The sequence below is a fragment of the Pantoea dispersa genome (assembly GCF_035783935.1).
GTDB lineage: Bacteria > Pseudomonadota > Gammaproteobacteria > Enterobacterales > Enterobacteriaceae > Pantoea > Pantoea dispersa_C.
The window spans coordinates 683,418-741,088 of the sequence record NZ_JALKOV010000001.1 but is presented as its reverse complement, the minus strand read 5'-3'; the positions used below and the strand labels follow the sequence as shown (position 1 = coordinate 741,088).

The following is a 57,671-nucleotide window of genomic DNA, read 5'->3' as shown; positions in this document are numbered from 1 at the left end:
CACCAGATAACCCAGCACCGAAACCTGCGGCCAGGTAAGATCGCCCGGCGGGGCCGATTCGCGCAGGCGGCGCATCAGTTTGCCATTGATGCTGCGTAATGCCGCAGCGGCACTAATCAGCTCGCTCATCGCCCTTCTCCTTTACTGATGAAGCCTGAGTATATAAATACGAAGGTAAACTGTGTAGTTTGCCTTCGTATCAATTTGTGATCGCGCTGTGCGCCCTTTAGCCGCGCTGTACGTAGTGAATCAGGCTATGAAAGCGCAACGGCGTCGCCAGCGGATTGCGGTAGCTGTGCGGCTGATCGGCGGCGAACTGGCTGGCCTCGCCGGCCTGCAAACGGCGCCAGCTGCCTGCCATGCCCAGCAACAGCTCACCTTCCACCACCACCACCTGCTCAATCACTCCGCTTTCATGCGCGGAGGAATCGCTCTGCGCGCCCGCCGCCAGCGTCACTTCCAGCAGATCGAAGCGCAGACGCGCGTCATACGGCAGCAGCGGTCTCACCTGCATTTGCGCATTGGGCTGGCTGAAAGTCGCCACCTCGCCCGACGGCTGCGCAGCGCTCTGAACAAAAAAGGAGAACGGCACATTAAAGCCGGTGGCGATTTTCCACAGCGTGGCAATCGTTGGGCTCGACTCGCCGCGCTCAATCTGGCCGAGCATGGCTTTACTCACGCCGGTGCGCGCCGCCGCCAGCGTCAGGCTCCAGCCATTGGCCTGACGCAGCTGCTTCAGCGCCTGACTGAGGTGTTGATGCAGATTTTCCATGAAGTCTCCTGAAAAGCGGGCGCGCAGTGTACCACTTGTGCGCGCCACACCGCGCGTGCCACAATGTGCGTTATAACGCACAACGGGATGTGATTCCATGACCACCGCCACTGTTCGTCCGGCTTTTTCCTTTCCGATGCTGATTTCCGGCCTGATCGCCGTGCTGGTCGGCTATAGCAGCACCGCCGCGCTGATCTTCCAGGCAGCGCAGGCCGCAGGCGCCTCGCCGGCGCAGATTGGCGGCTGGCTATCGATGCTGGGCATCGGCATGGGGCTGGCGTCTCTTGGCCTGTCGCTGTGGACGCGAATGCCGGTGCTGGCCGCCTGGTCGACGCCGGGTGCCGCACTGCTCGCCACCAGCGTGCACGGCCTGACGCTCAATGAGGTGGTCGGGGTGTTTGTCGCCACCAATCTGCTGATTGTGCTGAGCGGCGTGACCGGCCTGTTCGCCCGGCTAATGAATCACATTCCTCAGTCGCTGGCAGCCGCGATGCTGGCGGGCATTCTGCTGCGCTTCGGCATCGGCACCTTCAGCGGCTTGCAACACCATTTCGCCCTGTGCGGCAGCATGTGTCTGGTGTGGCTGCTGAGCCGGCGCTGGCTGCCGCGCTACGCCATCCTGCTGGCATTAATCGCCGGCGTGCTGGTGGCGCTGGGTCAGCGCGCCATCCACTTTCCGCCTCACGCGCTGACGCTGAGCGTGCCGGAATTTATCATGCCGCACTTTAACCTTGCCGCACTGATTGGCGTCGGCCTGCCCTATTTTCTGGTCACCATGGCATCGCAGAACGCGCCCGGCATAGCCACGCTGCAGGCGCATGGCTATCAGCCGCCGGTCTCCGCGCTCACCGGCTGGACCGGGCTGATCGCCCTGCTGCTGTCGCCGTTTGGCGGCTTTTCGGTGTGCATTGCTGCCATCACCGCCGCGATCTGCATGGGCGATGATGTCGATCCGGACCCGGCGCGCCGCTGGGTAGCATCCGCGCTGGCGGGCGTGTTCTATCTGCTGACCGGTTTGACCGGCGCGCTGATCGCCGTGATGCTCAGCGCATTGCCGCCGGTACTGATTGCCACGCTGGCCGGTCTGGCGCTGCTGGCCACGCTGGCAGGCAGTCTGCAGCGCGCGCTGGCGGAACCGGCACAGCGCGACAGCGCCATCGTGGCGTTCCTGATCACCGCCAGCGGCATTTCGCTGCTTGGCGTCGGCTCGGCGTTCTGGGGCCTGATTGGGGGCGTCCTCACACATTTGCTGCTCAGTCCACGCCGAAACGGTTAACATTTCACCACCCCCGCTCACAGCGGGGGAATAACGCCCTGTTTTCCCCCCTTTTTCCCCCGTTTGATTACGGCGCATTTGGCTTAAGATCACTATCATCGCCCATCACACCCGATGTTTGGCTTCAGATAACCACCGATAAGGGCCCAACGAGTGGCAAAAACTTTTCTGCGCAGCGGTAATCTCGACGCGTTACTGGCACTGGGGGAGAACGGCCAGCCGGTCTGGGCTTCGGCCCTGCAAATTCGCGAAACGTTACGTTTGCGCCGCCAGACGACGCTGGCAAACTGCCTCGCGATCCCGCAGGCCAACGAGCGCGGTGACCGCCTCGACTGGTACGCGCCGTTCAGCGGCAAAGTGAAATCCTGGCTGGCGGCCAGCGATCGCGAAAAGCGTCAGGCGCTGGAGCAGCTCACGTTGAACCAGCAGGATTTGCAGGCGCTCAGCCTGCGCGCCCGCGATGCTGAGAATCCGGCGATGCGCCTGTTTGGCGCGCTGCTGGCAAAGACGCTGCAGTTTCCCGATCAGCAATATGTCTATCTGGTGGATGGCAAGCCGGTAATCACTTTCTGGGGCTTTGTCGATCCGCAGGCGCGCACGCGCGATGATGCGCTGGCCTGCCTGCGTGATAGCCTTGATGAAGAATTGCCGCCGCTGGTGGTGCCTGCCGCGGTGCCCGACATGGCTGCCGCGCCTGAGCCGGTTGCGGCCCCTGTCGTGCCGCAGCCCGAGCCGGAACAAAAACCGGAACCCGAACCCCAGCCCGAACCCGCACCGCTGAGCGTTGTCGCCGACACGCCAGCGCCTGCGCGGAAGACATCCGCGCTGCGCCCGCTGCTGCTGGTGCTGCCTCTGGCCGCCGCTGCTGCAGCGGGCGTGGCCTTCTGGTTACACGACGCGCCGGTCCAGCCGGCAGAAACCGAAACCGCGCCGGTGGTGAGCGCCGCGCCCGCGCTTGCCCCGGCGATGCTGGCGAAAGCACAGACGCTGGCCGCCACGCTGCCGCACAGCAGTGCGACGGTGACGCCGGCACCAGCGCCAGCTGCGCCAGCGGCACCGCCTGAGGTGGTCGCCGAGCACACCGAACCCGCTAAAGCAGACGATCTGGTGATGACTGCCGATGACGCGCGCCTCGGGTCGGTGAAATTTATCAATGGCACCTGGCGCGTGACGCTGCGTCAGACCAACCTGCCGACCGGCAAGCCGCCGAGCCTGCGCTACCAGATCCGCAATGGTAAAGGCAGCGCAGTGATTACTCAGGGCGACAATAACCGCTGTAAAGCCGATGTCACCGCCGCCATGACCAGCGCCGGCACCATGGTAGTGCGCAGCCGCTATACTGCCAGCTGCAGCGATAAATCACGCTATCGCATGCCGGAGCTGGCGTGCAAAGCCGGTGATGGCATCGCCAGCTGTACGGCGCAATATGGCGCCGATCAGGTCTTCCCGTTGACGATTAAGCGTGAGAGTAAGTAACCATGTTGGCTCCCCTGATTGATGACAAACAGAAAATCACGCTGATTGAAGATAGCGGTGTGCAGTTCCTTGATTTCGGTCTGCGCCTGCCGGCGCTGCAGGCGCGGCGGCAGTTTGTGCGCCAGACCGCCAACGGCCCGCTGCTGCGTCTCAACGTCGATGGCAACAGCGGCAAATTTCTGCTCTATCCGCAGGATGGCGGCGCGGCTGAAGTGGTGCGTCCGGAAACCGATATCGCGCTGGCCGACTCCCTGACGCTGCTGGCCGGGCAGTGGCTGCCGCTGCCGGTACTGCGCTGCTCCAGCGGCCGTCGTTTCATCGGTGGCCCGGATAACTGGGCGCGTCTGCGCCTCGCGCCGCTCAGCCAGCCCGACGCCGCGGGCAATACCCATCGCATCACCCTCGCCTTTGATACGCGCCTGGTGGCCGACGCGGACGGCGGCGAGCAGCTGGGTTTAAGTAAAGCCGATGCGCAGAACGGCGTCAGCTTTGCGCTGGCGTGGCACAACTATGAGCTGGGCGAGTTCCTCGATCTCACCTGGGTTGACGGCTGGCTGCGCGAGACGTTTAGCCAGCAGGTGTATGCGCTGGAATCGCGCCGCGAGCAGGAAGTGAATCAGGCGCTGCGCGAGTTTGAATACCAGGCGCACTACCTCAACGTGCTGGAACTGCTGGGCGAACAGCTCGACCTGGCCGAAATCACTATCCAGGCGGCCTCACCGCAAACGCCAGCGGTCAACGTGGATATCATTCTCGACGTCGGCAACTCGCACACCTGCGGCATTCTGGTGGAAGATCACGCCGATGAGAGCAACGGTCTGCGTCAGACCTATGAGCTGCAGCTGCGCGATCTGTCGCAGCCGCACCAGGTGTACAACGAGCTGTTTGACAGCCGGCTGGAGTTTGCCGAAACGCGCTTTGGCAAAGCGAACTTCTCACTGGAGAGCGGGCGCGAAAACGCCTTTATGTGGCCCTCGCTGACCCGCGTCGGTCGTGAAGCCAGCCGTCTGGCACTGCAGCGCGCCGGCACCGAAGGCAGCACCGGGCTCTCCAGCCCGCGCCGCTATTTGTGGGATGAAGCGCGTTATCAGCCCGGCTGGCGCTTCAACGCCAGCGGCGACAGTGACGAGCCGCAGGCCACCGCGCTGCCGTTTACCCTGCTGCTTAATGACGAAGGCCAGCCGCTGCACGCCCTGCCAGTGGACGACCGCCTGCCGGTGTTCTCTGCCAGCTACAGCCGCAGCTCGCTGATGACCTTTATGCTGTGCGAGCTGCTGGCACAGGCGATGATGCAGATGAACAGCGTGGCCCAGCGCCAGCGCATGCCGCAGAGCCAGGCACCGCGCCAGCTGCGTCACGTGATCCTGACGTTGCCGTCGGCGATGCCGAAGCCGGAGCGGGAAATTTTCCGTCGCCGCATGCAGGAAGCGATTGCGCTGGTGTGGAAAGCCGAGGGCTGGCATCCGGCCGACGCCGCCTTTGACGCCGCCAGCCAGGCACACAGCCTGCGTCCGGTACCGGATGTGCAGATGGAGTGGGATGAAGCCACCTGCGGCCAGATGGTGTGGCTGTTCAACGAAACCCAGGTGAATTTCGCCGGTCGCGCGGAAGATTTCTTCAGCAGCATGGCGCGCCCGGATCGCCCGCGCGAAGCGGATGAGCTGCCGGGCAAAAGCCTGCGCATCGCCTCGATTGATATCGGCGGCGGTACCACCGATCTCGCCATCACCCAGTATCGTCTTGATGACGGTCAGGGCAACAACGTGAAAATCACGCCGCGCCTGCTGTTCCGTGAAGGCTTTAAAGTGGCCGGCGATGACATTCTGCTGGACGTGATTCAGCTGTGGGTCCTGCCCGCGCTGCAGCAGAGTCTGCAAAAGGCTGGCCTGGCGCTGGCGGAACCGCTGATGAACAAGCTGTTTGGTCACGACAGCCGCATGGACGGTCAGGCCACGCTGCGCCAGCAGGTCACCCTGCAGCTGTTTATTCCGCTGGCGCAGGCGGTACTGGAGCGTTATGAGAACTGGGATCCGCTCGACAGCCACAGCGAAATCAACGCGCTGTTTGGCGAGCTGGTGCCGCAAAAACCAGCCAGCAGCGTGCTGGCCTTTGTTAACGGTGAGATTCAGCGCACGCTCGGCGGCGACAGCCGCTTTGACCTGCTTGAGGTGCCGCTGGTGGTGAGCATGGCGCAGTTGCACGCCGAGTTCCTGCAGCACCGGATGGCGATCATTCCGGCGCTGCGCGCCATGTGTGAAGTGGTCTCGCTCTACCAGTGTGACGTGCTGCTGCTGACCGGTCGCCCGTCGCGTTTCCCTGGCATTCAGGCGCTGGTGCGTCATTTACAGCCGCTGCCGGGCAGCCGCATTCTGTCGCTGGAGGGCTATCACACCAGCGACTGGTATCCGTTCAACAAACAGGGCCGCATCGATAATCCAAAATCCACCGCGGCGGTCGGTGCCATGCTGTGCCTGCTGGCGCTCGATCTGCGTCTGAGCAGCTTCTGGTTCCGCGCCGGTGATTTTGAACCCTACTCGACCATTCGCTATCTCGGCGTGCTGGATGAAAACGCCACGCTGAGCGACGACAATCTGTGCTACAGCGAGATTGATCTCGACAGCAGCAGCTTCGCGCTGGACCGCAAAAGCAGCTTCCGCATTCGCGGCAATGTCTGCCTCGGTTTCCGCCAGCTGGAGAACGACCGCTGGCCGACGACGCCGCTCTACAGCCTGAGCATTACCGATCCACAGCTGGCGCGCAAAGTGGCGGGCGAAAGCGTGCTGCGCATCAAACTGGCGGTCCAGCCGGGCCCGGACAACCTCGGGCCGGAGCGGCTGGTGCTGAGCGAGGCGCGCATGGACGACGGTACGCGCGTGCCGCTGGAGCAACTGAGTCTGAAACTGAATACGCTGTCGGCCACCGGCAACGCCAATGCGCAATACTGGATCGACAGCGGGAGCGTGTGTAAACGATGAGAACTGCCAAAAAAGCCACACCGGCAACGCCTGCAAAACGCCTCAGCCTGCTGCAGGAGACGGTTGACGGGGCGCTGAACTGGGTGGAGAGCCACCAGGCGCACTCCCCGCGTCTGGCGCTGGAAGCGGACACGCTGCGGCTCCAGCTGCGGCGCGCCCGCGTCGAGAGCCATGCGCTGGCGCGACAGCTGGCACGGCCGGTGACGCTGGCGCTGTTTGGCCAGTCACAGGCCGGCAAAGCCTGGCTGCTGAGTGAAATGGTCGGCGACGCGCAGGGCCAGCTGATCGCCCGTCTCGGCGACAAAACCCTGAACTATTTTCAGCACATTAATCCTGGCAATGTCGATTTTGCTATTGCCACCCGCTTCAGTCATCAGCGCGAGGCGCAATCCGGCGCCTGGCCGCTGGAGATGACGCTGCTGAGCGAGGCCGAACTGATTCGTCTGATGCTGGCCAGCGCCAGCGCAGACACCCAGCCGGACAGCGCAGCGATTGACGCGGCGCTGCAGCGCCTGCAGCGCCATCGCCAGAGCGAGCTGCAGCACGGCCTCGACAGCGACGCGCTGGTGACGCTGTGGGCGTGGCGCCGCCGCCAGCCCGATCACGCCGAGATTTTGGACCGTCACTTCTGGCCGCAGGCAATTGAGCTGGCACCGTGGCTCAACGTGGACGACCGCGTCCAATTGTTTGCGCTGCTGTGGCCGCAGCAGCCGGTGCTGAGCGAAACCCTGCGCAGCCTGCTGCACCTGCGCCATCAGTTGCGGCACGCGCCGCGCGTGCTGGCACCGCTCAGCCTGCTGGTGGATGATGCCTCGCTGCCGGCGGAAAAGCTGATTGGTCATGACGCCGACCTGACCGAATTGATTGAAGTCTGCCCGATTGTCGCCAACCGCGTGGGCAAACCGCAGTCAGTGCCGCTCGGCTGGCTGGCGCTGCTGACGCTGGAAATCACTCTGCCGCTCAGTTCAACGCCGCGTCAGGCGCTGTATGACGAGGCCGATATGCTGGAGCTGCCCGCGCCGGGCACGCCAGCCGATCGCGGTCAGCAGGAAGAACGCGCAAGGCTGGAGGCGCGTGATGCACCGCGCGCCAGCCTGCTGGAACAAAAACGTGCCCTGCTGCCCGGCTTCTATGCCGCGCGTCAGGGCATCGATTTAATGCTGATTTGTACCGCCGCCAGCCAGCGTCAGGATGCGGATCTCGCCGCCAGCGCGCTGCGCGAATGGCAGCTACAGCAGAGCGCGACGGCCAGTGCGGACAAGCCGCGGCTGATCTGGGCAATTACGCCACACGACGCGCGCTATCAGCAGTCGCAAATCAATGTCGATGAAGCGGTACAGCGGCAGATTGGTCAGCCTGGACAGAGCTGGGGATCGATGCTGGCGCGCGATCGCGCGGGCGTCGATCGCATGGGCAGCTGGTTGCAGGATGAGATGCAGCCGGAAGCGCGACGCGATCGGCTGGCGCAGCAGCTCAGCACGCTGCAGCAGAAACTGGTGGAGCGTCTGCAGCCGTGGACCGAAGCCAGCGCCACGCCGGAACAGGCGGCGCGGAAACAGGCGATCGCCGATACGCTGCTGAAATGTTTGCAGCACCGTACCGGCCTGCACGGCGAGCTGCTGGAGCGTCTGCAGCCGTCGCGCGAGGCGGTGCGTCAGCTGTGGCTGAGTCAGAGCCACGGCAGCACGCCGTCCACCGGCGGTCAGCCGGCCGCGGCAGAGCAGAGCTATTTTGGTATTGGTTTTGAGTTTGACCTGTTTAACGATGAGCCGGTGACCACCGCCGAGCCGCGCAGCAGCGCCGGTCAGCGCGATCAGCAGTTTCCCCAGCAGGTGTTTGCCCTGTGGCTGGCGCACCTGCGTCAGCTACCGGAGAGCCAGAGCCTGCTGGCACTGCTCAACGTGGACAAGCCAACGCTGGAGCGGCTGGTGGAAGAGCTGATTACCGCCAGCTTCCGTTTGAAGGTGCTGAGCAAACTGCAAAGCGCGCTGAACGAAGCGGATGCGCAGGCCAGCGCCCATGAGGCGCGCACCGATCGCCAGGTGTCGCGCGCCATGACGGTGCTGGGTGACTTTGTCGCCTGGCTCGGCTTCCTGCAGCGTGATGAAAGCGAGCGGCCGCAGAGTCGCGTCAATCGCGGCAGCCCGATTTTTGCCCGCCCGCCGGCACCCAGCGTCAGTTTTTCGCCCGGCCAGCGTCTGACGCGGCTGTCAGCCGCGCCGGCTAATCACACCGCTTATTACATTTATGACTGGCTGGTGGGGTTAAATTCGCTGATCGTCGAGAATAACGGCTATACCGGCGGCGGCGATCTGCCGGCCAGTGCGCGGCAGACGCTGGCGTTTCTGCTGCTGCCGCTGCACGCTTAATCAGTGCGTAATCAGGCGCAGCTCACCCGCCAGCTGCTGCGCCGCCTCTTCCAGCAGCGCCAGCACCGGGGCAAACTCCGCGCTGGCGCTGGCCCCGGCGACATGTTGCAGATGCAGCGTTGCCGGCAACGCCATGCCGCCGGTCAGCCAGTCCCACAGCGCATCCAGATTGTAGCCAAAGCCTTCACGGCAGCCGCTCTGCTCGACCAGCGCCTGATAAAAGGCCTGGCGCGTGCCCAGCGTGCGGAAATCAAAATAGAGCGTCAGCATAGTCAGGGTACCTGCGTGAAGCTGCGATAGTGATCGGTGGTAAGAAAGATCAGCCCATCGGAAGAGTAAAGCAGACGATCGGCATCGCGGTGGCCGCAGTCGTAATTGACGTCCGCTTCATACCACTGACGTCCCGCCTGCATCGGCAGCCGCCGCTCGCGGTTGCTGAAGCGATCGCCGCCAATCGCGCGCCCTGGCAACACTTCACACAGGTTGCCCTGCGCCGGGTTCCAGCCCTGACGACGTGCCGCGCTTTTGGTGAGATAAAAATCGGGCAACTGATGATGCTGCTGCAGCCAGCGCGCCACGCGATTGGCGTCGGTCAGCTGGGCAATATCCGTCTGTTTTTCAGGCGCAGTGCCGCTCAAATGGGGCTTCAGCCCGATCCAGCAAACCACCAGCGCAAACAGTAATCCAATCCAGAGTTTTTTTGACATAGTGACATCCTGAAGTGCAGGACGCCGATGATAGCAGGTTTCAGGCGGGGAAAAACGCGGGCCAGCATGGCTGGCCCTGGCGGAGGTTTACTGCTGCATCGCGCTCGGGGTGTGCGCGGCGTGACGACGCCATGCGCCCGGTGCCACGCCATACTGGCGCTTGAAGCTGCGGTTAAACGACTGCTGTGAATCGAAGCCCAGCGAAATCGCGACGTTGAGGATCGGTTCGTTAGTGGTGGTCAGGCGGTCGGCCGATTTTTTCAACTTCTTGGCCCGGATGTATTCACCCAGCGGATAGCCGGTGTGCTCTTTGAACATACGCTGCAGGTGCCACTTTGAATAGCCGGCGCGCCCCGCTACGGTGTCCAGATCCAGACGTGCTTCAATGTTGTTATCAATCCAGTCGATCAGATCGTGAATAAAAGCGTCGCTCATCATCCCATTCTCTCCCGTCGCCATGGCGAACAGTATCAGTATCAGTTGCAATTACACTTTAAGGGTGACTGACTATCGCACTTAATGCAAGTTTTATTATTGCATTAAATGCCGCACTCGCCGTAGGGGCTTTAGCTACCTGTTACGAATTGATCAAAACCGCACATAAAGTGTATCAGATATTCTTGCAGATGCAGTTCGCCCAAGCCTACACTCCTCTCGTTTTAATGCAATCTTAAAAGTTGCAGATTTTTCGTACGTCTCCTTTCTTTTTCACCAACGCGGAATAACAACAATGCATCTGCAAACATATGGGGTTCGTCGGGCCGTAAGCCTGTCAGGAGTGATGTTGCTGGGAAGCCTGCTGGCCGGTTGTGATCGCGGCGTGGCGCAAAACGCGCCGCCGCCACCGCCCGAAGTGAGTGTCGCGCAGGTGGTTGAACAAAAAGTCAGCCAGTGGGATAGCTTCAATGGCCGCATCGAAGCGGTACAAAGCGTGCAGCTGCGTCCGCGCGTTTCGGGCTATATCGATCAGGTTAACTATCGTGAAGGCGATGAGGTGAAGAAAGGTCAGGTGCTGTTTACCATTGATGACCGCACCTATCGCGCCACGCTGGAGCAGGCGCAGGCCGAACTGGCCAGCGCGCGCAGCCAGGCCGCACTGGCCCGCAGCGAGTCGGCGCGTACCGACAAGCTGATCGGTACCCAGGTGGTGTCACGCGAAGAGTGGGAACAGCGGCGCTCGACCGCCAGCCAGGCGCAGGCCAGCGTGCTGGCTGCCCAGGCGGCAGTCGATATGGCGCAGCTCAACCTCGACTTTACCCGCGTCACCGCGCCGATTGATGGTCGCGCCAGCCGGGCGATGATCACCACCGGTAACCTGGTCACCGCCGGCGACAGCGCCAGCGTCCTCACCACGCTCGTGTCGCAGGACCGCATGTACGTCTACTTTGACGTCGACGAAGCGATTTACCTGCAGTACCAGGCGATGGCGCGTCAGGGCCAGAACCGCGGTTCGCTGCCGGTTGAGATTGCGCTGACCGGCGAACAGGGCTATCCGCATCGCGGCACCGTTGATTTTCTCGATAACCAGCTGACCGCCAGCACCGGCACCATTCGCATGCGTGCCACGCTCGACAATCAGCAGCGTCAGTTTACCCCAGGCCTGTTTGCCCGCGTGCGGCTGCCGGGCAGCGCAGAATTTAACGCGCTGCTGGTCGACGACCGTGCGGTGCTGACCGATCAGGATCGTAAATACGTTTACGTGGTCGATGCCCAGGGCAAAGCCGAACGCCGTGACATCCAGCTGGGCGATCTGGCCAATGGCCTGCGCATTGTGCAGCAGGGTCTGAAACCGGGCGACAAGGTGATTGTTAACGGTCTGCAGAAAGTGTTCATGCCCGGTATGCCGGTAAAAGCGCAGCCGGTGGCCATGCGCTCCGCTCAATAACAATCGAGACTGCCCGCTATGGATTTCTCCCGCTTTTTTATCGACCGACCGATTTTCGCCGCGGTCCTGTCGATTTTGATATTTACCACCGGACTGATCGCCATTCCGCTGTTGCCGATCAGTGAATACCCCAACGTGGTACCGCCGAGCGTGCAGGTGCGCGCGGAATACCCGGGTGCTAACCCCAAAGTGATTGCTGACTCGGTGGCGACGCCGCTGGAAGAAGCGATCAACGGGGTGGAAAACATGATGTACATGAAGTCGGTAGCCGGCTCAGATGGCGTGCTGGTTACCACCGTGACCTTCCGCCCGGGCACCGATCCCGATCAGGCGCAGGTGCAGGTGCAGAACCGCGTGGCGCAGGCCGAGGCGCGACTGCCGGAAGAGGTGCGTCAGCTCGGCCTGACCACGCAGAAGCAGTCACCTACCCTGACGCTGGTGGTGCATCTGTTCTCGCCGCACGGCAAGTATGATTCGCTGTATCTGCGTAACTACGCCACGCTGAAGGTCAAAGATGAGCTGGCGCGCCTGCCGGGCGTTGGCCAGATTCAGATCTTCGGTGCCGGTGATTACGCGATGCGCGTCTGGCTCGACCCGAATAAAGTGGCAGCGCGCGGCATGACCGCCGGTGACGTGGTCAGCGCCATGCAGGAGCAGAACGTGCAGGTTTCTGCCGGACAGCTCGGCGCCGAGCCGACGAAGAAAGAGAGCGATTTTCTGCTGTCGATCAATACCCAGGGCCGGCTGGAAGATGAAGCGCAGTTTGGCAATATCATCCTGAAAACCGCCGATGACGGCACGCTGGTGCGCCTGCGTGACGTGGCGCGCATCGAGATGGGCTCCGGCAGCTATGCCCTGCGTTCGCAGCTGAACAACAAGGATGCGGTCGGTATTGGTATCTTCCAGTCGCCAGGCGCGAACGCGATCGACCTGTCGAACGCGGTACGCGACAAGATGGCCGAGCTGGCAACCCGCTTCCCGGATGACGTGCAGTGGGCCGCGCCTTACGACCCAACGGTGTTCGTGCGTGATTCAATCCGCGCCGTGGTTCAGACGCTGTTCGAAGCCATCGTGCTGGTGGTGCTGGTGGTGATTCTGTTCCTGCAGACGTGGCGCGCGTCGATCATTCCGTTGCTGGCGGTGCCGGTATCAGTGGTCGGTACGTTCAGCGTGCTCTATCTGCTCGGCTTTTCGCTTAATACCCTGAGTTTGTTCGGGCTGGTGCTGGCGATTGGTATCGTGGTCGATGACGCCATTGTCGTAGTGGAAAACGTCGAGCGTAACATTGAGCAGGGTTTGACACCGGTGGCGGCCGCGCACCAGGCGATGCGCGAGGTCTCCGGACCAATTATCGCCATCGCCCTGGTGCTGTGTGCGGTGTTCGTACCGATGGCCTTCCTGTCGGGCGTGACCGGTCAGTTCTACAAGCAGTTTGCCGTGACCATTGCCATTTCGACGGTGATTTCGGCGATTAACTCGCTGACGCTCTCCCCGGCGCTGGCGGCGAAACTGCTGAAGGCACACGGTGCGCCGAAAGACCTGCCGACGCGCCTGATCGATCGCCTGCTGGGCTGGGTGTTCCGGCCGTTCAACCGCTTCTTCCAGCGCAGCTCGGACGGCTATGAATCGATGGTCGGTAAAACCCTGCGCCGGCGCGGTGCGGTGTTTGGTGTGTACGTGCTGCTGCTGGCCGGTGCCGGCTTTATGTTCCACACCGTGCCCGGCGGCTTTATTCCGACCCAGGATAAGCTGTACCTGATCGGTGGCGTGAAGATGCCGGAAGGCTCCTCGCTGGCGCGTACCGATGAAGTGATTCGCAAGATGAGCGAAATCGGCATGAACACCGAAGGCGTGGCCTATTCGGTTGCTTTCCCGGGCCTGAATGCGCTGCAGTTCACCAATACGCCGAATACCGGCACGGTGTTCTTCGGTCTGAAACCGTTCAGCGAGCGCAGCCGCACCGCGGCGGAGATCAATGCTGAGATCAACGCGAAAATTTCCAAAATCCAGCAGGGCTTCGGTTTCTCCATTATGCCACCGCCGATTCTTGGCCTCGGCCAGGGTTCCGGTTATTCGCTGTACGTGCAGGACCGCGCCGGCCTTGGCTACGGTGCGCTGCAAACCGCGATTAATACCCTGTCCGGTGCGGTGATGCAGACGCCTGGCATGATGTTCCCGATCTCCTCCTATCAGGCCAACGTGCCGCAGCTGGATGTGCAGGTGGATCGCGACAAAGCCAAAGCACAGGGCGTATCGCTGACCGATCTGTTCAGTACGCTGCAGGTGTATCTGGGTTCCTCTTACGTCAACGACTTCAACAAGTTTGGTCGTACCTGGCGTGTGATGGCGCAGGCTGACGGGGATTTCCGCGACAGCGTGCAGGATATCGCGAACCTGCGCACCCGCAACGATCGCGGCGAGATGGTGCCGATTGGCAGCATGGTGAATATCACCACCACCTACGGTCCGGACCCGGTGATCCGTTATAACGGCTACCCGGCCGCTGACCTGATTGGCGATGCCGATCCGCGCGTGCTCTCTTCTGCGCAGGCGATGGAAAAGCTGGAGGCGATGTCCAGCCAGGTGCTGCCGAACGGCATGAATATCGAATGGACCGATCTGAGTTACCAGCAGGCAACCCAGGGCAATACCGCGTTTATCGTGTTCCCGGTGGCGGTGCTGCTGGCGTTCCTGGTGCTGGCGGCGCTGTATGAGAGCTGGACGCTGCCGCTGGCGGTGATCCTGATCGTACCGGTGACAATGCTCTCCGCGCTGGTCGGCGTGTGGCTGACCGGCGGCGATAACAACGTGTTCGTGCAGGTCGGACTGGTGGTGCTGATGGGACTGGCGTGTAAGAACGCCATCCTGATCGTCGAGTTCGCTCGCGAGCTGGAGATGCAGGGCAAAGGAATTGTCGAGTCGGCGCTGGAAGCCTGTCGCCTGCGTCTGCGTCCGATCGTCATGACCTCCATCGCCTTTATCGCCGGCACCGTGCCGCTGATTCTGGGTGAAGGCGCCGGTGCGGAAGTGCGCGGCGTAACCGGCATCACCGTGTTCTCGGGCATGCTGGGGGTTACGCTGTTTGGCCTGTTCCTGACGCCGGTGTTCTACGTCACGCTGCGTAAGCTGGTGACGCGCAAACAGCAGCCGGCGGCGGAAACGCAGACGGTATAACGGCTGAGTAGTAAAACGCATCCGGGCCAACGTGCCCGGATTTTTTTGCCTGGCGCGGCATGACATTTTTACTCAGCAACGGCGCGCCTTTGCACCAGAGCACAGGAGCGGGATTTCACAGGATTTACAGGGATAGATTGTGCGTGCAGCAGCGGAATGGAAAGGTGCGCATCAGCGATGCGCACGGAGGATTAGCGGTCTTTTTTGCAGAGTTCAGCGATTTCGAGGTCGGGCAGCGGTTCACAGTTGCTGGTATCGTGCTTTTGCAGCTCGTTGAGCGCATCGGCGACGGTGCGGGTTTCCAGCACTTTCAGCGAGGCCTCTTCCGCCTGCTGGGCAATCGACTTGAAGTACCAGCACAGGTTGGCGCTGACCAGGCAGCGCGGCGCAACGTCCGGACGCGATGCCCACAATTTTTTGTCTTCAATCACTGAAGTGTAAATATCGCGCAGCGTGATCTCAGCGGCCGGACGACCCAGATGGATCGAACCGGTACGGCCAAGCGTCGAGACGATGATGCCATCGCGCGTTAACGGAACCATAAGTTTCCGAATGAAACTGGGGTTCGCTTCAAGACCGTAGGCCAGAATGGCGCTGGTCGAGCGTTTACCCAGTTGCTCCGCCATCGCTACGCTCAAAACCATCTGCAAAGCTGTCGGGAAGCGGTAATCTAGCATTTCTGTTTCCTGAGTTGCGGCCTATCTTCTTGTTTTCATACCGCGGCAGTGAATAATCAATGAGCAATAAATATAACAAACACTGTTGCTTTTTAGAATACCGAAAATGCTTTCCACACGTAACTATCCGGCGCTTTTTAACGCTACCTATGTGGCTTATCTGGCTGAATTAGCTGATTATTACACCGATTGTGCCTCTCTGCCTGTGCTTTAGCACTCTGAGCCTTGCGCAACAATGTGCGCAACCTGTCACGTTTCACGCGAGCAAAAACCACAACGGCGCTGGCGGCGATCCAGGATTAACAACACATACACGGAGGGCAATTAAGTTATTGCCGCGGCCAAAAGTGGCATGGCCGGTAATCCGTTGTTTCTTAGGCAGAAACAAAACCTGCTGCTGGCTATTTGTCAGGAAACGTCAGTGAGCGGTAACCTGCGGTGATTATTATTGATTTAGATCACCTTTTCCCCGCCCCTTTTTGCACAAAATGCGTCCGTTAACTATTTTCGAGGCGCGAAATAATGTCGGTGTTATCACCCTGGGTCGGCGCGTTACTGCTTACTGTTCTGCCACTCACGGTTGGCATCATTACGGCGGAAGCCAGTTGCTTAAATGCGCCCACGTTGTGGCAGTGCGTACGCATGGCGCCCCTGCCCTTTATTGTTCCGGCTGGCTGCACCCTGCTGTTAAGCGCGCTGTGTTGCCTGCTGCAATATCTGACGGATGCCCGGTAAAACGTCCGCCAGTGCTCCTGAGCCGTTATCCGGCGGCACGCCGTTAGTGAATTTGTTCACTCACCGGCTGCGCACCCGCCGCAGGCAATTTCTGCTTCAGCACCATCACCAGAAGCACATTAACTAACGCCAGCAGGCACAACAGCCACAGCGTGGCCTGCGCGCCCCAGTGCTGAAAAATATAGCCGCCCGCCAGCGGCGTCAGCGCCTGAGCCATCAGCGCCGGCCGCGCCATGCGCCCGACGACAATCGCGTAATCCTGCGGTTTGACCATGGCCAGCGGCAGCGTACCGCGCACAATCGCCCGCAGGCCGTTGCCAGCGCCGTACAGCACCATGCTGAGCAGCGCAAACGGCGGATAACAGGCCAGCAGCAGTAACCCCAGCGCCACCAGCCCGACCGAGAAGAACGTCGTCCAGATTGGATGGCCGCGCTTGAACGCCATGTCGACGATGCGCGATGCCACCTGGCACGGCCCCAGCAGCGTGCTGATGGCCAGCGCGGCGCTCAGCGAGTGTCCGCCCGCCTGCAATAAACTGATCAGCTGGACCGATATCGCGGTCATGATCACCGACGCGAGAGTAAAAATGCTGCACAGCAGCCAGAACAGCGTCGGCGCCAGCGAATCCTGCGCGCCATGCTGTGTGGTTGCTTTTGCCGTGGATGGCGCACGCGGCGCCGGCAGTGCATAGAGATAAGCCGGCAGCACCGCGAGGCACAGCAACGCGGCGATAGCCAGGCAGGCGCCGCGCCACTCCAGCCAGTGAATCAGCAACGCGATACCGGGCCACACCAGCGAGGTGCAGAAACCGGAGATCAGGGTGATACCGGTAATCGCGCCGCGCGCCTGGCCGCCATACAGCGTGCCGAGCGTAGCAAACAGCGCGTCATACAGCCCCATCGCCATGCCTGCGCCGATAATCAGCCAGGCAAACAGAAACAGCGGCAGGCTGTGGCTCAGCGCCATGATCACCAGCCCGAGCGCCATCACCGCCCCACTGGCTGCGAGCAGCCGGCGACCGTGCGCGCGGGAAATCAGCCGGCCGCACAGCGGTGCCAGCAGCCCGGACACCAGAATGCCGAGCGAGAGTGCACCGTACACCCACTGCTGCGACCAGCCGGTTTCGGCGATGATCGGGTTGGCCATGACCGCCATCAGGTAGAACGATCCGCCCCATGACAGGATTTGTACTGCGCCCAGTGTGACGATAGCAGGCGCGCCCGGTTTAGACTGAGACTCCACGACAGGTTCCCGTTAGCAGGCAAAGCACGGTTATAACATGTTCATACGGCAGGAAAAATGCCCGCGCCTGCTGTTCAGCCCAACTCCGCGCTGGTGCTGCGGTCGGGGAATCCATGTACAGACAATAGTATGTTGTAACTAGTCAACCCACTTGCCTGGCGTGATTTTCGATGCCACATTTAGAATGTTGTAACTATGGAGAGCTGTGATGGGTCGCTATGATTTGGTTGCTGATTTACACGAATGCGTAAACACGCTGGAGCGCGAACTCGCTGCGCTGCGCGCGTCAATTGAACAGCAACCGCTGCTGCTGGCGCGAGTGTTCAGCCTGCCGGAGATCGAGAAAGGCAAAGAGCACGATGAAATCAACCGGATTGCCGTAACCCAGCATCTCGGTAAACGTGCGCGCGATATGGCGCTCGCCCACTACTGTCGCCTGTTTATGCAGCATCAGTCCGAAAAGCTCAGCACCAAAGCGGCGGTGCGCCTGCCTGGCGCCATCTGCATTGAAGCGGATGACGCGGCCGGTCAGCGGCTCGATCAGCAGGTCACGACCATCAACACCCTCAAGCAGCGGCTGGAACAGCTGATTACCGTTGATTCCGGCCTGCCGAGCGAGGCGCGCTTCGAGTTTGTGCATCAGCATCTGCGCGGCCTGATCACGCTTAACGCCTACCGCAGCGTCACGCTATTGCAGGCGCCGGATACGCTGCGTTTTGGCTGGGCGAATAAAAACATCATTAAGAACGTGACGCGCGAGGCGATAGTGGAACAGCTGGAGCGCAGCCTGAAGGCTAACCGCGCGCAGGCGCCGTGGACGCGCGAACAGTGGGCAGAGAAAGTGCAGCAGGAGCTGGAGCGGGTGCAGTCGTTGCCGGACGGCGCAAAGCTGAAGATTAAACGACCGGTCAAGGTGCAGCCCATCGCCCGGTTGTGGCGCGCCAGCGAGAAAAAGCAGCTGCAGCTGGCCTGCCCTTCTCCGCTATTGGTGCTGTGCCGCGATCGCACGCAGGTGCCGACGCTGGGTGAGCTGCTGGATTACGATGCCGACAACATCGCGCACCGTTATAAGCCGCTGGCGCAGCCGCTGCATCTGATCATTCCGCGCCTGCATTTATGGAGTGACCGTCTGTAAGGCAAAAAAACAGCGCGAACCCTCGCGCTGTTGTGCCCGGCAGCCAGTTTACTGCTTCATGCTGCCAACCATCTCTTCCGGCCGCACCCACTCATCAAACTGCGCATCGGTCAGATAACCGAGCTTCAGCGCCGAGGCTTTCAGCGTCAGGCCCTGTTTATGCGCCTGCTTGGCTATTTCCGCCGCTTTGTCGTAGCCGATATGGGTGTTCAGCGCGGTAACCAGCATCAGCGACTCATTGAGCAACTGGTCGATGCGCTCGCGGTTGGGCTCGATGCCCACGGCGCAGTGGTGGTTGAAGCTGTCCATGCCGTCGGTCAGCAGCCGCACCGACTGCAGGAAATTATGGATCACCATAGGCCGGTAAACGTTGAGCTCAAAGTTGCCGGACGCACCGCCCATGTTCACCGCCACATCGTTGCCCATCACCTGGCAGCACAGCATGGTCAGCGCTTCACACTGGGTCGGGTTGACTTTGCCTGGCATGATCGAGCTGCCCGGCTCATTTTCCGGAATGCTGATTTCGCCGATGCCGCAGCGCGGGCCGGACGACAGCCAGCGCACGTCGTTAGCAATTTTCATCAGCGATGCGGCCAGCCCTTTCAGCGCACCGTGTGCGTGCACCAGCGCATCGCAGGTCGCCAGCGCCTCAAACTTATTCGGCGCGGTGACAAACGGCTGCTGCGTCAGTTCGGCCAGCGCCTTCGCCACGCGCACCGCGTATTCCGGATGGGTGTTCAGACCGGTACCGACCGCCGTGCCGCCCAGCGCCAGCTCGGCGACGTGCGGAATGCTGTGTTCGATATGCTTCAGATTGTGTTCCAGCATCGCAACCCAGCCGGAGATCTCCTGGCCCAGCGTCAGCGGCGTGGCGTCCTGCAGGTGGGTACGGCCAATTTTGACGATGTCTTTGAAGGCAGCAGATTTCTCGCTCAGGGTCTGTTTCAGCACGTTAATTTGCGGGATCAGCTGTTCGCGCAGCGCAATCACCGCGGCAACGTGCATCGCCGTGGGGAACACATCGTTGGAGCTCTGGCTCTTGTTAACGTCATCGTTGGGATGCACTTTACGCGACATGCCGCGCTCGCCGCCCAGCAGTTCACTGGCGCGATTAGCCAGCACTTCATTCATGTTCATGTTGGTCTGGGTGCCGGAGCCGGTCTGCCAGATGGCCAGCGGAAACTCGTCGCTGTGCTGGTCGGCCAGCACCTCGTCAGCGGCGTCGATGATCGCCCCGGCTCGCTCAGCCGGCAGCAGCCCCAGATCGCGGTTAACCTGCGCAGCGGCGCGCTTGGTCAGCGCCAGCGCATGCACCAGCGCCACGGGCATCTTCTCGGTAGAGATACGGAAATGCTCCAGCGAACGCTGGGTTTGTGCGCCCCACAACTTATCTGCCGGAACTTCGATCGGACCCATTGAATCTTTTTCAATGCGGTTGGCTGCCATGACTACGTCTCCTTAGCTCAGATTTTGAGGTTTCCGCCTAAGTCGTCTTCCCGCGACGCCTTAGAGCGAGCAAGATTGTCACATACAAGAAATTAACATTATGCGAGCCGATCGCGTTTATTGCACTTGTTCGTGTATTTTCTATGGCACTTTCTGCTTTAATACGCCTATTTACTTACCGTTATTAAGGGTAAACGATGCAAAAATTGAACAATTCGCTGCAAAATTACGCATGGGGCAGTAAAACCGCGCTGACCGACCTTTATGGCATCGAAAACCCGCAGGGATTGCCGATGGCGGAACTGTGGATGGGCGCGCACCCGAAAAGCCCCTCTACCGTTGAAGTGAATGGCGTCACCCGTTCGCTGCGTGACGTGATCAATGACGATCAGGTCGCGACGCTGGGCGCGGCGGTGGCGCAGCGCTTTGGTGAACTGCCGTTTCTGTTTAAGGTGCTGTGTGCCGATCAGCCGTTATCGATTCAGGTGCATCCGAGCAAAAGCGCCGCAGAAGCCGGATTTGCGCGCGAAAACGCCGCGGGCATCCCGCTCAGCGCTGCCGAGCGCAACTATAAAGATGCCAACCACAAGCCCGAGCTGGTGTATGCCCTGACGCCGTTCCAGGCAATGAACGGCTTTCGCGAGCTGCCTGAGATTGTTTCGCTGCTGGAGCCGGTCGCCGGTGCCCATCCGCAAATTGCTCATTTCCTCGAAAACGCCAGCGAGGCCGCGCTGGCAAAACTGTTTGCCACCCTGCTGTCGCTGAAAGATGAGAGCAAAACCCGCGCGCTCGGGGTGCTCAAGTCGGCGCTTAATGCGCGCGAAGGCGAGCCGTGGCAGACCATTAAAACCATCGCCAGCGACTATCCGGACGATAATGGCCTGTTTTCTCCGCTGCTGCTGAACGTCATCACCCTGCAGCCGGGCGAAGCGATGTTCCTGTTCGCCGAAACGCCGCATGCTTATCTGAAAGGCGTGGCGCTGGAGGTGATGGCGAATTCGGATAACGTGCTGCGCGCCGGCCTGACGCCGAAATTCATCGACATCCCGGAACTGCTGGCCAACCTGAAGTTCGAGGCCAAACCGGCCGCGACGCTGCTCACCCAGCCGCAGCATCAGGGCGACAGCCTGATTTTCCCGATTCCGGTTGACGATTTTGCCTTCGCCATCCACACGCTTTCAGCCGCACCACAAACGCTGGCGCAGCATAGCGCGGCCCTGCTGTTCTGCATTGAAGGCCAGGCGGTGATTGAAAAGGCCGGGCAGCAACTGGTGCTGCAACCGGGCGAATCCTGCTTTGTCGCGGCCAGTGAATCGCCGGTCAGTGCGGCAGGCACCGGCCGTCTCGCCCGGGTGTTCAACGCGCTGACGTGAGGCGGCTGACGCCTGCAGCATTAACTGCTATTATTTCAAACTATTAATTAAAAACGCCTGCGGGCGTTTTTCTTCACCCGTCGCGCGGCCCAACGGTGTGCGCACGCAAGGATAAGGACGACTCAGCGATGAAAAAGACCAAGGTTGCCGTAGGTGTGATTGTGGCGCTCGGCGTAATCTGGACCGGCGCAGCATGGTTTACCGGTAAACAGCTGGAAAGCCACATGGACGAGATGCTGCAAAATGCCAACAGCCAGATCAATGCGTATGCCCCCAACAGCCGCCTGACGCTCAGCTATCAGGATTACCAGCGCGGCGTGTTCAGCAGCAAAACCAAACTGGTGATTCAGGCCAGTTCACAGACCGAAGACAATCCGCTGCTGAAGCCGGGTCAGAGCATCGTGCTCAACGAAACCATCGATCACGGGCCTTTCCCGTTTGCCCAGCTGAAGCATGGCAACCTGATCCCCAGCATGGCTTCGGTGCACACCGAACTGGAAAACACCGATGCGGTGAAAAAACTGTTTGAACTGACCCAGGGCAAATCGCTGATCACTGCGGATACCCGTGTCGGCTACAGCGGCGCGACCGATACCGCGCTGAACCTGCTGCCGGTGGACTACAGCAACGCGCAGACCGGCGACCGCCTCGCCACCAACGGCGGCACGCTGAACGTCAGCGCGGACAGCAAAGGCGACAAAGTCAGCCTGCAGGGCGACTTCTCCAGCATCGCCGTCACCAGCAAAAACCAGCTGCAGCAGCCGGTGCTGTTTACCCTCAACGGCCTGAAGCTGGGCGGCGATACCCATCTGAGCCCGGAAGGCGTGCGCGTCGGCGACCAGACCATTACGCTGGATAAGCTCGACGCCAGCATCAACGGTCAGGAAGGCCTGACGCTGGAGAAGCTCGACGGAAAATCGTCGTTCGACAATAAAGACGGCAAGATTGGCGGCCAGATTGATTATCAGGTCGATAAAATCAGCCTGCAGAAACAGCCCTTCGGCGAGGCCAAACTGGCGATGAAGTTTGCGCAGTTTGATGCCCAGGCAGTGAAAACCTTCTCCGACCAGTACAACGCGCAGATGCAGGATCTGCTGAACCAGCCGGGCGTGGTGGACGATCCTATCCGCTATCAGGCCAGCGTGCAGACCATCCTGAGAAATAACCTGCCAACCCTGCTGAAAGGTTCACCGACCGTCAGCGTCGCGCCGCTGAGCTGGAAAAATGACAAGGGCGAGAGCACCTTCAACCTCAACGTGGGCTTTAACGATCCGGCCACCGTCACCGGCGAACCGCAGAGTCTGGGTGCCGCCGTCGACCGCGTGCTGAAAACGCTGGACGGCAAGCTGAGCATCAATATGCCCATGGCGACCGACGTGATGCGTCACGTGGGCCTGGCGGAAGGTTATCAGGGTGACGACGCGCAGAAACTGGCGGATCAGCAGGTGAAAGGCCTGGCGGCGATGGGCCAGATGTTCCGCCTGACGCAGCAGCAGGACGATAACATCATCACCAGCCTGCAGTACGCCAATGGTCAGGTCACCATGAACGGCGACAAAATGACGCTGGAGCAGTTCCTGTCGCGCTACATGCTGGGTGCGCCAACCAGCGAAGGCATGCCTGAGTAAACCTGCCGGCAGCCCGCTCAGGGCTGCCGTTTCCCCGCTGCAAAAAAAAATTCACGTTTTCCTGCATCCAGTTGGTACCCCCGAACGTATATCCCTGTGTGAGCACCCTTCTGCTCCTTCAATGAGGATATATGATGAAAAAGTTAATCAGTCTTGCCGTTCTGTCTGCTGCCCTGCTTGGCGCTAACGCTTCGATGGCGGCCATGCACGCCGATTCGGTGATGGTGGGCGGCGCGGCAATGTATCCACAAAAAAACATTATTGAAAATGCCCTGAACTCGAAGGATCACACCACGCTGGTGGCGGCGGTCAAAGCGGCGGGCCTGGTCGACACCTTGCAGGGTAAAGGTCCGTTCACCGTCTTTGCACCGACCAACGCCGCCTTTGCCAAACTGCCTGCCGGCACCGTTGATTCGTTACTTAAACCGGAAAACAAAGCAAAACTGACCAGCGTGCTGACCTACCATGTGGTCGCCGGTAAATATGATATGAAAGCGCTGGAGCAAAAAATTAAACAGGGTGGCGGTAAAGCCGAATTGAAAACGGTGAACGGTCAGCCGCTGTGGATTATGAGCAACGGCCCGCACAATATTCAACTGAAAGATGGTCAGGGTAATGTGGCGAATATCAGCACTTATGATGTTAATCAGAAAAATGGCGTGATTGATGTTATTGATACTGTTTTGATGCCTGAATAACTGTCTATACTCGGTAAGGTTAAATAAACCCGCCAGGAGTATTATGGACGCGTCTCAGGCTGAGCAACAAATAGCCTTAATCAGGGCGGTCGCCAGTGGCGATCGCCCTGCGTTTGAACAGCTGTACCGGCTGACGTCACCGCACCTGTTTGCGGTAGCGCTGCGTATGTTACGCCAGCGGGCGTGGGCGGAAGAGATTCTGCACGAGTGCTATATCACCATCTGGCACAACGCAGCGTCATTTAACAGTGCGCTAAGTTCGCCGCTGACCTGGATGACGCACATTGTGCGTAACCGCTGCATCGACTGGCTGCGCAGCGGCTATGCCAGACAATTTAACACTGACGAAACCTGGCTCGACGAACACAGCAGCGCGCTGGATGACACCCGCATTGATGAGCAGTGCGATCCGCAGGTCGCCCGCTTACACCAGTGTATGAAGCATCTCAGCAGTGAGCAGCGCCAGTCTATCTCGCTGGCCTACTATCAGGGCTTGTCACATGCGGACATCGCCGGATGGCTGCAGCAGCCGGTGGGCTCGGTGAAAAGCTGGATTCGACGCGGGATGGAACATTTACGGGAGTGCGTAGGACTATGAGCGACAAGGTGCAGCGAGACGAAGCCCTGGCTGCAGAATACGCCCTCGGCACACTGCGCGGCAGCGCACGCCTGCGTTTTCAGCGCCGGCTGCAGGCCGAGCCTGCGCTGGCAGCGCGCGTGGCGCACTGGCAAACGCTGTTAGCCGGACTCGATCTGGCGCAGCCGCCGATCACGCCGCCGGCGACGCTATGGAAAAAAATCGTGCTTTCCCTGCCAGCGGAAACACGCACCGCGCCCAAACGTCGCACTCTGCCGTGGCTGGCGGCCGCCTGCGTCGCGCTGGGATTGGCGCTGTCGGCATACTGGCTGCGCGAGCCGGCGATGACGCCGTTAGCGGTACTGACCGATGCGCAACACAGTGGACAATGGGTGGTAAGCGCCAACCGCCAGCAGGATGTAATTAGCCTGGCCCCGCTGCAGGCCAGAGCGGTCAGGGCGGATCAGAGCCTGGAACTCTGGCTGATTCCGCCGGGTGAGGCACCGGTGTCGCTCGGGCTGATCAGCGGCACGGCGTCGCAGCACTACCCGATTGAAAAATCCCAGTCGCTGGCCAAGGCTACGCTGGCGATCAGCCTGGAACCGCTCGGCGGTTCGCCAACCGGACGCCCTACGGGCCCGGTGCTGTACAGTGTGAATTTATAAATGGTCAGGGTCGCGGTAAAAAAGACCATGTTAGCGCGGCATGCTATTCAGTCATGTGATGCCGGACTGATATTAACGGATATCGTTAATAAAATAGCCGCGCGTGACTTAATGCAAATTATTCAGTCGTGGAGAATACTATTTCAGCAAACGGAAATAACGATTAATCCTTATTTACTTTTTCGCCATGTTTAATGCTGCGGCCGGGCTGATGTCGTCAGCATGGAAATTAATTTAACGCATCTTGCGGAAAGAAATATTTTATCGACGATTCATTTTCTTTTTCCGTATTCCCTGCCATGCTTAAAACGCTAAACCATAGTACGCGATATTATCGCGAACAATAAATAATAACGCTCGACACCATTGTGTCTTAAACGACACCGGGGAAACTCACCATGCAATTTCTTAAAAACTTCACCATTCGCCGGGTTGTGCAGTGCATCCTCGTCGCCGCGCTGCTGATTGTGGCGCTGGCCGGCAGCTACGGCAGCACCGTGCTGCGCGACATGCACCAGCGCGAACTGCGTAACGCGACCCTGACCAGCCAGCTGCTGTTTCTCAATCGCGCCAGCTTAGTGATGCAGTCGGGAACGGCGGCGGCGAAAGCGGCCGCGGCAGCCGCTGCGCCTGCGGACAACGACTGGGCAGCGCTGCGTGCTGCCCTGACCGCATCACCCGCCGATTTTGCGGCACCGGCGGCGGAGCGTCTGCAGTCGCTGCAGCGCCAGATCGCGGCGGAAGCGAGTGCCGATCTGTCCGATCGCCAGCGCCTGCAAACGGCGTTCATGGTCGCCGCGCTGCTGATGCTGGCGCTGCTGCTGTTCTGTGACCGTTTCCTGGTCACGCATCTGGTCCGGCCGCTGGGTTCACTGCGCGAGCACTTTCGCGGCATCGCCGCCGGGGATCTGACGCGCGAACCGCAGGATTTTGGCCGCAACTGCGTGGGTCAGCTGATTCCGCTGGTGCAGCTGATGCAGCAGAGCCTGCTGACCACCGTGCGCGCAGTACGTGACACCACCGAGGTGCTGCGCAAAGAGTCAGCGGATATTGCCGGCGGCAATGTCGATCTGTCCGATCGCACTAACCGCCAGGCCGCCGCGCTCGAGCAGACTTCCGCCAGCATGGAACAGCTTAGCGCCACGGTAGAGAAAAATGCCCACAGCGCGGGCGAAGCGCGCGAGCTGGCTGAGGATGCGGCGCGCACCACACGCGACGGCGAAGCGCTGGTCAAAAGCGTGTCAGCAATGATGGCAGACATCGCCGCCGAGGCCGATAAAATCCGCCAGTTCACCGCCACGGTGAACAGCATCGCGTTTCAGACCAACATTCTGGCGCTGAACGCTGCAGTTGAAGCCGCCCGCGCCGGTGAGCAGGGACGCGGGTTTGCCGTGGTGGCGGCCGAAGTGCGCACGCTGGCACAGCGCAGCGCCAGCGCCGCGAAGGAAATTGAAGGCCTGATAAACGGCACGGTGACGCGTGTCGGCCAGGGCGCACAAACCGCCCAGCGCGCTGGCGCGATCATGGACAGCGCCACGCAAAGCGTTTCTGCTGTCACCTCGCTGATCGGACAAATTGCACTGGCGTCGGATGAACAAAGCAAAGGCATTGCCCAGGTGACGCTGGCAGTCAACGATCTTGACCGCGTCACGCAGCAGAATGCGGCACTGGTGAAAGAGATCGCCACCTCTGCCGGCAGCCTGAATGGCCGCACCGAAACGCTCTCTGCGGTCATCAGCCATTTTCGTTTTTCTGACAGCCCAGCGCCCGGGGCTCAATCCGGGTTAACACCATCCGGCACCGGCGCCGCTGCTGTTGCGGCCAGCCTTGCCAGCCTCTGACCGACGCTGCGCGCAGCACACAACAACACCGCCAGGGAAAGGCCACAACAAGAGAAAACTTATGAGTCATCAATTATTGCAGCACCTTGTACCGGTTCAAACCGATGTCCGCGACTTGCGTATTGCCGCAGGCATGACACAACTGCTCGCTGCGGAGCGCTTCGACCTCAGCCTGCGCGTCTGGCAGATGAAGGAGTCCGCCGCAAAACCCTCCCCGCTCAGTCAGGGAGAATATGAGTTTTTGCTGCTGCTGGCGGGCAAACATCCCTTTCTTGATCTGACGGCGAAAGCGCGTTAACGCTTCTGGCGCTGGCCGTCAGGCCAGCGCCGCTCTGCACCCAGGGGTGATGAGCAGCGGCTAACCCGGCCGGTCATATATCCACTCGCTTTGATGCGTTCACGCCTGAGGCCCGATCGGCCTGACCAGCTACCTGATAAAAAGCGTCCAGACTGGCGCGAAAGCGCGCCGGATCGTGCTGATCTTTTATTCTTTGCAGCGCCCGGGCAGAACGGGTGCTGATCGCCTCGCGCTGCGCAATAATCTGCATAATAAACCGTTTAAGCTGTGCGACGATTGCTTCCCTGATCGCCTGTTTCTCGCGCGCCGAGGTAATGGCGATTTCAAACATGTCGTTCAGCGGACAATCGATCAGCCATCCGGCTAGTGGCGGGTTTATTTCAGGCAGCGCCCGAACATTGGTGGTAATTACCGGACAACCGCACGCCTGCATTTCCAGCACGGAAAAACCGTAGGTGTCCTGCCAGGTCGGTAACAGTCCCACATCGGACTTTATAAACAGATTCATCAACCGGTCATTATGCAGAAAGGTGTCGTGCTGAAAAATGGTTTGCTGGCTCAGCAGATTTTCAATGTGCTGATAAAATTGCGCATCATCCTGGTGTGCACCGTGCGCGATATTATAGCGATGATTAAGGTTACCGATTAAATTAACCTGCACCTCATCCGGGCTAATTTCGCCCGCTGCCAGCAGCTCGCTGAAGGCCAGCACCACTTCCGCCCCACCTTTACGGTAAAATTCATTACCGACAAAGCTGAATATCAGCTTCCGCTGATGCACCGGTCTGGCCCGATCATGCATAATCGCCTGAGGCGGATGCAGCGTGTGCAGTTTTGGCAGAATAGCCGCCGCCTGTTGCGGAAATGCCTGGAGGAGCTTGATTTGAATCTTTTTTGTCGCCTCGGAAATCGCAATAATCGCGCGACACTGCGGCGCAGCGACCAGTCTGAGCTGCCGCAGTAACTCCGGATTGCGTAACTTTGGCGTTCCCGCTACCGGCAGCACGCGCGGAATCTCGGTTTCGAAGGTGGTTATCCAGCGCTGTTTTGTCCGGGCCACCTCGTTGAAAAGATGAATGACCTGAGCATCGTCTGGCACAGTGAAAGGCAGCGGCGTGAAAATAAACAGCTTATTCACCTTCGCTATTTTTTGCCTGATGACATTACGATAAAACCAGATATTTTTATATTTCAGATTGAGATACTGATGCGACGCGCTGACGATGATATTTCTCTTTTCCGGATAACCTTTCCCATTCACGATTATTTTCATACGCACTCCGGCACAGGAAAAATAAACCTTTCCGGCAGTATATTCCTGGTGGATAACAAATCCAGCGCGCAACTAAACCCGGGCTCAACAATAAGAGAATACACATTTAGCGACAATTAATTACATCAGCAGCCCTGAATAATAATAACCTTTATCGGTTAAGAATAATGCATCACTGGCGCTGAGCATATTCTCAGACGAGGGATAACGCGTTGATTTTTATTCCACACCCGGCACATTATTACGCTAACGTGACAGCATTTGATGACGCAATTTAATCGGTATTTTCTAACAACGTGCAATCGATAAGCGCCAGGCGATCACCCGCGCGGGTTCGCCTGGCCACCCTGCATCAAGTGCGGTGGCACAATTAAGGTCTGAACATCAGCCTGCGGCTGCGCCAGGCGCTGTAACATACGCTCCGCCGCGCGGCGCCCTACCACCCGCGCTTCACTACTGACAAAGGTTAACGCCGGATCGTTCAGCTCACGCGGCGGATCGTCGTTGAATCCCACCAGCGCCAGCTGCTGGGTGTAGTAACTGTCCACCGCGTCTTCTCCGAGCGTGCGTCCGCTGCGCAGCGCGCCAAAATAGCAGCCCAGCGTGGTGCTGGCATTGTGCGCCAGGATAGCGGTAATACGCGGATGATGATGCAGCAACGCCTGCGTCAGCGCGGAAACGCTCTGCTGCCGATCGTCACATTCGATAATCCAGTCCGGACGAAACGGCAAGCCATACTGCAGCAGCGTGGCGCAATAGCCGCCGATACGCTCGGCGCGCGTCAGTGACGATCCCAGCCCGCCGACCCAGGCAATACGCTGATGTCCCTGTTTAATTAAATATTCGGTGGCGATGCGTGCCGCCTGGCTGTTATCCGGGCGCAGCGAATCGACTTTATCCAGGCTGCTGGCGCGTGCGGCGCAGATCAGCGCGATGTTTTGCTCCTGCGCCTGCAGCCGCAGCGTTTCCGCCTGTGCCACCGCGCCGCCCAGCACAATGCCATCCGCGCCCTGCGCCGCCAGCGAGTCAAAACAGCGCTGCAGATGCTGGCCATGCTGGCCGCTTTGCGTCAGCACCAGCACTTTGCCCTGCTGCTCCAGCACCTCGCTGAGCCCGGCCGTCATCGCGGCGTAAAACGGCTGACTGAGGTCGCGCACGATCAGGCCAATCACCCCGCTCTCGCCACCGCGCAGCATCGAGGCCGAGCGGTTACGCACATACCCCAGTTGTTCTATCGCCTGGTTCACCCGCGCAGCGGTGGCGGGTGAAATGCGTCCTTTGCCGGACAGCACCAGCGATACCGTGCTTACCGATACGCCGGCGGCCTGCGCGACATCATGGATGGTGATTTTATGCTGGGACATACTGTTGCGTTTTTCATCGTTCAAAGAGAATGACAGAGGTAAAACGTTACACTGATTCGCACAAAAATAAAGCCTGGCGCTCGTCACGCTTTGTGATTATCACCACAAAAAGCCCTGATAAAACGTTTTATCATCCTCCACCACTTTACCCGCTTGTTATTTTTTAGCCAGGAGAGACTATGCCTCACAGCCAACCCAAAATGTCGCTCTGGGAATTTTTCCAGAGTCTGGGCAAAACCTTCATGCTACCCGTGGCGCTGCTGTCGTTTTGCGGCATCATGCTGGGCATCGGCAGTTCGCTCAGCAGCCATGATGTGCTGACGCTGATTCCGCTGCTCGATCAGCCGTTCCTGCAATACCTGTTTGTCTGGATGGCGAAAATCGGCTCCTTTGCCTTTAGCTATTTGCCGGTGATGTTTGCCATCGCGATTCCGCTGGGCATGGCGCGGGAAAATAAAGGCGTGGCGGCGTTTGCCGGCTTCGTCGGCTTCGCGGTGCTCAACCTCAGCGTTAACTTCTGGCTGAACATCAACGGTATTCTGCCCACCACCGATGCGGCAGTGCTGAAAGCCAATAACGTGCAAAACATTCTCGGCATTCAGTCGATTGATACCGGTATTCTCGGCGCGGTGATCGTCGGCATCGTGGTGTTCTGGCTGCACGAGCGTTTTCATAACATTCGCCTGCCAGATGCGCTGGCGTTCTTCGGCGGTACGCGTTTTGTGCCGATCATTACCACCGTGGTGATGGGCCTGCTGGGGCTGGTGGTACCGCTGATTTGGCCTTTCTTCGCGCGGGCGATCACTGGCCTGGGCTGGATGATCAACAGCGCGGGTGAGTTCGGTCCGATGATCTTCGGCACCGGCGAACGTCTGCTGCTGCCGTTTGGCCTGCAGCATATTCTGGTGGCGATTATTCGCTTTACCGATGCCGGCGGCACCATGGAGGTGTGTGGTCACAGCGTCAGCGGCGCGCTGACCATCTTCCAGGCGCAGCTGGCCTGTCCGGAAACCCATGGCTTCGCGGAAAGCGCCACCCGCTTCCTGTCGCAGGGTAAAATGCCGGCATTCCTTGGCGGCCTGCCGGGCGCAGCGCTGGCGATTTACCACTGCGCGCGCCCGGAAAACCGTCACAAAATTAAAGGCCTGCTGATTTCGGGCGTGGTTGCCTGCGTGGTCGGCGGCACCACCGAGCCGATTGAGTTTCTGTTCCTGTTTGTCGCGCCGGTGCTGTACCTGATCCACGCGCTGCTGACCGGTCTCGGCTTCACCGTGATGGCGATGCTCGGCGTGACCATCGGTAATACCGACGGCAACGTGATCGACTTCTTCGTGTTTGGCGTGCTGCACGGCCTCTCCACCAAATGGTACTGGGTGCCGGTGATTGCCGCCGTGTGGTTTATGAGTTACTACGCCATCTTCCGTTTTGCCATCACCCGCTTCAACATCAAAACGCCGGGCCGTGAAGCAGAAACCAGCCGCGTTGAGCAGCAGGTCAGCCGCGCGGGCGTCGGCAAATCCGGCTACAACACGCCAGCGATTCTCGCCGCGCTGGGCGGCGTTGACAACATCACCTCGCTGGATAACTGCCTGACGCGCCTGCGCCTGTCGGTCGCCGACATGAGCAAGGTCGACGATGCCGCGCTGAAAGCCAACGGTGCCATTGGCGTGGTGCACCTTAACCAGACCAATCTGCAGGTGGTGATTGGCCCGCAGGTGCAGTCGGTCAAAGATGAAATGGCCCATCTGATGAGCGCAACGGTGTAAATATGCAGGCGTTTAATTTTGATCAGGTGGTGGATCGCCACGGCAGCTGGTGTACGCAGTGGGACTTTGTCGCCGACCGCTTTGGCGTGGCCGATCTGCTGCCCTTCACTATCTCTGACATGGATTTCGCCACCGCGCCCTGCATCATTACGGCGCTGCAGCAGCGACTGAATCACGGCGTGCTGGGCTACAGCCGCTGGCAGCACGAGGATTTCCTCTCCGCCCTGCAGCACTGGATGCGCAGCCGCTTCGAGTGCGAGGTTGCGGCGGAATCGCTGGTGTACGGCCCGTCGGTGATCTACATGGTGGCGCAGCTGCTGCGCCACTGGACGCAGCCGGATGATGAAGTGCTGATTCACACGCCCGCCTATGATGCGTTTTACCAGACGATCGCCGGCAATCAGCGCAGGGTGCTGGAACTGCCGTTACAGCGCGCTGGCGAGACATGGCACTGTGATATGGCCCAGCTGGAAACCCTGCTGGCGCGACCGCGCTGTAAGGTGATGCTGCTGTGCAGCCCGCACAATCCCACCGGCAAAGTGTGGCAGCGCGCGGAGCTGGAGCAGATGGCGGCACTGTGCGCACGCCACGGCGTGAGCGTGATCAGCGATGAAATCCATATGGATATGGTGCTGAGCGCGGCGCGCCACACGCCGTGGTGCGAAGTGGCGCAAAGCCGCTGGGCGCTGTTTACCTCGGCCTCCAAGAGCTTCAACATTCCGGCGCTGACCGGCGCCTGGGGCATGATTCCGGACGCGGACGATCGCCGGGCGTGGTTTCACGCGCTGAAGCAGCAGGATGGGCTGTCGTCACCGGCGGTGATGGCGCTGGCTGCCACCATTGCCGCCTACCGTCACGGCGCACCCTGGCTCGACGCGCTGCGCGATTATCTGCGCGCCAACATGCAGCACATTGCGCAACGGCTGAACGCGGCGTTTGCCGGACTCAACTGGCAACCGCCGCAGGCCACCTATCTGGCGTGGATCGACATCGCACCGCTGGCCATTGATGACGTCGCGCTGCAGCAGCGGCTGATCCAGCAGCATAAGGTGGCGATCATGCCGGGCAGCACTTACGGCAGTGCCAGCCGCAACTATCTGCGTCTCAATGCCGGCTGCCCGCGCAGCAAGCTGGATGACGGCCTGGACCGGCTGATTGCCGCACTGCAATCGTTCTGAACGGGGGCGGATGCTGATTAATTCAGCATCCGCTGCCCGGTTTGCGCAAATCACTGGCGCGGTTGCGCAAGATGTTTTTATAATGGTCTGCACTTTACGTTAATTCAGCGAGTGCGACATGATTGATGCGAAACTTCCCCTCACCGACCTTCACCGCCACCTCGATGGCAATATCCGCGCCCAGACCATCCTTGATTTAGGTCGCCAGTTCAATCTTGCGCTGCCCGCCGATACGCTGGATACGCTGCGTCCCCACGTACAGGTGACGGCCAACCAGCCGGACCTGGTGAGCTTCCTGCAGAAGCTTGACTGGGGCGTTAAAGTGCTGGGCGATCTCGACGCCTGCCGCCGCATTGCGCTGGAAAACGTCGCTGACGCCGCGCAGGCCGGTATCCATTACGCTGAGCTACGCTTCTCACCGGGCTACATGGCGATGAACCATCACCTGCCGATCGCCGGCGTGGTGGAAGCGGTGATTGATGGTGTGCGCACGGGCGTGCAGCAGTATGGCGTTGATGTGAAGCTGATTGGCATCATGAGCCGCACCTTTGGCGAAGAAGCCTGCCTGCGCGAGCTGGAAGGTCTGCTGGCGCACCGCGACGGCATCACCGCGGTCGATCTGGCCGGTGACGAACTGGGCTTCCCGGGCAGCGAATTCCTCAGCCACTTTAACCGCGCCCGCGATGCCGGCTTCCGCATCACCGTGCATGCCGGTGAAGCCGCCGGTCCGGAGAGCATCTGGCAGGCGATCCGCGAGCTGGGCGCTGAGCGCATCGGTCACGGTGTGAAAGCGATTGAAGACCGCGCGCTGATGGATTTCCTTGCCGAACAGCGCATTGGCGTTGAATCCTGCCTGACGTCGAACATTCAGACCAGCACCGTGGCCTCGCTGGCCAGCCATCCGCTCAAGGCGTTCCTGCAGCACGGCATTCTGGCAACCATCAACACTGACGATCCAGCGGTACAGGGCATTGAGCTGGCGCATGAATATGAGGTGGCTGCACCGCAGGCGGGCCTGAGCGCCGCCGAGATTCGCCAGGCACAAGAGAACGGTATCGCCATCGCCTTTTTATCCGAGGCGGAGAAAGCCGCGTTGCGCCAGCGCGTGGCGGCATGAGCCATAAAAAAGGAGCGCAGATTGCGCTCCTTGTTCAGCGGGTGGGGATGACGCCGCCCGGTTTATTTTAACGACAGGGTCTGGCGTTTCTCCGCCGACTGCAGGCCGAGCTCAATCAGCTCCATTACCTGAATCGCTTCTTCCGCCGTGACCGGATTGGCACCGTTGCCGGCAATAGCATCGCGAATTGCCGCATAATAGGCCGGATAGTTCCCCGGCAGCGTCAGCAGCTCTTTCTCCACCATCACCTCGCCTTCGGCCAGCGTCAGCGTGCCGTTGCGCATATCGTAACCCCAGTCTTCCTGCGGCGGGCGTTCACCGGCTTTCAGACGGTCTTCCTGCGGATCGAGCCCGTACTTGACGTAGCTGCCGCGCGTGCCGTGTACCACGAAACGCGCCGATTCCGCCGCCACCAGCATACTGGCGTGCAGCACCACGCGCCGGGTGGGATAGGTCAGCACCGCGTGGAAGTAATCGGTGGTTTGCGCGCCCGGGCGCAGTTCAGCCATATCCACGTTGATCGCCACCGGCGGTCCGAACAGCTGTAACGCCTGATCCAGCACGTGCGGTCCGAGATCGAACCAGATCCCGCTGCCCGGTCCTTTCATTTCGCGCCAGCGCTGACGCACTTCCGGACGGAAGCGATCGAAATGCGATTCCAGATAGCGTACCTCGCCGAGCGTACCGTCGTTGAGCAGCGTTTTCAGCGTCAGGAAATCGCTGTCCCAGCGGCGGTTATGGAACACCGACAGCAGCAGCCCTTTGGCTTTCGCCAGCTGATCGAGCTCGCGCGCCTGTGACAGTGTCACGGTAAACGGTTTATCGACCACCACATGCTTGCCGGCATTGAGTGCCGCTTTGGCGAGCGGGAAATGGGTGTCGTTCGGGGTAGGAATTACAATCAGGTGCAGCGTCGGGTCATCCAGCAGCGCCTGAGGATCGGCCACCACCTTTACCGACGGCCAGTCAGCGTGCACTTTACTGGCATCGCTGCTGGAGATCGCCGCCAGCTCAACGTCTGGCGTTCCGGCGATCAGCGGCGCATGGAAGGTTTTGCTGGCAAATCCGTAGCCGATCAGGCCGACACGTAGTTTATCGCTCATTCTCATTCCTCTTGTTCGTGACCTGACTGATTTAAGACGAATCAGTCAGTAAGAACAAGGTGGAATCACCTGAAAGCTCAGGAGATCGCACTCCGTGCCGGTTGCCAGCTCTCCTGCGCCACCAGCGCGTCATGCGCATCCTGACTGCGACGGCGAAAATCGCTCGGGCTGACGCCCACCCGCTTGCGGAACACGCGCGAGAAGTAGAGCTGATCGTCATAGCCGACTTCGCGCCCTACCGAGGCAATCGGTTCCTGGGTAGTTTGCAGCAGCAGCTTGGCGCGGATCACCCGCTGGTCTTCACGCCAGCGCAGTAAATTAATGCCCATCTGTTCACGAAACAGGTGCGCCAGGCGCGACGGCGACAGGCAGACATGGCGCGCCACTTCCTCGATTTTCACCTCGCTGGCCAGATGATTGGTGACGTACTGGCAGGCTTCGATGACGCGCGGGTCACGAATTTGCTGATGGCTGCGCGGATCCTCTTCCACCGCGCGCAACAGCAGGCGCTCCAGCAGATTCATCGCCAGCTCTTCGGCAAAGCGACGCCCGGAGTTGTGCGTCTGTTCGATGCTGGCAAACAGGCGGTCAAATTCGGCGCGCAGCGCTTCCGGCAGCCGCAGACGGCCAACGCCCTGGTTCTGGTCCTGCCACTGCAGCCAGTCAGTCCAGTAGGCGCGTGGACGGAAATAGACCCAGCGATGATGCCAGCACGGACTGTCCGGCGCGCGGCCATAGTAGTGCGGCGTTTTCGGCTGGAACAGCAGCAGGTCGCCCGGCTCGCAGTCAAAAGCTGACTCGCCGTCAAAGACGCGTCCCTGTCCCTTAATGGTCAGATTGAGGATGTAACCTTTCATGCCGTGCGGGCGATCGATGAAAAAATCGAGCTGATCGCCGGCGTTGATCGGCGTCAGTCCTGCCACCAGCCAGGCGTTAAACGGATAGCCCGGCAGTAAGGGATTTTGCTGCTCATTCGGCGCTTCGCGGTGGTACATAAGGATCTCCCGGTTCGCGTGATGTCAGGGCGCAGCGTTGCGGCTGCGCCCGCGGGATCAGGCGGTTCTGCTCTTTTGTTTGTAACGGTCAAAAATCACTGCCGCTAACAGTATCAAACCGCGCACGACATACTGTGAGAATGGCGAGATGTTCAATAAATTCATCGCATTCTCGACGGTACCCAGAATCAATACCCCGGCGACCACATAGGAAATCTTGCCGATACCGCCCTTGAGCGACACGCCGCCCAGCACGCAGGCGGAGATGACGATCAGCTCATAGCCGAGCGAGGTCATCGGCTGACCGCTGGTCATGCGCGAGGCGAGGATGATGCCGGCCGCCGCTGACACCAGCCCGGAGAGGATAAAGATGATAATGCGCGTGCGCACCACCGGCACCCCGGCCAGCCGCGCCGCTTCCTCGTTGCCGCCAATCGCCAGCGTATTGCGGCCAAAGGTGGTTTTGTTCAGCAGGAAACCAAAGACGATCATGGTGGCGATGGTCAGCCAGATCGGTGCCGGCACGCCCAGCCAGTTGGCGTAGCCGAGGGTGAAAAAGCGCTCATCTTCAATCCCTACCGCTTTACCGTCGGAGAAGATGTAGGCCAGGCCGCGCACAATCTGCATGGTCGCCAGCGTGGTGATCAGCGCGTTAATCTTCAGGCGCGCAATCACGAAGCCGTTAACAAAGCCGGTGGCCATACCGAGCAGCAGACCCGCGGCGACGCCGATCCACAGGCTTTCGGTCATGTTGATCACCACGGCAGTGACGACGCCAGCGCAGGCAATCACCGACGCCACCGACAGGTCGAAATCGCCGGAGGCGAGGCAGAACAGCATGCCGCACGCCACCATGCCGGACATCGACATCGCCAGGCCCAGCCCTTTCATGTTGATAAAGGTGCCAAAATTAGGCACAAAGATGGCGCAGACGATAAACAGCAGCGCAAACACCACCAGCATGCCGAAGTTGTCCCAGATGCGCCCGAGCTGCAGGCCACTGCGCTGCACCGGTGGCGTATTGGACGTGGTAGATGAAGCCATTTTTACTCTCCTTTACCTCAGGCCACGGCGGCCGCTTGAGTGGTTTTCGGCATGGCCAGGCTCAGCGTCAGCTGCTCCGTGGCGGCGTCGTGGGGCAGTTCACCGGCAATCTCACCTTCGCGCATTACTACGATGCGGTCGGCCAGTCCCATCACTTCGGGCAGATCGCTGGAGGCAAACAGCACCGCGATCCCTTTGTTCGCCAGCTGATAAATCAGGTTATAGATTTCATGTTTGGCGCCGACATCAATGCCGCGCGTCGGTTCGTCGAGCAGGATCACGTTCATCTCCTCCGACAGCCAGCGGCCCAGAATCGCCTTCTGCTGGTTGCCGCCGGACAGGTTCATGATCAGCTGCTGCGCACCCGGCGTTTTGATATTGAGCGAGCGAATATGGTGGTCAGCATTTTTCGCCTCCCAGCCCGGCTTAATCAGGCAGCCTGCGCTCAGGTTATGGCGGCGCGCGCTGATATTGATGTTCTCACGCACCGAGTGCACCGGGATGATGCCTTCAGCTTTGCGATCTTCCGGGCACAGCATGATACCGGCGCGAATGGCATCAATCGGTTCGCGGATATTGAGCTGCTTACCGTCAAGCGTCACCGTGCCGGCGCGCAACCGGGTGGCACCAAACAGCCCTTTCATCAGTTCGCTGCGGCCGGCACCGACCAGTCCAAACAGACCGACAATTTCTCCGGCGCGCACCGTCAGCGATATCGGCATACGCACGCCTTTCGCCTCCACCTGGTCCAGCTGGAGACGCACGGGGCCCAGCTCACGTGGCGCGTAGCCATAGATATCTCCCAGGTTGCGTCCGACCATCGCCTCCACCAGATCGTCATGATGGGTATTGGCCATGTCCGTGAAAGTGCGCACGTAGCGCCCATCCTTAAACACGGTAATGGCATCGCTCAGCGCGAAAATTTCTTCCATGCGATGCGACACGTACAGCACCACCCGGCCCTGCTCGCGCAGCTGGCGGATCACGCGGAACAGGTGCTCAATTTCGCGCGCCGACAGCGAGCTGGTCGGCTCATCGAAGGCGATGATGCGGGCGTTACGCGCCAGCGCTTTGGCGATTTCGACCATCTGCCACTGACCGAGCGACAGGTATTTCAGCGGCATGTCGGGATCGATATCCATGCCAAGATTTTTCAGCTGCAGACCGGCTTCGTAACGCAGCAGCTTGCGGTTAACCAGCCCGCGCTTGTGCGGCAGCTGGCCGAGATAGATGTTCTCTGCCACGCTCATTTCCGGTACCAGATGCAGCTCCTGGTAAATGATCGCCACGCCGGCATCCAGCGCATCGACGGTATTGCTGAAGCTTTTGGCTGCACCTTTGATGCGGATTTCACCGCCGCTGGGCTGATAGCTGCCGCTGAGGATTTTAAGCAGCGTTGATTTGCCCGCGCCGTTCTCCCCCATCAGCGCATGCACCTCCCCGGCGCGGCACTGAAATGAGATATCCTGCAGCGCTTTCACGCCCGGGAAGGTTTTGCTGATGCCATGAAATGACAGAAATGCGGGATCCGTGTTCATGGGAACTCCTCTGAGCCTCCATACTTCGCACCGTAGCGACGTTGGCTGCGCACGTTTATCCCCGGTCACTGACTCCAGTAAGCTCCCGGGGATAAACGTGCCTGCCGCCTTGCTACAGCACGAACTATGCCGGCTGCCTGTTAATTAACATCACATTGAGGACGGCTTAAAACCGCCTTACATCAGCCCTTTCTTCGCCAGTTCGGTTTTGAAGTTGTCGCGGGTGATCAGCACCACGTCGGTCACTTCGGTGAACTTCGCCGGCTCCTGACCTTTGGTCACCCAGTTGTAGAGCATTTCGCTGCTCTTATAGCCGTGCACGTCCGGGCTCGGCAGCAGGGAACCGTAGAAGCCGGTGGCAGCGCCCTTCGACAGTTCGCTTACCGCATCCACGCCGTTGATGCCGATACCGATCACGTCCGGCGCCTTAAAGCCCTGGCCTTCGGTGGCGCGCACGCCGCCCAACACGGTGTTGTCGTTCATACCGACAATCAGCCAGTGTTTCACTTCCGGATGCTGCACCAGCAGCGAGTTACCGGCGTCAAACGCGCCCGGGATATCGTTAGATTTGGTTGGCACCTGATAAATCTGCTTCTCCGGGAAGCCGGCAGCTTTCAGCGCGGCCATCGAGCCACCGGTGCGGCGGCGCGCGGTGTCCAGTTCGTTGGCGGTAATCGCCATCACGGCGGTTTGCTTCACGTCCCAGCCGCGTTTCTGCATCTCTTTGTACAGCTCCTGGCCCTGACGCTCGCCGATTTTGGTCGCCGCCATCATCACCAGCGGCACGGTATCCATCGGCTTACCTTTGGCGGTGACAAACTGATCGTCCACGGCAATCACTTTCAGGTCATAGCTGCGGGCTTTGGCGACGATGGCCGAGCCCAGTTTCGGATCCGGGGTACAGATGACAAAGCCTTTGGCGCCGCTCGCTGCCAGGCTGTCGATAGCGTTCAGGGTTTTTTCACCGTCCGGTACGGCAATTTTGATCACTTCAAAGCCAAGATCTTTGCCGGCTTTATCGGCGAATTTCCACTCGGTCTGGAACCAGGGTTCCTCCGGCTGTTTGACGAGAAAACCGAGTTTCATGGTCTCGGCGATAGCGGATTGTGACATAAGCGCGGCGAGGCCTGCGGCCGCCAGTGCTTTAGTGAATTTATGCATGATGCTCTCCGGCACAATGGTGTTTTTCGCTGTTATCAACGAATCGGTGTAAACGCTACCAATCAGATTTCGCGTTCGGGTACAGCGCAAAATCAGCGCGTTAGCTCAAAGGTTGTACAAAGGCTGTGCAAACGCTGGGCTAGTTGTAGCGGGAAAAGCGCGGAAAAATGTAGAGCGGTATCACATCCCAAAACGATGACAAAATCTTCCATATATTCAGCAAAATTAACCGGAGATTAACTTTTGCTGTCGATCACACAACCTCGCCGATGACAGAAAAGTGCATATTCTCAGCCGCAGATGACTAACCGCCGCCCGCGCCCCATTCCAGGATAGAGCGAGTTAACTCACACAGGAGAATCCCGATGAGCGCGGGTGCCATAACAATTGGGCTGGATTTCGGCAGTGACTCTGTACGGGCGCTGGCGGTGGAGTGCCACAGTGGTAAAGAGCTGGAAAAGGCGGTAGTTAACTATCCGCGCTGGGCCAGAGGGGAATTCTGCGACGCACACGCCAACCGCTTTCGTCATCATCCTCAGGATTATATTGATGCGCTGGAACAGGCGATCGTCAGCGTGGTACAGGCGTTAAGCCCGGCGCAGCGCGCCGCGGTAGTGGGCATTGGCGTGGATTCTACCGGTTCCACGCCCGCGCCAATCGATCGCGACGGCAACGTGCTGGCGCTGCGTCCGGAGTTTGCCAGCAATCCCAACGCCATGTTTGTGCTGTGGAAAGATCACACTGCGATAGAAGAAGCCGAAGAGATCAACCGCCTGTGCCGCAGTGGCCAGTTCACCGACTACACCCGCTACATCGGCGGCGTTTACTCCTCCGAATGGTTCTGGGCCAAAATTTTGCACGTCTCGCGTGCTGATGCCGCAGTACGTGAGGCGGCGGTTTCGTGGGTTGAACTGTGCGACTGGGTGCCCGCGCTGCTGAGCGGCACCACCGCACCGGCTCAGCTGAAGCGTGGACGCTGCGCCGCCGGGCACAAATCACTGTGGCACCCGGAATGGCAGGGTTTACCGCCGGCGGCGTTCTTCAGCGCGCTCGATCCCATGCTGGTGGAACAGCTCGATTCGCCGCTGTTCACCGACACGTATACGGCCGATGTGCCGGTCGGCACGCTGTCGGGCGAATGGGCACAGCGCCTCGGCCTGTCAGAACAGGTGGTGCTGTCCGGTGGTGCCTTTGACTGCCACATGGGCGCGGTTGGCGCAGGCGCACAGCCGTACACGCTGGTGAAAGTGATTGGCACCTCGACCTGCGACATTCTGATCGCCGACAGCGAACAGGTTGGCGATCGTGCGATCAAAGGTATCTGCGGTCAGGTCGACGGCAGCGTGATGCCGGGCGCCATCGGCTGCGAAGCCGGACAATCGGCGTTCGGCGACATCTATGCGTGGTTCAGTCGCCTGCTCGGCTGGCCGTTACAACAGGCGGCGCAGCGCCATCCGGAGCTGCAACCGCAGCTGGCCGCGCTGCAGCAGGATCTGATCCGCCAGCTGACCGAGGCTTGGGCGGCTAACCCGCAGCTCGATCACCTGCCGGTGGTGCTGGACTGGTTCAACGGTCGCCGCACGCCGGACGCCAATCAGCGCCTGAAAGGCGTGATTACTGACCTCAACCTCGGCACCGATGCGCCGGCGCTGTTCGGTGGGCTGATTGCCGCCACCGCCTTTGGCGCACGCGCGATCATGGAGTGCTTCGAGCAGCAGCAGATTCCGGTGCAGAGCATCCTGACGCTCGGCGGCATCGCACGCAAATCCCCCGCCATCATGCAGGCCTGCTGCGATGTGATGAACCGGCCGCTGGACATCGTTGCCTCCGATGAGTGCTGCGCGCTGGGCGCGGCGATTTTTGCCGCCGTCGCCGCTGGCGTGCACGCCGATGTGCCGGCGGCGCAGCAGGTGATGGCCAGCCCGATAGCCGTCACGCTGCAGCCGGACAGCGCGCGCGTAGCGACTTATCAGCAGCTTTATCAACGTTATCAACACTGGTGCCAGGCGGCTGAACCGCAGTACGCCGCGCGCGCCACATCCGCTAAGTAAAGGAGCGATGAATGGAACAGAAAGTTTGGTTTGTGATTGGTACACAGCATCTCTACGGAGCGGAAACGTTGCGCCAGGTCGAGCAGCATGCGCGCCAGGTGATGGACGGCCTGAATCAGGCCGGTACGCTGCCGGTGCCGCTTGAGCTGAAGCCGCTGGTGAAATCGCCGGATGAAGCGCTGGCGCTGTGCCGCGAGGCCAATCACGACAGCCAGTGCGTCGGTATCATTACCTGGCTGCACACCTTTTCGCCGGCAAAAATGTGGATCGGCGGACTGAGTATTTTGCACAAGCCGCTGTTGCAGTTTCACACCCAGTTCAATGCGGAGATCCCGTGGGACAGCATGGACATGGACTTTATGAACCTGAACCAGACCGCGCACGGTGGCCGCGAGTTCGGCTTCATTGGCGCGCGCATGGGACTGCAGCACAGCGTGGTGACCGGTCACTGGCAGGATAAAACCAGCCAGCAGCGCATTGCACGCTGGATCAATGCCGCCCTGGCGAAGCAGGCCAGTCAGCAGCTGAAGGTGGCGCGCTTTGGTGACAACATGCGCGAAGTGGCGGTTACCGAAGGCGATAAAGTGGCGGCACAGATCCAGTTTGGCTATGCGGTTAACGGCTGGGGCGTCGGCGATCTGGTTGAGGTGGTGAACAGCGTCAGCGACGGCGATGTCAACGCGCTGGTCGACGAGTACGAAAGCCAGTATCTGTTCAGCGCGGCGGCGTCTGTAAACGGTGATAAGCGCCAGAACGTGCTGGATGCGGCGCGCATCGAACTCGGCCTGAAGCGCTTCCTCGATAGCGAAGGCTGCAAAGCCTTCACCACCAATTTCCAGACGCTGCACGGCATGACCCAGCTGCCCGGTCTGGCGGTACAGCGCCTGATGGGCCAGGGCTACGGTTTCGCCGGTGAAGGCGACTGGAAAACCGCCGCGCTGCTGCACATCCTGAAAGTGCAGGCCGGCAAGCGCGCCGGCGGCACGTCGTTTATGGAGGATTACACCTACCACTTCGCGCCGGGCAACGATTTGGTGCTGGGCTCGCACATGCTGGAAGTGTGCCCCTCCATTGCGAAAGAAGAGAAGCCGCTGATCGATGTGCAGTTCCTCGGCATTGGTGGCAAAGCCGATCCGGCACGTCTGATTTTCTCGACGCCGGCGGGCCGCGCGGTGAACGCCAGCGTGATCGACATGGGCGATCGCTTCCGTCTGCTGGTCAACGTGGTCGATACCATTGAACAGCCGCAGGCGCTGCCGAAGCTGCCGGTGGCCCGTGCGCTGTGGCGTGCGCAGCCGTCGCTGGCTACCGCTTCCGAAGCCTGGATTCTGGCGGGCGGCGCGCACCATACGGTGTTCAGCCAGGCGCTGGATGTGGAAGATATGTACCTGTACGGCGAGTTGCACGGCATTGAAGTGCTGGTAATTGATGACGAGACGCGCCTGCCGGCCTTCAAAGATGCGCTGCGCTGGAACGACGCGTATTACCGCCTGCAACGTTAATAGCCTGAGATATTGACGCAAGCCGCGAGTGTATCGCGGCTTTTTTTTGGCTTGAAACGTGCGGTCCAGTCAACTAAGGCAGGCGTTACGTAAAGCCGGCGTGAATACCTCACTGCGGCGTACGCTTTACGCCACTGCCCGCCTTTATTTCCTGCATATCCGTGTGCTGTGAGTGGTCAGGTTTAAACGCCGTGCAGCGCATAAATGACAGCGATGATCAACTTGACTGTCCCATAAAGGCCAGCCCGAATAGCAAAGCGTCCGCGCCAGGGATGGCGCGGCCGATCGGCATGGATGCGGGGTTTCTTTGCGATTGGGCTGGCCTTTGTGGGGCCGGGCACCCAATTAACCGCAACCCCACCCAACATCCACGAATCAGGGCATAAAAAAAGGTGCGCCAGTTTGCGCACCTCTTAACACACACATGCGATCACGACTAAGACGTTAAACGCTTAACCGGCGCGTTCTGCTGACGGTCCCACATCACCGTCAGCAGACGCTGCAGCGCAATAAAGGCAAACAGCAGGATACCGATGGCAATTTTGGTCCACCACGAACTCAGCGTGCCATCGAAGTTAATCCATGTCTGAATCAACCCCTGAATCAGCACCCCGAACAGCGTGCCCAGCACCGTGCCAACGCCACCCGACAGCAGCGTGCCGCCAATCACCACTGAAGCGATGGCATCCAGTTCGACGCCGAGGCCGGCCAGCGCGTAGCCGGCCGAGGTGTATATAGAAAAGACGATGCCTGCCAGCGTCGCCAGCGTGGTCGACAGCATGTAAATTTTAATCGTCGTGGCGCGCGTCGACACGCCCATCAGTTGGGCCGACGTCAGACTGCCGCCGATGGCGTACACCTGGTTACCGAAGCGCGTGCGGTGCGCCAGCAGAATGCCCCCCGCCACCACCACCAGCATGATCACCGCCAGCAGGCTAAGACGCCCGCCGCCGGGAATTTTCCACGCCAGGCTCGACAGCGTGGTATACAGCGGATGATCGATAGGAATCGAGTTTTCCGACACCAGATAGCTGCAGCCGCGCAGGAAGAACATCCCGGCGAGGGTGATAATAAAGGCCGGGATTTTCAACGCATCAATCAGCCAGCCCATCATGGCGCCGAACAGCGCGCCTGCCGCCAGAATCAGCGCAAAGGCCAGCAGCGGATCGACATGATAATCGCCGATGATGCGCGCCAGAAACACGCCGGTGAAGGCAATCACCGCGCCCACCGACAAATCGATGCCGCCGGACAGGATCACAAAGGTCATGCCGACAGCGATGATGCCAAGAAACGCATTGTCAGTGAGGATGTTGCAAATCACCCGCGTTGAGGCAAAACCGGGAAACTGGCTGAGGCAAAACAGGTAGCCGGCGACAAATACCAGCAGGGTAATCATTAACGGCAAATGACGCTTGATCATGGTTTACGTCTCCCCTTCAGCATGGCGATAAAGCGCGGCGACTGCAGCAGCAATACGCACATCACCACCACCGCTTTCACCACCTGGTTCAGCTCCGGCGGAAAGCCCGACAGCAGGATGCCGGTGTTCATGGACTGGATAATCAGCGCGCCAATCAGCGACAGCACCAGGTTAAAGCGTCCACCCATCAGCGAGGCACCGCCAATCACCACCGCCAGAATCGCGTCCAGCTCCAGCCATAAGCCGGCATTGTTAGCATCGGCACCGCGAATATCGGCGGCGACAATCAGCCCGGCCACCGCCGCACATACGCCGCTGATGGCGTAGGTCGACATCACCACCAGCCAGCCGGTCACCCCGGCATTGCGCGCTGCGCGCAGGTTGATGCCTACCGCTTCGATGAACAGGCCAAGCGCGGTTTTGCGCGTCAGCAGCCACACCGCTACCGCCACCAGCAGGGTGATCCATACCGGCACCGGCAGCAGCCACAGCGAACCGCTGCCAAACCACGCGAGGCTATCACTGTTAAAGGTGACGATCTGCCCCTGAGTAATCAGCTGCGCAATACCGCGTCCGGCCACCATCAGAATCAGCGTGGCGACGAACGGCTGGATCTTCAGCAGCGCCACCAGCACGCCGTTCCACAGGCCGCATAGCAGCCCGGTGCCGAGCGTGGCCAGGATGATGAACCCCAGGCTGTGCCCCGCCACCGTCAGCGTCGCCGCCGTCGCGCCGGCAATCGCCATCACCGCGCCTACCGACAGATCGATACCGCCGGTGGCGATCACCAGCGTCATACCAATCGCCAGCAGCGCGACCGGCGCGGCGCGGTTGAGAATATCAATCGGGCTGCCGAACAGCCGGCCATCCTGAATGTGAATAGCAAAAAAGTTATTCGCCACCAGGCTGTCGATCAGCAGCACCAGAATCAGCGCGACGATCTGCGGCATGCCCGGCGGCAGCTTCGGCTTCCGCCGTTCCGGTTTTTCGTGTGTCAGAGGCGATTCAAGCATGTTGTGCTCCTCCGTCCGCGATGGCGTTGACGATCGACGCCACCGACAGTTGCTCCAGCGGAATTTCGGCGACCTGCTTCAGATCGCGCATGATCAGTACGCGATCGGCATAGCCCACCAGCTCTTCCAGTTCAGAGGAGATGACCAGCAGCGCCAGTCCGTCGGCGCACAGGGATTCAATCAGCCGAATGATCTCGGCGTGGGCACCGACGTCGATGCCGCGCGTCGGTTCATCCAGGATCAGAAACTGCGGTTTGGTGACCAGCCAGCGCGACAGCAGCACCTTCTGCTGGTTGCCGCCCGACAGCAGCTCCACCGGCTGGTCGGCGTGCGGCGTGCGAATACCCAGGCTTTTGATAAAACGCTCGGCAATCGCCTGCTGCTCACGGCGCTTGATCGGCCGCAGCCAGCCACGCTGCGCCTGTAGCGCCAGAATGATGTTCTCGCGCACCGAGGCGGCACCGATGATGCCGTCGGTTTTACGATCTTCCGGGCAGAAGCCCATGCCAAGCCGCGACGCTTTGGCGGGCGTGCGAATGTGCTGCACTTTGCCTTTGATGGTGGCAGTACCGCGATCGGCACGGCGGATGCCAAACAGCACTTCGGCGGTTTCGGTGCGCCCGGAGCCGAGCAGTCCGGCAAGGCCCACCACTTCACCGGGCCGCACCTGCAGGTTAAACGGTTCGATAGTGCCCTTTTTGCCGTAATCTTCAAACGACACCACCGGCTGATTGCTGCGCAACGTGCTGCCCTGACGCTGCAGCGCGGTCTCCAGCAGTTCGCGTCCCAGCATCAGCTTGATCAGCTCAATCTGCGGCAGCGAGGCGGTGTCGCGCGTGGCGATAAACTGGCCGTTGCGCAGCACGGTAATGCGATCGGTGATGCGGTACACCTGGTCGAGAAAATGGGTGACAAAAATCAGGCTCATGCCTTTGGCTTTCAGCTGCGCCATCAGGGTAAACAGCATCTCTACTTCGCTGGCGTCGAGACTGGCGGTCGGTTCATCCAGAATCAGCACCTGCGCGGAGAGATCGACCGCGCGGCAGATCGCAATGATCTGCTGCATCGCCACCGAGTAGTGGCCGAGCGGCCGCGTGACGTCGAGTGCAAAACCGTAGTTGCGCATCAGCGCATCGGCGTCACGCACCATGCGCTTACGATCGATCATGCCGAAGCGGCGCGGCTCACGGCCAATGTAGAGGTTATCCGCCACCGACATATTCGGCAGCAGATTCACTTCCTGATAAACGGTACCAATGCCCATCTGCTGCGCATCGGCGGTGCTGTGCGGCGCAATCACCGCGCCGTTGAGCGTAATGGTGCCGGCATCCCGCGTGTAGACGCCGGTCAGCACTTTAATCAGGGTCGATTTCCCCGCGCCGTTCTCACCCAGCAGCGCCATAATTTCGCCCTTGCGGATGCTGAACGACACGTTATCCAGCGCTTTGACGCCGGGAAAGCCTTTGCTGATGCCGTTGAGGCTCAGCAGGGGTGTTTCATCGTAGCTGCTCATCCGATTCTGCCTCGCTTACGTCATAAAAACCGCCCCGAAGGGCGGTTGCGGGGATCAGTAACCCATACCTTTTTTCTTATCCAGCTCCGCCTGGGCGTCAGCCGGTAAGAACAGTTTCGATTCGGTTTTGATGATTTTCGGTGGCAGCGTGCCGTCTTTTTTGAATTTCTCCAGCGCGTCAAACGCCGGGCCGGCCATGTCTGGCGTCAGCTCAACGTTGGCGTTGGCTTCACCGGCCAGCATCGCTTTGTAGATATCCGGTACACCATCAATCGAGCCGGTAAGAATATCTTTGCCCGGTTTCAGGCCGGCTTCTTTGATCGCCTGGATGGCACCGATGGCCATGTCATCGTTGTGTGCATACACCATGCAGATGTTTTTGCCGTTGTTCTCCGCTTTGATGAAGCTCTCCATCACCTCTTTACCCTTACTGCGGGTAAAGTCACCGGACTGCGAGCGAATCACTTTGATGTTGTTGTGACCGGCGATGGCTTCGGCAAAGCCTTTCTTACGATCGATCGCCACGCTGGCCCCCACGGTGCCCTGCAGTTCGACCACGTTACACTGCTTGTCACCGACGGTTTTCACCAGCCAGTCACCAATCAGCTTCCCTTCCAGCACGTTGTCGGCCGTCACCACCGCCATGTACAGCGATTTATCTTTCACCACGATGGCGCGGTCCAGCAGGAACACCGGGATTTTGGCGTCTTTGGCTTCTTCCAGCACCGGTTCCCAACCGGTTTGCACCACTGGCGCGATGAAGATGGCGTCAACGCCCTGGGCGATGAACGAACGCACCGCTTTAATCTGGTTCTCCTGCTTCTGCTGGCCATCGGCGATTTTCAGCGTGATGCCGCGCTTTTGCGCTTCGCTTTTCGCCACGTTGGTTTCTGCCGAACGCCAGCCGGATTCGGAACCGACCTGCGAGAAGCCCACCGTCATGTCGGCAGCCAGGACCGATGTGCTGAGTGCGGCGCTGACCATGGTGGTCAAGAGTAAACGTTTCCACATAATTTTCATTCCTCTGAAGGGAGTGTGCTGTAGGGGTACAAACGCGCTTCAAGCCTGGCGCAATTGCGTCAAAACAAGCGCGACACACCTCACAAAACAGAATGAATTAAAGGGGTTACGCGTATCAGCCTGTCTGACAGCTGGCGCAGCTTATGGACAAAACGCCTGAACTTTATGTCAGCGGAGGTTAAATAACTGTAATAAACAGAAGCGGTTATGACGGCAGGTGCTGGAAACGATTACAACCGACACGTAAAGAATGGTTATTCACGCTGACCGCAGGCAATGTTCTGTTTTGTGATAACTCGCACACTTGCGATTTGACGTTTCATCGCGGCTGCACCATTCTGCGCAACCCGTTGCAGATTAATCGCTTTTTTGCGGCCGCTGCGTTTCGAAATAAGCGCAACAAAAGTGCGAAAAATAGCGTTTAGAATACCGCTTAAGCTTCCTGTTAAATTTTCTCACCAGCGCCCGCCTGACCGGGGCAAAAACACGTCAGCCCCCTGCAAAAATGCGCGTTTAAAACAACAAAAGCGTAAAAAAGTCTTTTTTGATGAGCGAATTAGCTCACGTTGTCTGATTTTTGAATTTTTTTAACCGCAGTGTCTGGACTCTGGCCGCGTGCTCCCTATACTTGAGCACTTCCCCGTTCTCTATCTTTTATGGCAATCATGACTGCGCTCGATTACCTGCTGAAATTTCGTAAAGTGAATAATCTTGAGAGTCTGGAAAAACTCTACGACCACCTCAATTATTCGCTCACCGATGATAACGAAATCATCAATATGTACCGCGCCGCCGATCACCGCCGTGCTGAACTGGCTTCAGGTGGCCGCCTGTATGACCTCGGCTGCGTGCCCAAGTCAGTGTGGCGCTACGTGGTGTAATCCGCGCCGTTTCCTGTTACTGCCCTCATGACGCTGTCCGAATCGGGCGTGACCCGTTTGGACATGGTACGCTCTGCCTCGCCTTTTTTGCTTATATCAGGATGGATAACATGTCCGAATCGGTAAACCCGCCGCGTATCGCCGGCTGGCTGCTGCTGCCGTTGGCCTGGCTAATCATGACAATGCTGACCAGCGCGCTGGTGGTGGCGCTCTATCTGCGGCCGCTGTTTGACACGGAACTGCGCACCACGCTGTTTTCCCACGCCAGTATTTTAATGACGCAGTGGCTGGTATCGCTGCTGACCGCCGCCGTGGTGTGGCTGTACAGCATTTGGGTGTGCTGGATCTTTTGCCGGCGCTCGCGCCGTCTGCCGCGTCACTACATCATCTGGCTGCTGATGACGGTGTTGCTGGCGCTGAAAACCTTTGCCTTCACGCCGGTGGCCGATGGTAAAGCGATCCAGACACTGCTGCTGGCGCTGTTGTCTGCCGCGGTCTTTGTCCCCTACTTTAAGCGCTCACAGCGGGTGAAACAGACCTTTACCCAGCCGTAATGGCGCGCTTTTCGTCAGGAATTTAATTCTGAGTGCTCTCAGCCAGCGCACGAATCGCGCAAAGGTTGAGATGCACCTCTCAATTCCGGATAATAATCGCCTTTAGGCTTCCCAGGTTAAAAAATGACCGATTACTTACTACTCTTTATTGGCACCGTGCTGGTGAACAACTTCGTGTTGGTCAAATTCCTCGGCCTTTGCCCTTTTATGGGCGTGTCAAAAAAACTGGAAACGGCCATTGGCATGGGACTTGCCACTACATTCGTCATCACCCTGGCGTCGATTTGCGCCTGGCTGGTCAATCACCTGATTCTGCTGCCGCTCGATCTGGTCTACCTCCGTACCATGGCCTATATCCTGGTGATTGCGGTGGTGGTGCAGTTCACCGAAATGGTGGTGCGTAAAACCAGCCCGTCGCTGTATCGCCTGCTCGGCATCTTTTTACCGCTGATCACCACCAACTGTGCGGTGCTGGGCGTGCCACTGCTGAGCGTTAACCTCAATCACACCTTCCTGCAGGCGGCGCTGTACGGTTTCAGTGCATCACTCGGCTTTTCGCTGGTGATGGTGCTGTTCGCCGGCATGCGCGAACGTCTGGTGCTGGCCAATGTGCCGGCGCCGTTCAAAGGAAGTTCCATTGCCCTGATCACCGCTGGCCTGATGGCACTGGCGTTCATGGGCTTTACCGGTCTGGTGAAATTCTGATATGACCGCGATTTGGATTGCTATAGCTGTACTGGCGGCGCTGGCACTGGTGTTTGGTGCCCTGCTGGGCTACGCCTCGCGCCGCTTTGAAGTGGAAGAAGACCCGATCGTTGAGCAGATCGATGCGATTCTGCCGCAGAGCCAGTGCGGCCAGTGTGGCTATCCCGGCTGCCGTCCTTACGCTGATGCGGTAGGCAATAACGGTGAAGCCATTAATAAATGTGCGCCGGGCGGCGAACAGACCATGCTAAAGCTGGCCGAGCTGCTTAACGTTGAACCGCAGCCGCTGGACGGCGGCGCGGAAGTGCTGACGCCGGTGCGCACCGTGGCATGGATTGACGAAGCCAACTGCATTGGCTGCACCAAATGTATTCAGGCCTGCCCGGTTGACGCCATTGTGGGCGCCACGCGCGCCATGCACACTGTGCTGAGCGATGTCTGCACCGGCTGCGATTTATGTGTTGCTCCCTGCCCGACCGACTGCATTGAGATGCGTCCGGTTGCCACCACCACGGCCAACTGGAAGTGGGATCTCGACACTATTCCTGTACGGGTGATCCCGGTAGAACATCATGCTTAATCTGTTATCACTGCTGCGCAAAGACAAGCTGTGGGATTTCGAAGGGGGAATTCATCCGCCGGAAATGAAAACCCAGTCCAGCGGCACACCGCTCAGCCAGTTACCGCTGCCTGAGCAGTTCATCATTCCGTTAAAACAGCATATTGGCCACGAAGGCGAAATCTGCGTGGCGCCGGGCGACAAAGTGCTGCGCGGCCAGCCGCTGACCTTCGGCAGCGGCCGGATGCTGCCGGTGCATGCCCCGACCTCCGGTACCATTGAAGCCATCGCGCCGCACATGACGGCACACCCGTCCGGCCTGTCCGAGCTGTGCGTTTTCCTGCGCGCCGACGACGAAGACCGCTGGATACCGCGCGATCCGCAGCCGGACTATCGCACGCTCGGCCGCGAGGCGGTGGTAAAACGCATTCACGATGCCGGCATCGCCGGCCTCGGCGGCGCAGGTTTCCCGACCGCTACTAAGCTGCGCGGCGGACTGCGCGGCGTCAACACGCTGATCATTAATGCTGCCGAGTGCGAGCCTTACATCACGGCGGATGACCGCCTGATGCAGGATTGTGCAGCGGAAGTGCTGGAAGGCTGCCGCATCCTTGCCTGGGTACTGCAGGCGGAGCGCGTGCTGATTGGCATTGAAGACAATAAGCCTGAGGCGATTGCCGCGCTGAAACAGGCGCTGGCGGGCGACCGCGAGCTGCAGCTGCGGGTGATCCCGACCAAATACCCGTCGGGCGGTGCCAAACAGCTGACCAAAATTCTCACCGGGCGGGAAGTGCCGCACGGCGGGCGCTCCACCGATATCGGCGTGCTGATGCAGAACGTCGGCACCGCCTGGGCGGTGAAGCGCGCCATCGTTGACGGTGAACCCATCACCGAACGCGTGGTTACCCTGACCGGCGAAGCCATTGCCCGGCCGCGCAACGTCTGGGGCCGTCTCGGCACCCCGGTGAGCCATCTGCTGCAGCAGGTCGGTTTCACGCCAGGCGCACGCCAGATGGTGATCATGGGCGGGCCGCTGATGGGCTTTACCCTGCCGTCCCTTAACGTGCCGGTGGTGAAGATCACCAACTGTATTCTGGCGCCGTCAGCCAGCGAGATGGGGCAACCGCAGGAAGAACAGTCCTGCATCCGCTGCAGCGCCTGTGCTGATGCCTGTCCGGCCAAGCTGCTGCCGCAGCAGCTGTACTGGTACAGCCAGGGTGGCGATCATGACAAAGCGCGGGCCCATCACATTGATGACTGCATTGAGTGCGGCGCCTGTGCTTATGTCTGCCCCAGCAATATTCCGCTGGTGCAGTATTACCGTCAGGAAAAAGCCGAACTGCGCGCCATCGATCTGGAAGCCAAACGCACCGCCGAAGCCAAAGCACGCTTTGAAGCACGCCAGGCGCGCCTTGAGCGGGAAAAACTGGCGCGGGAAGCCCGTCACGAGCAGGCCAAACAGCGCGTGGCGCGCAGCGATAAAGCAGAGCTGGAAGCAGCAACCGAGCGCGTAAAAGCGCGTCCGGCGAAGACGCCGGAGCAGGAAGCGGCAGAACGCGAAGCGCGTCACGCCCGGGCGCTGGCGCAGCAGGCAGAGAAACAGGCAGAAACCGAACCGCTGAGCCGACAGGCGATCGATCCGCGCAAAGCGGCGGTGGAAGCCGCCATTGCGCGTGCTAAAGCGAAAAAAGTAGCCGCGCCGGCACAGCCAGCCGCTGATGCGGTACCGGCTGAAAGCGATCCGCGCAAAGCGGCAGTCGAAGCGGCTATCGCCCGTGCCAAAGCGAAGAAAGCGGCTGCCGCGCAGGCATCGACGGATACTGAGCCGGCAGCCGAAGCGCCGGCAGCTGAGGTCGATCCGCGCAAAGCGGCGGTTGAGGCGGCGATTGCGCGCGCCAAAGCGAAGAAAGCCGCTGCCACGCAGGCATCGACTGATGCTGAGCCGGCAGCCGAAGCGCCAGCAGCTGAGGTCGATCCGCGCAAAGCGGCGGTTGAAGCGGCGATTGCGCGCGCCAAAGCGAAGAAAGCCGCGGCCGCGCAGACGCCGGCCGATGCTGAGCCGGCAGCCGAAGCGCCAGCGGCTGAAGTCGATCCGCGCAAAGCGGCGGTTGAAGCAGCTATTGCGCGTGCCAAAGCGAAGAAAGCCGCTGCCGCGCAGGCATCGACGGCTGCTGAGCCGGCAGCCGAAGCGCCAGCAGCTGAGGTCGATCCGCGCAAAGCGGCAGTCGAAGCCGCTATCGCCCGGGCCAAAGCGAAGAAAGCCGCGGCCGCGCAGCAGACTTCTGACGCACCCGCCGCATCCCCTGAAGTGGAGGCCGCTGCCTCTCCTGACTCCGCCGACCCACGCAAAGCGGCGATTGCCGCAGCGGTCGCCCGTGCCAAAGCGCGTAAAGCGCAGCAGCAGCCTTCGACGACTGAGGACTAAATGGCTTTTCGTATTGCAAGTTCGCCTTATACCCATAACCGCCGCAGCACCGGCAACATCATGCTGCTGGTGGTGCTGGCCGCCCTGCCCGGTATGGCGGCACAATGGTATTTCTTTGGCATCGGCTTCCTGATTCAGGTGCTGCTGGCGGTCGCTACCGCCTGGATCACCGAGGGCGTAATTCTGCGCCTGCGCCGCGCGCCGGTCGTCCCGACGCTGGCGGATAACTCAGCCCTGCTGACGGCGCTGCTGCTCGGCATCAGTCTGCCGCCGCTCGCGCCCTGGTGGCTGGTGGTGCTGGGCACCGTGTTTGCTATTGTGATCGCTAAACAGCTGTACGGTGGCCTTGGCCAGAACCCGTTCAATCCGGCGATGGTCGGTTATGTGGTGCTGCTGATCTCGTTCCCGGTGCAGATGACCAGCTGGCTGCCGCCGGAAACGCTGCAGGTGATTAAGCCCGGCATCATGGATTCGCTGAGCATGATTTTTACCGGGCATACGCTGGCCGGTGACAGCATGCAGCAGCTACAGCTGGGTGTGGATGGCGTGAGCCAGGCTACGCCGCTGGATACCTTTAAAACCGGCCTGCGCGCCGGGCACAGCGCCGAACAGCTGCTGGCGCAGCCCATTTACAGCGGCGTGCTGGCTGGCCTCGGCTGGCAGTGGATCAATCTCGGCTATCTGCTCGGCGGCATGCTGCTGCTGGCGAAGAACGCCATTCGCTGGCATATTCCGCTCAGCTTCCTGCTGTCGCTGGCGCTGTGCGCCACGCTCGGCTGGCTGTTTGCGCCGCAGTCACTGAACTCACCACTGGTGCATCTGTTCTCCGGGGCGACCATGCTGGGTGCGTTCTTTATTGCCACCGATCCGGTCACCGCCTCCACCACCAACCGTGGCCGCCTGATTTACGGCGCGCTGATTGGCCTGCTGGTGTGGCTGATTCGCAGCTTCGGCGGCTATCCGGATGGCGTTGCCTTCGCGGTGCTGCTCGCTAACATCTGCGTGCCGCTGATTGACTACTACACGCAGCCACGTGTGTATGGCCATCGCAGGGATTGATGATGATTGAAACCATTCGTAAAAACGCGCTCACGCTGGGCATGTTTGCCGTGATCACCACCGGCGTGACGGCCGTGGTCAACTATGTCACCAAACCGACGGTCGATCACCAGACGGCGCTGCAGCAGAAAAATCTGCTCGACCAGGTGGTGCCGACCGATTTGTACGACAACAATATTCAGCAGGAGTGTCTGCTGGTGACCGATACCCGCGCGCTCGGCAACGACAAACCGCATCATCTGTACGTGGCGCGCAAAGGCGATCAACCGGTAGCCGCGGCGCTTGAGACCACGGCACCGGATGGCTATTCTGGTGCGATTCAGATGCTGGTCGGCGCGGACTTTCACGGCAAAGTGCTCGGCGTGCGCGTGGTTGAGCACCATGAGACGCCGGGCCTGGGTGATAAAATCGAGCTGCGCATTTCTGACTGGATCAACAGTTTCAACGGCAAAGTGGTGCACGGTGCCGACGATAAAGCGTTCGCCGTGAAGAAAGACGGCGGCCAGTTTGATCAGTTTACCGGCGCGACCATCACGCCGCGCGCGGTGGTCAACGCCACCAAACGTGCGGCGCTGCTAATTGAAACGCTGCCAGCGAAGCTGGCCTCGCTGCCTGAATGTGGAGATGCACCATGAGTGAAGCGAAAAACTTACTGATCGGCGGGCTGTGGAAGAACAACTCGGCGCTGGTGCAGCTGCTGGGACTCTGTCCGCTGCTGGCGGTGACCTCCACCGCCACTAACGCCCTCGGGCTGGGACTGGCCACCACGCTGGTGCTGACCATCACCAACAGCGCGATCTCCGCTTCGCGCCGCTGGGTACCGGGCGAAATTCGTATTCCGATCTACGTGATGATCATCGCTTCCGTGGTGAGCTGCGTGCAGATGCTGATTAACGCCTATGCCTATGGCCTGTATCAGTCGCTGGGCATTTTTATCCCGCTGATCGTTACCAACTGTATTGTGGTGGGACGTGCGGAAGCGGTGGCATCAAAAAGCAGCATTCCGCTGGCTGCGCTGGATGGCTTTGCCATCGGCATGGGCGCCACCTGCGCCATGGTGACGCTGGGTTCGATACGTGAACTGATCGGCAACGGCACGCTGTTTAACGGCGCTGACCAGCTGCTCGGGCCGTGGGCCAAAGCACTGCGTATCGAAGTGGTGCACTTTGATTCGCCGATGCTGCTGGCGATGCTGCCGCCGGGCGCGTTTATCGGCCTCGGCATGCTGCTGGCCGGCAAGTACCTGATCGACCAGAAAATGAAGCAGCGCGCCTTGCGTCAGGCTGAGGCTGCTGCTGCCGTGCCGCAGGGTGAAACCGGGAAGGCTGTGTGAATAAGGATAAACGTCTGCAGATCCTCACGCGGCTGCGTGATGCTAATCCCCATCCGACCACCGAACTCAACTTCAGCTCGCCGTTTGAGCTGCTGATCGCCGTGCTACTGTCAGCGCAGGCGACCGATGTCAGCGTCAACAAAGCCACCGCCCGACTCTATCCGGTAGCCAATACGCCAGCGGCAATGCTGGCGCTCGGGGTGGAAGGCGTAAAAGAGTACATCAAAACCATCGGGCTGTTTAACAGCAAAGCCGAAAACGTCATCAAAACCTGCCGCATCCTGCTGGAGCAGCACGGCGGTACGGTGCCGGAAGATCGCGCGGCGCTGGAAGCCCTGCCCGGCGTCGGGCGTAAAACCGCCAACGTGGTGCTCAACACCGCTTTTGGCTGGCCTACCATTGCCGTGGATACCCACATTTTCCGCGTCAGCAATCGCACCCGCTTTGCGCCAGGTAAAAACGTTGAGGAAGTGGAGCAGAAGCTGCTCAAAGTGGTGCCCGCTGAGTTTAAGGTTGACTGCCATCACTGGCTGATTCTGCACGGACGCTACACCTGCGTGGCGCGTAAACCGCGCTGCGGCTCCTGCCTGATTGAAGATTTGTGTGAATTTGCGGAAAAGACCGACTGACAGCGGGCTAACAACGGCGCGACGTTGCGCGCCGTCCTCTCAGCAATAACCGTTAGCGCGCTGCCTGCAGCCACGCCACCACCAGCGGCTACAGCCGGTTCTGAAGCGCAGCGCGTTCTGACTGAAACAGCGTGGCGACAAAGAACGGATGATCGGTCAGCTCTACCCCGCGCACATCCCCCTGCAAATCCCATGAGGTAATGCGCAGATTGCGCGTGGCCAGCGCGTCGCTGAATTCAGCGTTAACGCCAAAGTTGCAGTGATAGCCTTCGTTACTCTGTAACGCGCCGTAGGCCTGAGCGATGCGTGAACCCGGCTCAAACGTCACCTCACCGCGCTGTTCCACCAGCGAGCAGGCCAGCGGCGCAATCACCCAGCGCGCATCCGGATCGGTCTCAGCATGACCAGCATCCTCCCAGCCCAGCACATTGCGCGCATACTCTACCACCGCATACTGAAAGCCGGCGCACGAGCCTAAAAAGGGTTTACCGCTTTCGCGCGCCCAGCGAATGACGTCGAACACGCCGGCATCATTCAGGAAGGGACTGCCAGGCACCACCCACACGCCATCATAGTCGTGCAGACGCGGCAAATCGATTTCCGGCGTGGCGATCCAGTCGGCGGTTACGTCAAGGGAGAGTGTGGCGGCGGCAAGCTGAATGGCAGGAGGAATGGCCTGGTGCGCGACGGCACTGGCACGGTAATCGCCCACGAGAGCGACACGAACGGACTGCTTCATGATGAGTTCCTTGCAGGGAAAAAACGAGGTTACAGCAATTTAACGCGGCTGTCTAAATGTCGGTAACGGTGGAGAAAGCACGCTGAACATAGCCTGCGCAGACGATTCAGGCGGCGCAAAACGACTACAGGGCAGACGTTATCGCGCACAACTGGCCTCCAGACGGTGTATTTGTCGGCCAGGCCCGCCTGCGGAACCGTTTTCTTTTTTTACATTTCTAATTAATTCATGATTTTGTGCGCAGGATCAATAAATTAGCCCGCTGTCACTCCCTGGCTGTTTATTATGCTCAACAATCAGACAATTGCGCCTGATTTACCGCCAGTTATCAGCGCAAAACGTGGTTAAATAATCATCTGTAGTATTATGTCCTGCAGGATAGGCGAAAAGCAGTTTATCTCAGGAAAATCCATTGACGGATCTGCAATAAGAACGTTTATCCTGCTATAATCTCATGCAGTGATATTTAACACTGATTTACAAGTTATTATCCCGGTCATAACCCTACCCGTAACAAGTATTTCAGCGTGCAGAAAATGCTTGCCCTGTTGGCCTGATTCAGCCAAATTAGGCGCCGTTTTTCCTTTCTAATAACAATGTTGCGCGGGATTACCCAGCCCGACGCAGACTTAATTCCTGTTGTAAAACAGGCGATGTATAAACTGAGGTATACGTGTCAACTGCAAACAAACACACTGATGAGGCGGTAAGCCTTAACGCCTTCCGTCAGCCGAAAGCGTTCTATTTAATCTTCTCCATCGAACTGTGGGAGCGTT

General features: G+C 59.9%; 49 protein-coding genes (2 of these 49 cut by a window edge). 29 read left to right on the top strand and 20 right to left on the bottom strand.

Annotation, left to right across the window (positions count from 1 at the left end):
• A protein-coding gene (locus MXF20_RS03655; RefSeq protein ID WP_325967703.1) for a MarR family winged helix-turn-helix transcriptional regulator crosses the window boundary here: on the bottom strand, positions 1-129 show its start. The gene continues 297 nt to the left of window position 1, outside the view; 129 of the gene's 426 nt are visible here — the first part of the coding sequence; its start codon is at positions 127-129; its stop codon lies beyond the left edge, outside the window.
• A 97-nt stretch (positions 130-226) separates the two neighbouring features.
• Positions 227-772 carry a helix-turn-helix domain-containing protein gene (locus tag MXF20_RS03650; protein WP_325967702.1) on the bottom strand — a complete coding sequence of 182 codons (546 nt, stop codon included), beginning with the start codon at positions 770-772 and terminating at the stop codon, positions 227-229.
• A 97-nt stretch (positions 773-869) separates the two neighbouring features.
• On the opposite strand from MXF20_RS03650, the gene MXF20_RS03645 reads away from it, so the two are divergent.
• From MXF20_RS03645 to MXF20_RS03630, 4 genes are all read left to right on the top strand, one after another.
• On the top strand, positions 870-2,048 hold the full coding sequence (locus MXF20_RS03645; RefSeq protein WP_325967701.1) for a benzoate/H(+) symporter BenE family transporter: 1,179 nt from the start codon (positions 870-872) through the stop codon (positions 2,046-2,048).
• Between the two features lie 153 nt (positions 2,049-2,201).
• Positions 2,202-3,524 carry an SrfA family protein gene (locus MXF20_RS03640; protein WP_325967700.1) on the top strand — a complete coding sequence of 441 codons (1,323 nt, stop codon included), beginning with the start codon at positions 2,202-2,204 and terminating at the stop codon, positions 3,522-3,524.
• A gap of 2 nt (positions 3,525-3,526) precedes the next feature.
• Entirely contained in the window at positions 3,527-6,499 is a 2,973-nt protein-coding gene (locus tag MXF20_RS03635; protein ID WP_325967699.1) for a virulence factor SrfB, read from the top strand.
• The gene (locus tag MXF20_RS03630) at positions 6,496-8,868 is read left to right on the top strand and encodes a virulence factor SrfC family protein (protein ID WP_325967698.1); all 2,373 of its coding nucleotides are present in this window, start codon (positions 6,496-6,498) and stop codon (positions 8,866-8,868) included. The genes MXF20_RS03635 and MXF20_RS03630 overlap by 4 nt, the downstream gene beginning before the upstream one ends.
• On the opposite strand, the gene MXF20_RS03625 is transcribed toward MXF20_RS03630, so the two are convergent.
• From MXF20_RS03625 to MXF20_RS03615, 3 genes are all read right to left on the bottom strand, one after another.
• Positions 8,869-9,138, bottom strand: coding sequence for a barstar family protein (locus MXF20_RS03625; protein ID WP_325967697.1), 270 nt, complete (start codon positions 9,136-9,138; stop codon positions 8,869-8,871). It lies immediately after the preceding gene.
• 2 nt (positions 9,139-9,140) lie between these two features.
• Positions 9,141-9,575, bottom strand: a complete 435-nt coding sequence (locus MXF20_RS03620; protein ID WP_325967696.1) for a ribonuclease domain-containing protein — start codon at positions 9,573-9,575, stop codon at positions 9,141-9,143.
• Positions 9,576-9,662: 87 nt separating this feature from the next.
• Positions 9,663-10,013 carry a helix-turn-helix domain-containing protein gene (locus MXF20_RS03615; protein ID WP_021506154.1) on the bottom strand — a complete coding sequence of 117 codons (351 nt, stop codon included), beginning with the start codon at positions 10,011-10,013 and terminating at the stop codon, positions 9,663-9,665.
• A gap of 292 nt (positions 10,014-10,305) precedes the next feature.
• On the opposite strand from MXF20_RS03615, the gene MXF20_RS03610 reads away from it, so the two are divergent.
• Complete coding sequence (locus MXF20_RS03610; RefSeq protein ID WP_325967695.1) at positions 10,306-11,460, top strand: efflux RND transporter periplasmic adaptor subunit; 1,155 nt, start codon at positions 10,306-10,308, stop codon at positions 11,458-11,460.
• Between the two features lie 18 nt (positions 11,461-11,478).
• Positions 11,479-14,634, top strand: coding sequence for a multidrug efflux RND transporter permease subunit OqxB (gene oqxB / locus MXF20_RS03605; RefSeq protein ID WP_325967694.1), 3,156 nt, complete (start codon positions 11,479-11,481; stop codon positions 14,632-14,634).
• Between the two features lie 191 nt (positions 14,635-14,825).
• On the opposite strand, the gene MXF20_RS03600 is transcribed toward oqxB, so the two are convergent.
• Together MXF20_RS03600 and MXF20_RS03595 are read right to left on the bottom strand one after the other, a co-directional pair.
• The gene (locus MXF20_RS03600; protein ID WP_325967693.1) at positions 14,826-15,311 is read right to left on the bottom strand and encodes an RrF2 family transcriptional regulator; all 486 of its coding nucleotides are present in this window, start codon (positions 15,309-15,311) and stop codon (positions 14,826-14,828) included.
• A 778-nt stretch (positions 15,312-16,089) separates the two neighbouring features.
• Complete coding sequence (locus tag MXF20_RS03595) at positions 16,090-17,289, bottom strand: MFS transporter (RefSeq protein ID WP_211725546.1); 1,200 nt, start codon at positions 17,287-17,289, stop codon at positions 16,090-16,092.
• A gap of 208 nt (positions 17,290-17,497) precedes the next feature.
• Here MXF20_RS03595 and tus point away from each other — a divergent pair, with 208 nt between their 5' ends.
• Positions 17,498-18,424 carry a DNA replication terminus site-binding protein gene (tus, locus tag MXF20_RS03590; protein WP_325967692.1) on the top strand — a complete coding sequence of 309 codons (927 nt, stop codon included), beginning with the start codon at positions 17,498-17,500 and terminating at the stop codon, positions 18,422-18,424.
• 48 nt (positions 18,425-18,472) lie between these two features.
• Here tus and fumC read toward each other — a convergent pair whose 3' ends face one another.
• Positions 18,473-19,870 (bottom strand): class II fumarate hydratase, encoded by a 1,398-nt coding sequence (gene fumC / locus MXF20_RS03585; protein WP_325967691.1) that lies wholly within the window; start codon positions 19,868-19,870, stop codon positions 18,473-18,475.
• 197 nt (positions 19,871-20,067) lie between these two features.
• Between fumC and manA the strand changes: the two genes are divergently transcribed.
• The 7 genes from manA (at position 20,068) to MXF20_RS03550 (ending at position 26,950) form a co-directional block, all read left to right on the top strand.
• Positions 20,068-21,243: a mannose-6-phosphate isomerase gene (manA, locus tag MXF20_RS03580; protein WP_325967690.1), complete on the top strand. Its 1,176-nt coding sequence runs from the start codon at positions 20,068-20,070 to the stop codon at positions 21,241-21,243.
• 128 nt (positions 21,244-21,371) lie between these two features.
• Positions 21,372-22,871 carry a YdgA family protein gene (locus MXF20_RS03575; RefSeq protein ID WP_325967689.1) on the top strand — a complete coding sequence of 500 codons (1,500 nt, stop codon included), beginning with the start codon at positions 21,372-21,374 and terminating at the stop codon, positions 22,869-22,871.
• A gap of 134 nt (positions 22,872-23,005) precedes the next feature.
• The gene (locus MXF20_RS03570; RefSeq protein WP_325967953.1) at positions 23,006-23,569 is read left to right on the top strand and encodes a fasciclin domain-containing protein; all 564 of its coding nucleotides are present in this window, start codon (positions 23,006-23,008) and stop codon (positions 23,567-23,569) included.
• A 43-nt stretch (positions 23,570-23,612) separates the two neighbouring features.
• Positions 23,613-24,167, top strand: a complete 555-nt coding sequence (locus tag MXF20_RS03565) for a sigma-70 family RNA polymerase sigma factor (protein ID WP_125309644.1) — start codon at positions 23,613-23,615, stop codon at positions 24,165-24,167.
• Positions 24,164-24,811 carry an anti-sigma factor gene (locus MXF20_RS03560; RefSeq protein WP_325967688.1) on the top strand — a complete coding sequence of 216 codons (648 nt, stop codon included), beginning with the start codon at positions 24,164-24,166 and terminating at the stop codon, positions 24,809-24,811. Before MXF20_RS03565 ends, MXF20_RS03560 begins: the two co-directional genes overlap by 4 nt.
• A gap of 398 nt (positions 24,812-25,209) precedes the next feature.
• Positions 25,210-26,652 carry a methyl-accepting chemotaxis protein gene (locus tag MXF20_RS03555; protein ID WP_325967687.1) on the top strand — a complete coding sequence of 481 codons (1,443 nt, stop codon included), beginning with the start codon at positions 25,210-25,212 and terminating at the stop codon, positions 26,650-26,652.
• Positions 26,653-26,713: 61 nt separating this feature from the next.
• Complete coding sequence (locus tag MXF20_RS03550; RefSeq protein WP_325967686.1) at positions 26,714-26,950, top strand: transcriptional regulator; 237 nt, start codon at positions 26,714-26,716, stop codon at positions 26,948-26,950.
• Between the two features lie 73 nt (positions 26,951-27,023).
• Here MXF20_RS03550 and MXF20_RS03545 read toward each other — a convergent pair whose 3' ends face one another.
• Both MXF20_RS03545 and malI read right to left on the bottom strand, forming a co-directional pair.
• Entirely contained in the window at positions 27,024-28,223 is a 1,200-nt protein-coding gene (locus tag MXF20_RS03545; protein ID WP_325967685.1) for a glycosyltransferase family 4 protein, read from the bottom strand.
• A gap of 320 nt (positions 28,224-28,543) precedes the next feature.
• Positions 28,544-29,587, bottom strand: a complete 1,044-nt coding sequence (gene malI / locus MXF20_RS03540) for a Mal regulon transcriptional regulator MalI (RefSeq protein WP_325967684.1) — start codon at positions 29,585-29,587, stop codon at positions 28,544-28,546.
• A 179-nt stretch (positions 29,588-29,766) separates the two neighbouring features.
• Between malI and malX the strand changes: the two genes are divergently transcribed.
• The 3 genes from malX (at position 29,767) to add (ending at position 33,648) form a co-directional block, all read left to right on the top strand.
• The gene (malX, locus tag MXF20_RS03535; protein ID WP_325967683.1) at positions 29,767-31,353 is read left to right on the top strand and encodes a maltose/glucose-specific PTS transporter subunit IIBC; all 1,587 of its coding nucleotides are present in this window, start codon (positions 29,767-29,769) and stop codon (positions 31,351-31,353) included.
• Positions 31,354-31,355: 2 nt separating this feature from the next.
• Positions 31,356-32,531: a MalY/PatB family protein gene (locus tag MXF20_RS03530; protein WP_325967682.1), complete on the top strand. Its 1,176-nt coding sequence runs from the start codon at positions 31,356-31,358 to the stop codon at positions 32,529-32,531.
• Between the two features lie 118 nt (positions 32,532-32,649).
• Positions 32,650-33,648 carry an adenosine deaminase gene (add, locus tag MXF20_RS03525; protein ID WP_325967681.1) on the top strand — a complete coding sequence of 333 codons (999 nt, stop codon included), beginning with the start codon at positions 32,650-32,652 and terminating at the stop codon, positions 33,646-33,648.
• 62 nt (positions 33,649-33,710) lie between these two features.
• On the opposite strand, the gene MXF20_RS03520 is transcribed toward add, so the two are convergent.
• From MXF20_RS03520 to MXF20_RS03500, 5 genes are all read right to left on the bottom strand, one after another.
• Positions 33,711-34,751: an oxidoreductase gene (locus tag MXF20_RS03520; protein WP_059011078.1), complete on the bottom strand. Its 1,041-nt coding sequence runs from the start codon at positions 34,749-34,751 to the stop codon at positions 33,711-33,713.
• Positions 34,752-34,828: 77 nt separating this feature from the next.
• Positions 34,829-35,746: an arabinose operon transcriptional regulator AraC gene (araC, locus tag MXF20_RS03515; RefSeq protein ID WP_325967680.1), complete on the bottom strand. Its 918-nt coding sequence runs from the start codon at positions 35,744-35,746 to the stop codon at positions 34,829-34,831.
• A 57-nt stretch (positions 35,747-35,803) separates the two neighbouring features.
• Positions 35,804-36,790: an L-arabinose ABC transporter permease AraH gene (gene araH, locus MXF20_RS03510; protein ID WP_021506177.1), complete on the bottom strand. Its 987-nt coding sequence runs from the start codon at positions 36,788-36,790 to the stop codon at positions 35,804-35,806.
• Between the two features lie 17 nt (positions 36,791-36,807).
• Entirely contained in the window at positions 36,808-38,328 is a 1,521-nt protein-coding gene (araG, locus tag MXF20_RS03505; RefSeq protein ID WP_325967679.1) for an L-arabinose ABC transporter ATP-binding protein AraG, read from the bottom strand.
• A 177-nt stretch (positions 38,329-38,505) separates the two neighbouring features.
• Complete coding sequence (locus tag MXF20_RS03500; protein ID WP_325967678.1) at positions 38,506-39,489, bottom strand: arabinose ABC transporter substrate-binding protein; 984 nt, start codon at positions 39,487-39,489, stop codon at positions 38,506-38,508.
• Between the two features lie 365 nt (positions 39,490-39,854).
• Here MXF20_RS03500 and MXF20_RS03495 point away from each other — a divergent pair, with 365 nt between their 5' ends.
• Together MXF20_RS03495 and araA are read left to right on the top strand one after the other, a co-directional pair.
• A complete protein-coding gene (locus MXF20_RS03495; RefSeq protein WP_325967677.1) occupies positions 39,855-41,540 on the top strand; it encodes a ribulokinase in 1,686 nt (561 codons plus the stop codon).
• Between the two features lie 11 nt (positions 41,541-41,551).
• Complete coding sequence (gene araA / locus MXF20_RS03490) at positions 41,552-43,042, top strand: L-arabinose isomerase (RefSeq protein ID WP_325967676.1); 1,491 nt, start codon at positions 41,552-41,554, stop codon at positions 43,040-43,042.
• Between the two features lie 436 nt (positions 43,043-43,478).
• On the opposite strand, the gene yjfF is transcribed toward araA, so the two are convergent.
• From yjfF to ytfQ, 4 genes are read right to left on the bottom strand one after another with little or no spacing between them, the layout of a single operon-like run.
• Positions 43,479-44,465, bottom strand: a complete 987-nt coding sequence (gene yjfF, locus MXF20_RS03485; protein WP_275025017.1) for a galactofuranose ABC transporter, permease protein YjfF — start codon at positions 44,463-44,465, stop codon at positions 43,479-43,481.
• Complete coding sequence (ytfT, locus tag MXF20_RS03480; RefSeq protein ID WP_325967675.1) at positions 44,462-45,478, bottom strand: galactofuranose ABC transporter, ATP-binding protein YtfT; 1,017 nt, start codon at positions 45,476-45,478, stop codon at positions 44,462-44,464. Before ytfT ends, yjfF begins: the two co-directional genes overlap by 4 nt.
• A complete protein-coding gene (locus tag MXF20_RS03475) occupies positions 45,471-46,991 on the bottom strand; it encodes a sugar ABC transporter ATP-binding protein (protein ID WP_264239678.1) in 1,521 nt (506 codons plus the stop codon). The genes ytfT and MXF20_RS03475 overlap by 8 nt, the downstream gene beginning before the upstream one ends.
• A 54-nt stretch (positions 46,992-47,045) precedes the next feature.
• Positions 47,046-48,002, bottom strand: a complete 957-nt coding sequence (gene ytfQ / locus MXF20_RS03470; protein WP_021506185.1) for a galactofuranose ABC transporter, galactofuranose-binding protein YtfQ — start codon at positions 48,000-48,002, stop codon at positions 47,046-47,048.
• A 674-nt stretch (positions 48,003-48,676) separates the two neighbouring features.
• Here ytfQ and ydgT point away from each other — a divergent pair.
• From ydgT to nth, 9 genes are all read left to right on the top strand, one after another.
• Positions 48,677-48,892 carry a transcription modulator YdgT gene (gene ydgT, locus MXF20_RS03465; protein ID WP_010618950.1) on the top strand — a complete coding sequence of 72 codons (216 nt, stop codon included), beginning with the start codon at positions 48,677-48,679 and terminating at the stop codon, positions 48,890-48,892.
• Positions 48,893-49,002: 110 nt separating this feature from the next.
• Positions 49,003-49,446 carry a DUF2569 domain-containing protein gene (locus tag MXF20_RS03460; RefSeq protein ID WP_125309662.1) on the top strand — a complete coding sequence of 148 codons (444 nt, stop codon included), beginning with the start codon at positions 49,003-49,005 and terminating at the stop codon, positions 49,444-49,446.
• Positions 49,447-49,569: 123 nt separating this feature from the next.
• Complete coding sequence (gene rsxA, locus MXF20_RS03455; protein WP_021506188.1) at positions 49,570-50,151, top strand: electron transport complex subunit RsxA; 582 nt, start codon at positions 49,570-49,572, stop codon at positions 50,149-50,151.
• A 1-nt stretch (position 50,152) separates the two neighbouring features.
• Positions 50,153-50,731 carry an electron transport complex subunit RsxB gene (rsxB, locus tag MXF20_RS03450; protein WP_021506189.1) on the top strand — a complete coding sequence of 193 codons (579 nt, stop codon included), beginning with the start codon at positions 50,153-50,155 and terminating at the stop codon, positions 50,729-50,731.
• Entirely contained in the window at positions 50,724-53,135 is a 2,412-nt protein-coding gene (gene rsxC, locus MXF20_RS03445; protein WP_325967674.1) for an electron transport complex subunit RsxC, read from the top strand. Before rsxB ends, rsxC begins: the two co-directional genes overlap by 8 nt.
• Positions 53,136-54,194 carry an electron transport complex subunit RsxD gene (gene rsxD, locus MXF20_RS03440; RefSeq protein ID WP_325967673.1) on the top strand — a complete coding sequence of 353 codons (1,059 nt, stop codon included), beginning with the start codon at positions 53,136-53,138 and terminating at the stop codon, positions 54,192-54,194.
• A gap of 2 nt (positions 54,195-54,196) precedes the next feature.
• On the top strand, positions 54,197-54,829 hold the full coding sequence (gene rsxG, locus MXF20_RS03435; RefSeq protein WP_325967951.1) for an electron transport complex subunit RsxG: 633 nt from the start codon (positions 54,197-54,199) through the stop codon (positions 54,827-54,829).
• Complete coding sequence (locus tag MXF20_RS03430) at positions 54,826-55,527, top strand: electron transport complex subunit E (RefSeq protein ID WP_325967672.1); 702 nt, start codon at positions 54,826-54,828, stop codon at positions 55,525-55,527. Before rsxG ends, MXF20_RS03430 begins: the two co-directional genes overlap by 4 nt.
• Positions 55,524-56,156, top strand: a complete 633-nt coding sequence (gene nth, locus MXF20_RS03425) for an endonuclease III (protein ID WP_325967671.1) — start codon at positions 55,524-55,526, stop codon at positions 56,154-56,156. The genes MXF20_RS03430 and nth overlap by 4 nt, the downstream gene beginning before the upstream one ends.
• Before the next feature lie 88 nt (positions 56,157-56,244).
• Here the strand turns inward: nth and MXF20_RS03420 are convergent, their stop codons facing one another.
• Positions 56,245-56,895, bottom strand: coding sequence for a CTP synthase (locus MXF20_RS03420; RefSeq protein ID WP_325967670.1), 651 nt, complete (start codon positions 56,893-56,895; stop codon positions 56,245-56,247).
• A 673-nt stretch (positions 56,896-57,568) separates the two neighbouring features.
• Here MXF20_RS03420 and dtpA point away from each other — a divergent pair.
• Positions 57,569-57,671, top strand: the beginning of a protein-coding gene (gene dtpA / locus MXF20_RS03415) for a dipeptide/tripeptide permease DtpA (RefSeq protein WP_325967669.1). 1,403 nt of this gene lie beyond the right edge of the window; only the first 103 of its 1,506 coding nucleotides appear in the window; its start codon is at positions 57,569-57,571; the stop codon falls past the right edge of the window.

Excerpts from the sequence above, each read along its gene's own strand:
- oqxB (WP_325967694.1), top strand. The coding sequence starts at position 11,479 with ATGGATTTCTCCCGCTTTTTTATCGACCGACCGATTTTCGCCGCGGTC.
- MXF20_RS03460 (WP_125309662.1), top strand. The coding sequence starts at position 49,003 with ATGTCCGAATCGGTAAACCCGCCGCGTATCGCCGGCTGGCTGCTGCTG.
- rsxA (WP_021506188.1), top strand. The coding sequence starts at position 49,570 with ATGACCGATTACTTACTACTCTTTATTGGCACCGTGCTGGTGAACAAC.
- MXF20_RS03645 (WP_325967701.1), top strand. The coding sequence starts at position 870 with ATGACCACCGCCACTGTTCGTCCGGCTTTTTCCTTTCCGATGCTGATT.
- araC (WP_325967680.1), bottom strand. The coding sequence starts at position 35,746 with ATGTACCACCGCGAAGCGCCGAATGAGCAGCAAAATCCCTTACTGCCG.
- MXF20_RS03555 (WP_325967687.1), top strand. The coding sequence starts at position 25,210 with ATGCAATTTCTTAAAAACTTCACCATTCGCCGGGTTGTGCAGTGCATC.
- MXF20_RS03615 (WP_021506154.1), bottom strand. The coding sequence starts at position 10,013 with ATGATGAGCGACGCTTTTATTCACGATCTGATCGACTGGATTGATAAC.
- MXF20_RS03545 (WP_325967685.1), bottom strand. The coding sequence starts at position 28,223 with ATGAAAATAATCGTGAATGGGAAAGGTTATCCGGAAAAGAGAAATATC.
- MXF20_RS03500 (WP_325967678.1), bottom strand. The coding sequence starts at position 39,489 with ATGCATAAATTCACTAAAGCACTGGCGGCCGCAGGCCTCGCCGCGCTT.
- MXF20_RS03565 (WP_125309644.1), top strand. The coding sequence starts at position 23,613 with ATGGACGCGTCTCAGGCTGAGCAACAAATAGCCTTAATCAGGGCGGTC.
- MXF20_RS03635 (WP_325967699.1), top strand. The coding sequence starts at position 3,527 with ATGTTGGCTCCCCTGATTGATGACAAACAGAAAATCACGCTGATTGAA.
- MXF20_RS03650 (WP_325967702.1), bottom strand. The coding sequence starts at position 772 with ATGGAAAATCTGCATCAACACCTCAGTCAGGCGCTGAAGCAGCTGCGT.
- malX (WP_325967683.1), top strand. The coding sequence starts at position 29,767 with ATGCCTCACAGCCAACCCAAAATGTCGCTCTGGGAATTTTTCCAGAGT.
- malI (WP_325967684.1), bottom strand. The coding sequence starts at position 29,587 with ATGTCCCAGCATAAAATCACCATCCATGATGTCGCGCAGGCCGCCGGC.
- MXF20_RS03610 (WP_325967695.1), top strand. The coding sequence starts at position 10,306 with ATGCATCTGCAAACATATGGGGTTCGTCGGGCCGTAAGCCTGTCAGGA.
- araH (WP_021506177.1), bottom strand. The coding sequence starts at position 36,790 with ATGGCTTCATCTACCACGTCCAATACGCCACCGGTGCAGCGCAGTGGC.
- MXF20_RS03520 (WP_059011078.1), bottom strand. The coding sequence starts at position 34,751 with ATGAGCGATAAACTACGTGTCGGCCTGATCGGCTACGGATTTGCCAGC.
- tus (WP_325967692.1), top strand. The coding sequence starts at position 17,498 with ATGGGTCGCTATGATTTGGTTGCTGATTTACACGAATGCGTAAACACG.
- MXF20_RS03430 (WP_325967672.1), top strand. The coding sequence starts at position 54,826 with ATGAGTGAAGCGAAAAACTTACTGATCGGCGGGCTGTGGAAGAACAAC.
- ytfQ (WP_021506185.1), bottom strand. The coding sequence starts at position 48,002 with ATGTGGAAACGTTTACTCTTGACCACCATGGTCAGCGCCGCACTCAGC.
- MXF20_RS03530 (WP_325967682.1), top strand. The coding sequence starts at position 31,356 with ATGCAGGCGTTTAATTTTGATCAGGTGGTGGATCGCCACGGCAGCTGG.
- MXF20_RS03495 (WP_325967677.1), top strand. The coding sequence starts at position 39,855 with ATGAGCGCGGGTGCCATAACAATTGGGCTGGATTTCGGCAGTGACTCT.
- ydgT (WP_010618950.1), top strand. The coding sequence starts at position 48,677 with ATGACTGCGCTCGATTACCTGCTGAAATTTCGTAAAGTGAATAATCTT.
- ytfT (WP_325967675.1), bottom strand. The coding sequence starts at position 45,478 with ATGCTTGAATCGCCTCTGACACACGAAAAACCGGAACGGCGGAAGCCG.
- MXF20_RS03420 (WP_325967670.1), bottom strand. The coding sequence starts at position 56,895 with ATGAAGCAGTCCGTTCGTGTCGCTCTCGTGGGCGATTACCGTGCCAGT.
- fumC (WP_325967691.1), bottom strand. The coding sequence starts at position 19,870 with ATGGCAGCCAACCGCATTGAAAAAGATTCAATGGGTCCGATCGAAGTT.
- MXF20_RS03630 (WP_325967698.1), top strand. The coding sequence starts at position 6,496 with ATGAGAACTGCCAAAAAAGCCACACCGGCAACGCCTGCAAAACGCCTC.
- yjfF (WP_275025017.1), bottom strand. The coding sequence starts at position 44,465 with ATGATCAAGCGTCATTTGCCGTTAATGATTACCCTGCTGGTATTTGTC.
- add (WP_325967681.1), top strand. The coding sequence starts at position 32,650 with ATGATTGATGCGAAACTTCCCCTCACCGACCTTCACCGCCACCTCGAT.
- araG (WP_325967679.1), bottom strand. The coding sequence starts at position 38,328 with ATGAACACGGATCCCGCATTTCTGTCATTTCATGGCATCAGCAAAACC.
- araA (WP_325967676.1), top strand. The coding sequence starts at position 41,552 with ATGGAACAGAAAGTTTGGTTTGTGATTGGTACACAGCATCTCTACGGA.
- MXF20_RS03475 (WP_264239678.1), bottom strand. The coding sequence starts at position 46,991 with ATGAGCAGCTACGATGAAACACCCCTGCTGAGCCTCAACGGCATCAGC.
- rsxB (WP_021506189.1), top strand. The coding sequence starts at position 50,153 with ATGACCGCGATTTGGATTGCTATAGCTGTACTGGCGGCGCTGGCACTG.
- MXF20_RS03575 (WP_325967689.1), top strand. The coding sequence starts at position 21,372 with ATGAAAAAGACCAAGGTTGCCGTAGGTGTGATTGTGGCGCTCGGCGTA.
- MXF20_RS03550 (WP_325967686.1), top strand. The coding sequence starts at position 26,714 with ATGAGTCATCAATTATTGCAGCACCTTGTACCGGTTCAAACCGATGTC.
- MXF20_RS03620 (WP_325967696.1), bottom strand. The coding sequence starts at position 9,575 with ATGTCAAAAAAACTCTGGATTGGATTACTGTTTGCGCTGGTGGTTTGC.
- MXF20_RS03570 (WP_325967953.1), top strand. The coding sequence starts at position 23,006 with ATGAAAAAGTTAATCAGTCTTGCCGTTCTGTCTGCTGCCCTGCTTGGC.
- rsxD (WP_325967673.1), top strand. The coding sequence starts at position 53,136 with ATGGCTTTTCGTATTGCAAGTTCGCCTTATACCCATAACCGCCGCAGC.
- MXF20_RS03560 (WP_325967688.1), top strand. The coding sequence starts at position 24,164 with ATGAGCGACAAGGTGCAGCGAGACGAAGCCCTGGCTGCAGAATACGCC.
- rsxC (WP_325967674.1), top strand. The coding sequence starts at position 50,724 with ATGCTTAATCTGTTATCACTGCTGCGCAAAGACAAGCTGTGGGATTTC.
- MXF20_RS03600 (WP_325967693.1), bottom strand. The coding sequence starts at position 15,311 with ATGCTAGATTACCGCTTCCCGACAGCTTTGCAGATGGTTTTGAGCGTA.
- MXF20_RS03625 (WP_325967697.1), bottom strand. The coding sequence starts at position 9,138 with ATGCTGACGCTCTATTTTGATTTCCGCACGCTGGGCACGCGCCAGGCC.
- manA (WP_325967690.1), top strand. The coding sequence starts at position 20,068 with ATGCAAAAATTGAACAATTCGCTGCAAAATTACGCATGGGGCAGTAAA.
- rsxG (WP_325967951.1), top strand. The coding sequence starts at position 54,197 with ATGATTGAAACCATTCGTAAAAACGCGCTCACGCTGGGCATGTTTGCC.